This window comes from Mycobacterium pseudoshottsii JCM 15466 (assembly GCF_003584745.1).
GTDB lineage: Bacteria > Actinomycetota > Actinomycetes > Mycobacteriales > Mycobacteriaceae > Mycobacterium > Mycobacterium marinum.
This window is the reverse complement of the sequence record NZ_AP018410.1, coordinates 5,647,316-5,703,642: the sequence shown is the minus strand read 5'-3', so window position 1 is coordinate 5,703,642 and position 56,327 is coordinate 5,647,316. Positions and strand designations below refer to the sequence as shown.

Annotated in this window: 54 protein-coding genes and 4 pseudogenes (2 of these 58 running past the window's edge); 25 read left to right on the top strand and 33 right to left on the bottom strand. The window is 66.3% G+C overall.

The features are described 5' to 3' along the window. Both MPSD_RS26160 and mhuD read right to left on the bottom strand, forming a co-directional pair. Positions 1-581: the beginning of a serine hydrolase gene (locus MPSD_RS26160; protein ID WP_161628238.1), read on the bottom strand. The gene continues 790 nt to the left of window position 1, outside the view; the window shows 581 of its 1,371 coding nt (coding positions 1-581); the start codon lies at positions 579-581; its stop codon lies off the left edge, out of view. Further along, positions 556-873 (bottom strand): mycobilin-forming heme oxygenase MhuD, encoded by a 318-nt coding sequence (gene mhuD / locus MPSD_RS26155; protein WP_012396612.1) that lies wholly within the window; start codon positions 871-873, stop codon positions 556-558. Before mhuD ends, MPSD_RS26160 begins: the two co-directional genes overlap by 26 nt. Positions 874-928: 55 nt before the next feature. Here mhuD and MPSD_RS26150 point away from each other — a divergent pair, with 55 nt between their 5' ends. After that, the gene (locus MPSD_RS26150) at positions 929-1,696 is read left to right on the top strand and encodes an alpha/beta fold hydrolase (RefSeq protein WP_012396611.1); all 768 of its coding nucleotides are present in this window, start codon (positions 929-931) and stop codon (positions 1,694-1,696) included. A 7-nt stretch (positions 1,697-1,703) separates the two neighbouring features. Here MPSD_RS26150 and MPSD_RS26145 read toward each other — a convergent pair whose 3' ends face one another. Next, entirely contained in the window at positions 1,704-2,615 is a 912-nt protein-coding gene (locus MPSD_RS26145; protein WP_036426184.1) for an HhH-GPD family protein, read from the bottom strand. Between MPSD_RS26145 and MPSD_RS26140 the strand changes: the two genes are divergently transcribed. Both MPSD_RS26140 and MPSD_RS26135 read left to right on the top strand, forming a co-directional pair. Beyond that, positions 2,614-3,231: a carbonic anhydrase gene (locus MPSD_RS26140; protein WP_036426185.1), complete on the top strand. Its 618-nt coding sequence runs from the start codon at positions 2,614-2,616 to the stop codon at positions 3,229-3,231. The two genes, MPSD_RS26145 and MPSD_RS26140, sit on opposite strands and share 2 nt — an antisense overlap. A 113-nt stretch (positions 3,232-3,344) precedes the next feature. After that, the gene (locus MPSD_RS26135) at positions 3,345-4,142 is read left to right on the top strand and encodes a hypothetical protein (protein ID WP_085979928.1); all 798 of its coding nucleotides are present in this window, start codon (positions 3,345-3,347) and stop codon (positions 4,140-4,142) included. An 11-nt stretch (positions 4,143-4,153) separates the two neighbouring features. Here the strand turns inward: MPSD_RS26135 and disA are convergent. The 3 genes and pseudogenes from disA to MPSD_RS26120 all read right to left on the bottom strand — a co-directional run bounded on the left by disA (position 4,154) and on the right by MPSD_RS26120 (position 7,323). After that, a pseudogene (disA, locus tag MPSD_RS26130) lies at positions 4,154-5,230 on the bottom strand (DNA integrity scanning diadenylate cyclase DisA). 18 nt (positions 5,231-5,248) lie between these two features. Next, a complete protein-coding gene (radA, locus tag MPSD_RS26125) occupies positions 5,249-6,724 on the bottom strand; it encodes a DNA repair protein RadA (protein ID WP_015357440.1) in 1,476 nt (491 codons plus the stop codon). A gap of 41 nt (positions 6,725-6,765) precedes the next feature. After that, positions 6,766-7,323: a copper chaperone PCu(A)C domain-containing protein gene (locus tag MPSD_RS26120; protein ID WP_086085155.1), complete on the bottom strand. Its 558-nt coding sequence runs from the start codon at positions 7,321-7,323 to the stop codon at positions 6,766-6,768. Between the two features lie 442 nt (positions 7,324-7,765). On the opposite strand from MPSD_RS26120, the gene carD reads away from it, so the two are divergent. From carD to rlmB, 5 genes are read left to right on the top strand one after another with little or no spacing between them, the layout of a single operon-like run. Then, positions 7,766-8,254 carry an RNA polymerase-binding transcription factor CarD gene (gene carD / locus MPSD_RS26115; protein ID WP_003419482.1) on the top strand — a complete coding sequence of 163 codons (489 nt, stop codon included), beginning with the start codon at positions 7,766-7,768 and terminating at the stop codon, positions 8,252-8,254. Between the two features lie 16 nt (positions 8,255-8,270). Beyond that, positions 8,271-8,954, top strand: coding sequence for a 2-C-methyl-D-erythritol 4-phosphate cytidylyltransferase (gene ispD / locus MPSD_RS26110; RefSeq protein ID WP_086085156.1), 684 nt, complete (start codon positions 8,271-8,273; stop codon positions 8,952-8,954). After that, a complete protein-coding gene (gene ispF / locus MPSD_RS26105; RefSeq protein WP_012396603.1) occupies positions 8,951-9,448 on the top strand; it encodes a 2-C-methyl-D-erythritol 2,4-cyclodiphosphate synthase in 498 nt (165 codons plus the stop codon). The genes ispD and ispF overlap by 4 nt, the downstream gene beginning before the upstream one ends. A gap of 57 nt (positions 9,449-9,505) precedes the next feature. Further along, positions 9,506-10,912, top strand: a complete 1,407-nt coding sequence (gene cysS, locus MPSD_RS26100) for a cysteine--tRNA ligase (RefSeq protein ID WP_086085157.1) — start codon at positions 9,506-9,508, stop codon at positions 10,910-10,912. Continuing rightward, the gene (gene rlmB / locus MPSD_RS26095; protein ID WP_020785701.1) at positions 10,913-11,845 is read left to right on the top strand and encodes a 23S rRNA (guanosine(2251)-2'-O)-methyltransferase RlmB; all 933 of its coding nucleotides are present in this window, start codon (positions 10,913-10,915) and stop codon (positions 11,843-11,845) included. It begins immediately after the preceding gene. A gap of 22 nt (positions 11,846-11,867) precedes the next feature. Here the strand turns inward: rlmB and MPSD_RS26090 are convergent, their stop codons facing one another. From MPSD_RS26090 to MPSD_RS26055, 8 genes are all read right to left on the bottom strand, one after another. Continuing rightward, complete coding sequence (locus tag MPSD_RS26090; protein ID WP_086085158.1) at positions 11,868-13,109, bottom strand: SLC13 family permease; 1,242 nt, start codon at positions 13,107-13,109, stop codon at positions 11,868-11,870. A gap of 22 nt (positions 13,110-13,131) precedes the next feature. Further along, positions 13,132-14,037 carry an MBL fold metallo-hydrolase gene (locus MPSD_RS26085; RefSeq protein WP_020785703.1) on the bottom strand — a complete coding sequence of 302 codons (906 nt, stop codon included), beginning with the start codon at positions 14,035-14,037 and terminating at the stop codon, positions 13,132-13,134. After that, a complete protein-coding gene (locus MPSD_RS26080; RefSeq protein ID WP_015357436.1) occupies positions 14,037-14,795 on the bottom strand; it encodes a LamB/YcsF family protein in 759 nt (252 codons plus the stop codon). The genes MPSD_RS26085 and MPSD_RS26080 overlap by 1 nt, the downstream gene beginning before the upstream one ends. A gap of 18 nt (positions 14,796-14,813) precedes the next feature. Then, positions 14,814-15,563: a sensor domain-containing protein gene (locus tag MPSD_RS26075; RefSeq protein ID WP_086085159.1), complete on the bottom strand. Its 750-nt coding sequence runs from the start codon at positions 15,561-15,563 to the stop codon at positions 14,814-14,816. A 14-nt stretch (positions 15,564-15,577) separates the two neighbouring features. After that, on the bottom strand, positions 15,578-16,246 hold the full coding sequence (locus MPSD_RS26070; protein WP_223161803.1) for a sensor domain-containing protein: 669 nt from the start codon (positions 16,244-16,246) through the stop codon (positions 15,578-15,580). A gap of 134 nt (positions 16,247-16,380) precedes the next feature. Further along, the gene (locus MPSD_RS26065) at positions 16,381-17,232 is read right to left on the bottom strand and encodes a metal ABC transporter permease (protein ID WP_020785706.1); all 852 of its coding nucleotides are present in this window, start codon (positions 17,230-17,232) and stop codon (positions 16,381-16,383) included. After that, a complete protein-coding gene (locus MPSD_RS26060; RefSeq protein WP_012396594.1) occupies positions 17,229-18,047 on the bottom strand; it encodes a metal ABC transporter ATP-binding protein in 819 nt (272 codons plus the stop codon). The genes MPSD_RS26065 and MPSD_RS26060 overlap by 4 nt, the downstream gene beginning before the upstream one ends. A gap of 8 nt (positions 18,048-18,055) precedes the next feature. Further along, complete coding sequence (locus MPSD_RS26055) at positions 18,056-18,994, bottom strand: metal ABC transporter solute-binding protein, Zn/Mn family (RefSeq protein ID WP_165601463.1); 939 nt, start codon at positions 18,992-18,994, stop codon at positions 18,056-18,058. A 62-nt stretch (positions 18,995-19,056) separates the two neighbouring features. On the opposite strand from MPSD_RS26055, the gene MPSD_RS26050 reads away from it, so the two are divergent. Continuing rightward, positions 19,057-20,136 (top strand): Rv3575c family transcriptional regulator, encoded by a 1,080-nt coding sequence (locus MPSD_RS26050; protein ID WP_086085161.1) that lies wholly within the window; start codon positions 19,057-19,059, stop codon positions 20,134-20,136. A gap of 6 nt (positions 20,137-20,142) precedes the next feature. On the opposite strand, the gene kstR is transcribed toward MPSD_RS26050, so the two are convergent. Continuing rightward, the gene (gene kstR, locus MPSD_RS26045) at positions 20,143-20,745 is read right to left on the bottom strand and encodes a cholesterol catabolism transcriptional regulator KstR (RefSeq protein ID WP_011741789.1); all 603 of its coding nucleotides are present in this window, start codon (positions 20,743-20,745) and stop codon (positions 20,143-20,145) included. A gap of 281 nt (positions 20,746-21,026) precedes the next feature. Between kstR and MPSD_RS26040 the strand changes: the two genes are divergently transcribed. Further along, entirely contained in the window at positions 21,027-23,162 is a 2,136-nt protein-coding gene (locus tag MPSD_RS26040) for an acyl-CoA dehydrogenase family protein (RefSeq protein ID WP_020785710.1), read from the top strand. A gap of 15 nt (positions 23,163-23,177) precedes the next feature. Here MPSD_RS26040 and MPSD_RS26035 read toward each other — a convergent pair whose 3' ends face one another. Together MPSD_RS26035 and MPSD_RS26030 are read right to left on the bottom strand one after the other, a co-directional pair. Next, positions 23,178-23,708, bottom strand: coding sequence for a hypothetical protein (locus MPSD_RS26035; protein ID WP_012396590.1), 531 nt, complete (start codon positions 23,706-23,708; stop codon positions 23,178-23,180). A gap of 45 nt (positions 23,709-23,753) precedes the next feature. Next, complete coding sequence (locus tag MPSD_RS26030; RefSeq protein ID WP_086085162.1) at positions 23,754-24,830, bottom strand: ferredoxin--NADP reductase; 1,077 nt, start codon at positions 24,828-24,830, stop codon at positions 23,754-23,756. A gap of 193 nt (positions 24,831-25,023) precedes the next feature. Between MPSD_RS26030 and hsaA the strand changes: the two genes are divergently transcribed. From hsaA to hsaB, 4 genes are read left to right on the top strand one after another with little or no spacing between them, the layout of a single operon-like run. Beyond that, positions 25,024-26,208, top strand: a complete 1,185-nt coding sequence (gene hsaA, locus MPSD_RS26025; RefSeq protein WP_012396588.1) for a 3-hydroxy-9,10-secoandrosta-1,3,5(10)-triene-9,17-dione monooxygenase oxygenase subunit — start codon at positions 25,024-25,026, stop codon at positions 26,206-26,208. Then, complete coding sequence (gene hsaD / locus MPSD_RS26020) at positions 26,208-27,095, top strand: 4,5:9,10-diseco-3-hydroxy-5,9,17-trioxoandrosta-1(10),2-diene-4-oate hydrolase (protein ID WP_036426190.1); 888 nt, start codon at positions 26,208-26,210, stop codon at positions 27,093-27,095. The genes hsaA and hsaD overlap by 1 nt, the downstream gene beginning before the upstream one ends. Beyond that, entirely contained in the window at positions 27,092-27,994 is a 903-nt protein-coding gene (hsaC, locus tag MPSD_RS26015; RefSeq protein ID WP_020785714.1) for an iron-dependent extradiol dioxygenase HsaC, read from the top strand. Before hsaD ends, hsaC begins: the two co-directional genes overlap by 4 nt. An 11-nt stretch (positions 27,995-28,005) precedes the next feature. Further along, a complete protein-coding gene (gene hsaB / locus MPSD_RS26010; protein ID WP_011741782.1) occupies positions 28,006-28,572 on the top strand; it encodes a 3-hydroxy-9,10-secoandrosta-1,3,5(10)-triene-9,17-dione monooxygenase reductase subunit in 567 nt (188 codons plus the stop codon). An 85-nt stretch (positions 28,573-28,657) separates the two neighbouring features. Here hsaB and MPSD_RS26005 read toward each other — a convergent pair whose 3' ends face one another. Beyond that, entirely contained in the window at positions 28,658-29,065 is a 408-nt protein-coding gene (locus MPSD_RS26005; RefSeq protein ID WP_011741781.1) for a hypothetical protein, read from the bottom strand. A 149-nt stretch (positions 29,066-29,214) separates the two neighbouring features. On the opposite strand from MPSD_RS26005, the gene MPSD_RS26000 reads away from it, so the two are divergent. Genes MPSD_RS26000 through MPSD_RS29970 form a run of 3 tightly spaced genes read left to right on the top strand, consistent with a single transcriptional unit; the run spans position 29,215 to position 30,524 of the window. Continuing rightward, positions 29,215-29,595: a BlaI/MecI/CopY family transcriptional regulator gene (locus MPSD_RS26000; protein WP_086085166.1), complete on the top strand. Its 381-nt coding sequence runs from the start codon at positions 29,215-29,217 to the stop codon at positions 29,593-29,595. Further along, positions 29,592-30,125: a hypothetical protein gene (locus MPSD_RS29975; RefSeq protein ID WP_232022673.1), complete on the top strand. Its 534-nt coding sequence runs from the start codon at positions 29,592-29,594 to the stop codon at positions 30,123-30,125. Before MPSD_RS26000 ends, MPSD_RS29975 begins: the two co-directional genes overlap by 4 nt. A gap of 9 nt (positions 30,126-30,134) precedes the next feature. Beyond that, the gene (locus tag MPSD_RS29970; protein WP_020785717.1) at positions 30,135-30,524 is read left to right on the top strand and encodes a M48 family metalloprotease; all 390 of its coding nucleotides are present in this window, start codon (positions 30,135-30,137) and stop codon (positions 30,522-30,524) included. Here the strand turns inward: MPSD_RS29970 and MPSD_RS25990 are convergent. The 3 genes and pseudogenes from MPSD_RS25990 to MPSD_RS30620 form a co-directional block, all read right to left on the bottom strand. Further along, the gene (locus MPSD_RS25990) at positions 30,519-31,406 is read right to left on the bottom strand and encodes a cytochrome c biogenesis CcdA family protein (protein ID WP_086085163.1); all 888 of its coding nucleotides are present in this window, start codon (positions 31,404-31,406) and stop codon (positions 30,519-30,521) included. The genes MPSD_RS29970 and MPSD_RS25990 overlap by 6 nt on opposite strands. After that, positions 31,403-31,948 carry a thiol:disulfide interchange protein gene (locus MPSD_RS25985; RefSeq protein ID WP_012396581.1) on the bottom strand — a complete coding sequence of 182 codons (546 nt, stop codon included), beginning with the start codon at positions 31,946-31,948 and terminating at the stop codon, positions 31,403-31,405. The genes MPSD_RS25990 and MPSD_RS25985 overlap by 4 nt, the downstream gene beginning before the upstream one ends. Before the next feature lie 299 nt (positions 31,949-32,247). Next, positions 32,248-32,859, bottom strand: a pseudogene (locus tag MPSD_RS30620) (mycothiol-dependent nitroreductase Rv2466c family protein). 152 nt (positions 32,860-33,011) lie between these two features. Here MPSD_RS30620 and MPSD_RS25975 point away from each other — a divergent pair. Next, a complete protein-coding gene (locus MPSD_RS25975; RefSeq protein ID WP_020785720.1) occupies positions 33,012-33,854 on the top strand; it encodes an arylamine N-acetyltransferase family protein in 843 nt (280 codons plus the stop codon). 13 nt (positions 33,855-33,867) lie between these two features. Here the strand turns inward: MPSD_RS25975 and MPSD_RS25970 are convergent, their stop codons facing one another. The 6 genes and pseudogenes from MPSD_RS25970 to fadD3 form a co-directional block, all read right to left on the bottom strand. Further along, positions 33,868-35,043, bottom strand: a complete 1,176-nt coding sequence (locus tag MPSD_RS25970) for a pyridoxal phosphate-dependent aminotransferase (RefSeq protein WP_015357417.1) — start codon at positions 35,041-35,043, stop codon at positions 33,868-33,870. Continuing rightward, entirely contained in the window at positions 35,040-36,002 is a 963-nt protein-coding gene (ipdE2, locus tag MPSD_RS25965) for an acyl-CoA dehydrogenase IpdE2 (protein ID WP_020785721.1), read from the bottom strand. The genes MPSD_RS25970 and ipdE2 overlap by 4 nt, the downstream gene beginning before the upstream one ends. 13 nt (positions 36,003-36,015) lie before the next feature. Continuing rightward, a pseudogene (locus tag MPSD_RS30950) lies at positions 36,016-36,089 on the bottom strand (hypothetical protein); the annotation flags it as partial. A gap of 15 nt (positions 36,090-36,104) precedes the next feature. Continuing rightward, a complete protein-coding gene (locus MPSD_RS25960) occupies positions 36,105-37,040 on the bottom strand; it encodes an acyl-CoA dehydrogenase family protein (protein WP_020785722.1) in 936 nt (311 codons plus the stop codon). Between the two features lie 3 nt (positions 37,041-37,043). Next, a complete protein-coding gene (locus tag MPSD_RS25955; protein WP_015357414.1) occupies positions 37,044-38,177 on the bottom strand; it encodes an acyl-CoA dehydrogenase family protein in 1,134 nt (377 codons plus the stop codon). Continuing rightward, the gene (fadD3, locus tag MPSD_RS25950) at positions 38,178-39,701 is read right to left on the bottom strand and encodes a 3-((3aS,4S,7aS)-7a-methyl-1,5-dioxo-octahydro-1H-inden-4-yl)propanoate--CoA ligase FadD3 (protein WP_020785723.1); all 1,524 of its coding nucleotides are present in this window, start codon (positions 39,699-39,701) and stop codon (positions 38,178-38,180) included. 70 nt (positions 39,702-39,771) lie between these two features. Between fadD3 and ipdE1 the strand changes: the two genes are divergently transcribed. Both ipdE1 and ipdF read left to right on the top strand, forming a co-directional pair. Continuing rightward, the gene (gene ipdE1, locus MPSD_RS25945) at positions 39,772-40,920 is read left to right on the top strand and encodes an acyl-CoA dehydrogenase IpdE1 (protein WP_020785724.1); all 1,149 of its coding nucleotides are present in this window, start codon (positions 39,772-39,774) and stop codon (positions 40,918-40,920) included. Continuing rightward, on the top strand, positions 40,917-41,705 hold the full coding sequence (gene ipdF, locus MPSD_RS25940) for a (5R,7aS)-5-hydroxy-7a-methyl-1-oxo-2,3,5,6,7,7a-hexahydro-1H-indene-carboxyl-CoA reductase (RefSeq protein WP_015357411.1): 789 nt from the start codon (positions 40,917-40,919) through the stop codon (positions 41,703-41,705). The genes ipdE1 and ipdF overlap by 4 nt, the downstream gene beginning before the upstream one ends. A 75-nt stretch (positions 41,706-41,780) precedes the next feature. Here the strand turns inward: ipdF and MPSD_RS25935 are convergent, their stop codons facing one another. Next, on the bottom strand, positions 41,781-43,394 hold the full coding sequence (locus MPSD_RS25935; protein WP_020785725.1) for a PPE family protein: 1,614 nt from the start codon (positions 43,392-43,394) through the stop codon (positions 41,781-41,783). A gap of 174 nt (positions 43,395-43,568) precedes the next feature. Here MPSD_RS25935 and kstR2 point away from each other — a divergent pair, with 174 nt between their 5' ends. The 3 genes and pseudogenes from kstR2 to MPSD_RS31115 all read left to right on the top strand — a co-directional run bounded on the left by kstR2 (position 43,569) and on the right by MPSD_RS31115 (position 47,837). Then, positions 43,569-44,171: a TetR family transcriptional regulator KstR2 gene (gene kstR2, locus MPSD_RS25930; protein ID WP_012396570.1), complete on the top strand. Its 603-nt coding sequence runs from the start codon at positions 43,569-43,571 to the stop codon at positions 44,169-44,171. Positions 44,172-44,173: 2 nt separating this feature from the next. Continuing rightward, positions 44,174-45,334: a steroid 3-ketoacyl-CoA thiolase FadA6 gene (gene fadA6, locus MPSD_RS25925; protein ID WP_020785726.1), complete on the top strand. Its 1,161-nt coding sequence runs from the start codon at positions 44,174-44,176 to the stop codon at positions 45,332-45,334. Between the two features lie 203 nt (positions 45,335-45,537). Beyond that, a pseudogene (locus tag MPSD_RS31115) lies at positions 45,538-47,837 on the top strand (PE family protein). Between the two features lie 86 nt (positions 47,838-47,923). Here the strand turns inward: MPSD_RS31115 and MPSD_RS25915 are convergent. The 5 genes from MPSD_RS25915 to echA20 are packed head-to-tail and all read right to left on the bottom strand — an operon-like array spanning position 47,924 to position 53,398. Next, positions 47,924-49,945: a fatty acid desaturase gene (locus MPSD_RS25915; protein ID WP_020785728.1), complete on the bottom strand. Its 2,022-nt coding sequence runs from the start codon at positions 49,943-49,945 to the stop codon at positions 47,924-47,926. 30 nt (positions 49,946-49,975) lie between these two features. After that, positions 49,976-51,043, bottom strand: a complete 1,068-nt coding sequence (gene ipdC / locus MPSD_RS25910) for a (3aS,4S,5R,7aS)-5-hydroxy-7a-methyl-1-oxo-octahydro-1H-indene-4-carboxyl-CoA dehydrogenase (RefSeq protein ID WP_086085165.1) — start codon at positions 51,041-51,043, stop codon at positions 49,976-49,978. Beyond that, entirely contained in the window at positions 51,040-51,783 is a 744-nt protein-coding gene (ipdB, locus tag MPSD_RS25905; protein ID WP_015357401.1) for a cholesterol ring-cleaving hydrolase subunit IpdB, read from the bottom strand. The genes ipdC and ipdB overlap by 4 nt, the downstream gene beginning before the upstream one ends. After that, the gene (gene ipdA, locus MPSD_RS25900) at positions 51,780-52,658 is read right to left on the bottom strand and encodes a cholesterol ring-cleaving hydrolase subunit IpdA (protein ID WP_020785730.1); all 879 of its coding nucleotides are present in this window, start codon (positions 52,656-52,658) and stop codon (positions 51,780-51,782) included. Before ipdA ends, ipdB begins: the two co-directional genes overlap by 4 nt. Beyond that, positions 52,655-53,398 (bottom strand): (7aS)-7a-methyl-1,5-dioxo-2,3,5,6,7,7a-hexahydro-1H-indene-carboxyl-CoA hydrolase, encoded by a 744-nt coding sequence (gene echA20 / locus MPSD_RS25895; protein ID WP_012396563.1) that lies wholly within the window; start codon positions 53,396-53,398, stop codon positions 52,655-52,657. The genes ipdA and echA20 overlap by 4 nt, the downstream gene beginning before the upstream one ends. A 324-nt stretch (positions 53,399-53,722) precedes the next feature. On the opposite strand from echA20, the gene MPSD_RS25890 reads away from it, so the two are divergent. Further along, positions 53,723-55,594, top strand: a complete 1,872-nt coding sequence (locus MPSD_RS25890) for a PE family protein (RefSeq protein WP_167470908.1) — start codon at positions 53,723-53,725, stop codon at positions 55,592-55,594. A gap of 89 nt (positions 55,595-55,683) precedes the next feature. Next, on the top strand, positions 55,684-56,327 hold the 5' portion of the coding sequence (locus MPSD_RS25885) for an SDR family oxidoreductase (RefSeq protein ID WP_086085573.1). It continues 136 nt past the right edge of the window; only the first 644 of its 780 coding nucleotides appear in the window; it begins with the start codon at positions 55,684-55,686; the stop codon falls past the right edge of the window.

The window sequence follows — 56,327 nt, the reverse complement described above, 5'->3', positions numbered from 1 at the left end:
GGTTGGTTGGTGTTGGTGCCCGCGACTCGAGTGCACTGTCCCTTTTCGACCTTGGACACCTGGTAGGAGTATCGGGCGCCGGTCTTGCTCAATACGGCATCGACGTCGCGCCAGGCGGTGATTGTCGGTGGGGGAAGCGTCTCGAGTTCGAACTGGTCCACCCAGCCGCCGTCATCGGTGTGCAGGCGGATGTCCTGTCGCGCGCCGTAGGAGGAGGTCAGGTGCAGCGTTGTCACGCTGGCGCTGATGTCCACACTGTCGAGGGCGAACGGCCGGTCCCACCAGAGTCCCTCCATGGTGGCTTCGACCGAGTCGACCTTGCTGGGCGCGGCCAGCGTGGCCACTCCGGCCGGGCCGATCGGCCAGTCTGAATTGAGCATGTCCATGGTCTGCTGGGCGCGCAGACCCGGTGGAGTCACGGTGTCGATCCGGCGCTGCGGGTTGGCCGCGTTAGCCGATGGGGTTGGCGAGGACGAGCACCCAGGTGTCAGCGTCAGCACCAGCGCCGCGGCGGCGGTGAGCACCGTCGCGCGGCGCAGCCGGTTGCGGCGCCGGCTAGTCAGCCGGCGTGTTCCCTGCAACGTCGAGCACAACCTCGAATTCCAATAGCGAGGCGCCGGTTGACACGGGATTGGCCCGTTCGCCGGCATGAGCTTCTTTGGCGGGCCCGTTCGCCCAAGCCTGGAACGCTTCATCAGACTCCCAGTGTGTCACCACGAAGTAGCGGTCTTCACCCTTGACTGGACGCAGTAATTGAAAGCCGAGAAAGCCCGGAGAGTTATCCACCGCGTGCGCGCGGTGGGCGAAGCGCTTTTCCAGTTCGGGGCCAGCGCCGGCCGGCACCGAGATTGCATTGATCTTCACCACTGGCATTCGGCTAGGTTACCGCGCCTGGCTCAAGCGTCGGCACGCCGCGCAAGATAGGTCTATGCCCACCGATCTGTTGACCTATCACGGCGGAGAGGGAGAGCCGTTGGTCCTGGTGCACGGGCTGATGGGCCGGGGCAGCACTTGGTCGCGTCAGCTGCCGTGGCTGACTCGCCTCGGTGCCGTGTATACCTACGACGCGCCCTGGCACCGCGGCCGCGACGTCGACGATCCGTATCCGATCAGCACCGAACGTTTCGTGGCCGACCTGGGTGAGGCGGTGGCCGAGCTGGGCGGGCCGGCCAGGCTGGTCGGACATTCGATGGGTGCCCTGCATTCGTGGTGTTTGGCCGCTGAGCGTCCCGGGCTGGTGTCGGCGTTGGTGGTCGAGGACATGGCGCCGGATTTCGTCGGCCGCACCACCGGCCCGTGGGAGCCGTGGTTGCACGCACTTCCCGTTGAATTCGATTCGGCCGATCAGGTATTCGCGGAATTCGGGCCGCTTGCCGGGCAGTACTTTCTGGAAGCCTTCGACCGCACGGCCACGGGGTGGCGCCTGCATGGGCACACCTCGCGGTGGATCCAGATCGCCGCTGAATGGGGTACGCGCGACTACTGGGCACAATGGCGGGCGGTGCGGCAGCCGGCGCTTCTGATCGAGGCCGGAAACTCCGTGACGCCGCCGGGCCAGATGCTTGCGATGGCCGAAGTCGACCGGTCAACTAAATATCTGCATGTTCCCGAGGCCGGACATCTGGTCCACGACGAGGCGCAGCTGGCGTATCGGCAGGCTGTCGAGGCGTTCCTGGCCGCCGAGCGCGTTCGGTAACGAGCTCCTACTCTTCGCCGGCCAGGGCGAAGAGCCCATCGGCAGTTTGGGTGACCAGGCCATCGGCCAGCAGCGAGTACAGCGCCCGGTCCCGCTGCGCGGTATCGGTCAGCCACGCCACGTCCAGCTGCGCACGAGTGACCGGCCCATTGTTGTCGCGCAACACATCTAGCAGCCGTCCGCGCACTTGACGATCGGTTCCGGCGTAGGTCTGAACGCGCCGGGCCGGGCAGGTTGCGGGCGGATAGCCGGCCCGCCGCCAGGCGCACTCGGCAAGCGGGCACTGTCCGCATCGCGGCGCCCGGGCGGTACACACCGTCGCACCCAGCTCCATCAGGGCCACCGAAAACCGCGGCGCCAGCTCGTCGTCGGGCAGCAGTGCGGACACCTCGGCATGGTCGCGGGTGGCCGACGGTGAACCCGCTTCGGCGCGGCCATGGACGGCTCGGGCCACCACCCGCCGGACATTGGTGTCCACCACCGGAACCCGCTGCCGGTACGCGAAGCAGGCCACCGCTCGTGCGGTGTAGCTCCCGACGCCGGGCAGGGTCAGCAGGGTATCGACGTCGTCGGGAACCACGTCGTCGTGGTCACCGGCGATGACCATGGCGCATTCATGCAAGCGCTTGGCCCGCCGTGGATAACCCAACTTGCCCCAGGCGCGCAGCACATCGGCGGCCGTCGCCGTCGCCGTCGCCGATGCGGTGGGCCAGCGCCGCACCCAGTCCGGCCAGATCGACAGCACCCGCGATACCGGGGTTTGCTGCAGCATGAACTCGCTGACCAGGATCTGCCACGGGCTCACGTCGGGCGCCCGCCAGGGCAGGTCGCGGCAACAACGCTCATACCAGGCGACAAGATTAGTGGCCGGTATGTGTTCGGGGCAGGTCATCGAAGGTTGCGGCACAATGGCTGGCATGCCCAACACCAATCCGATAACCGCCTGGAAAGCACTCAGTGAGGGTAACGAGCGATTCGTCGCCGGCAAGCCCCTGCACCCCAGTCAAAGCGTCGATCACCGTGCCAGCCTGGCTTCCGGGCAGAAGCCGACGGCGGTCATCTTCGGGTGCGCGGACAGCCGCGTGGCCGCCGAGATCATCTTCGACCAGGGCCTGGGCGACATGTTCGTGGTCCGCACCGCCGGTCACGTCATCGACTCGGCCGTGTTGGGCTCCATCGAGTACGCGGTTACGGTGCTCAACGTGCCGCTTGTGGTCGTGCTCGGCCATGACAGCTGCGGGGCCGTCAACGCGGCTTTGACGGCGATCAACGAGGGCAGCGTGCCCGGTGGTTACGTGCGGGACGTGGTGGAGCGGGTGGCTCCGTCGATTCTGATGGGTCGGCGGGACGGCCTGAAGCGGGTCGACGAGTTCGAACAGCGCCACATTCAGGAGACGGTTGCCCAGCTGATGGCGCGGTCGACGGCGATATCGAATCGAGTCGCGGCGGGCACGCTGGCCATCGTGGGGGTCACCTACCAGCTTTCCGACGGACAGGCGGTGCTGCGCGACCATGTCGGTGATATCGGCGCATAGGGGCGGTTAGGGCACGTCTTGGAGAGCCCCTAACACGGCCGTTCCCCAGCTAACCCGGCGACACGCCGAGTCGGGTCAAACGAGTCGGCGTGACCTGGGCCTACGGTGTGAATGTGCTGGATCTGGAACCGCGTGGCCCGCTACCCACCGAGATCTACTGGCGGCGCAGGGGACTGGCCCTGGGCATCGCGGTCGTAGTGATCGGGGTGGCCGTCGCCGCTGTGATCGCCTTCGTCGGGAGTAATGCGGGCGCCAAGCCTGCCAATGCCGATAAACCGGCGGGTGCGCAAGACCATCCGGGGTCAAGTGCGCCGCAAGCGCCGCAACCGGCCGGGCAGACCGAAGGTAATGCTCCGGGCGCGCCGCCGCAGGGGCAGAATCCGGAGACACCCACCCCCACCGCCGCGGTACAACCGCCGCCGGTGCTCAAGGAGGGCGACGACTGCCCGGATTCCACGTTGGCCGTCAAGGGTCTGACGAACGCGCCCCAGTACTACATCGGTGACCAGCCGAAGTTCACCATGGTCGTCACCAATATCGGGCTGGTGGCCTGCAAGCGGGACGTGGGCGCCGCGGTGCTCGCGGCCTACGTGTACTCGCTGGACAACAAGCGGTTGTGGTCCAACCTGGACTGCGCGCCATCCAATGAGACCTTGGTCAAGACATTTGCCCCCGGTGAGCAGGTGACTACCGCGGTGACGTGGACCGGGATGGGATCGGCGCCCAAGTGCCCATTGCCGAGGCCCGCGATTGGGCCCGGAACCTACAACCTGGTCGTGCAGCTGGGTAACCTGCGGTCGCAGCCGGTTCCATTCATCTTGAATCCTGCGCCGCAGCCTCCCGGTCCGTTACCGGCTCCCGGCCCGGCTTTGGCGCCACCGCCCGAGGCGCCGCCCGCCCAGGGCGGGTAGGCGGGCGCACGTCACTGGTCGGCGATCGTCGACTCGGCCAGCTGCGATAGCCCCTCTCGGACGTGAGGGGCCCACGTCGAGCCGATGCCTTCCACCGATTGCAGGTCGCTGGCGCTGGCCGCGAGCAAGCCCTGCAGGCTGCCAAAGGCCCGGACCAGCAGGTCGGTATGGCTGAACTGCAGCCGCGGGATGCCCGACATGGCGCGGTAGCCGCGCGGGCTCAGCGCCGAGTCCTGCGCCTCGGTGGTGGACGGATATCCGAAGATCTTCGCCAGCGCGTTGAAATCGAGTAGCTCGGTGTCGGTGATGGCATCCAGCTCGTCGAGGGTCGCGGTGATCTGTGCGGTGGCCAGCGGTTCGTGGTTGGCGTAGTAATCCCGGACAATCAACTCCCGGGCGGTTTCGTTGTCGCCGAGCAACTCCTCGAGCTGCAGCCGCAGTTGTCGCCCATCGGTGCCGAGTTCGACCACGTCGTTGTCGATCTCGATGCCGATTCGCCGCACCAACTCGAGTCGCTGCACCACCGTCATCACGTCGCGCAGCGTCACGAAATCCTCGATCTCCGCGCGGGATAGCTGCCGGCTGACCTAGTCGAGCCTGGTCTTGTACCGCTCCAGGGTCGCGATGGCCTGGTTGGCGTGCGACAGGATGGTGGCCGAATCGCTCAGCACGTGTCGCTCACCGCCGACGTAGACGGTCACGATGTTCATCGAGTGGCTCACCGAAATCGCCGGATAGCCGGTCTGGATGGCGGCCCGTTCCGCCGAACGGTGGCGGGTGCCCGATTCGTCGGTGGGTATCGACGGGTCCGGAACTAGCTGCACGTTGGCCCGGATGAACCGGCTGCCATCGGTGGACAGCACCACGGCGCCGTCCATTTTGCACAGTTCCCGTAACCGGGTGGGCGCATAGCGCACATCGAGGGGGAACCCGCCGTCGCAGATGGCCTCGACGTTCTCATCGTGGCCCAGCACGATCAGGGCTCCGGTGCGGCCGCGCAAAATGCGCTCTAGGCCGTCCCGTAGCCCCGTGCCGGGCGCCAGCCGGGCAACAGCCTCACGAAGTGTCGGACGATTCACAGCGTGCATTCTGCTATGCGTCCGCCGCTAGTGGGAGGTGTCTAGCCGATGCACCTTCGCCGAAGGGGCGCTGCGGTGGTCGGCGATGTCGATCATGTGCTCGAGTGCGGCCACGATTGTGGGCGCGCAGAGCGTGCGCAGGCCCGCCGGCACCGCCTCGCAGCCGGGCGGGACCAGTGCGATGTTGAATCCCTGCCGGGCGGCCTCGGCCAGGCGCCGGTCCATCCCGTTGACCCGCCGCAGGTCGCCCGCCAGGCCGACCTCGCCGATCATCACCGCGGTGGTGGGTAGCGGCAGGTTCGCATACGCCGAGGCCAGTGCGATCGCGACGGCCAGATCCGATGAGGGATCGGTCAACCGCATCCCGCCGACGGTGGACAGATACATGTCGTTGACGGCCAGTGACAGCCGCGCGTGTTTTTCCAGGACGGCGCTGATCATGGCGGCCCGGGCATGGTCGATCCCGCTGACAGCGCGTCTGGGTGCCCCGCCGTTCGGCGTCGCCAGCAACGCCTGGACTTCCCCGATAAGGGGGCGCTTTCCATCCAGGGTCACCGTGATCGCGGTGCCGGGAACCGGTGTGGGGCGTTGATCCAGGAACAGGTTGGACGGATCGGCTACGCCCTCGATCCCGTTATCGTGCAGCAGGAAGCAACCCACCTCGTCAGCCGCGCCGAACCGATTCTTGACGCCACGGACCATTCGCAACCCGCCGTTGCGGTCGCCTTCGAAGTGCAGCACGACGTCGACCAGGTGTTCTAGCGAGCGGGGGCCGGCGATGGCTCCATCCTTGGTGACGTGCCCGACGAGAATCAGCGCGAAGCCATTGGACTTGGCCGCCGCGGTGAGCGCGGCGGTGACGGCGCGCACCTGTGTCACCCCGCCGGTAACGCCGTCGACCTCGCTGGTGGACATCGTCTGTACCGAGTCGACGATCACCAATGCCGACCCAACCGTGTCGATGTGGTCCAAGACCGCGTGCAGGTCGGATTCGGCGGCCAGATAGATCTCCGCGCTGTTGTCGATCGCTGAGACCTCGGAGATATCGGGGGCCGCCGGGCCGCCGCAGCCGATCCGGTCGGCGCGCAGCCGGATCTGCCCCGCGGACTCTTCGCCGGAGATGTACAAAACGCGTTGCCCCGACTGCGCCCAGCGGTGGGCCACTTCGAGCAGCAGCGTCGACTTGCCGACACCGGGCTCGCCGGCCAGCAGCGTCACCGAACCCGGCACCACACCGCCGCCGAGCACCCGGTCGAGTTCGTCGATGCCGGTAGGGCGGTGCCGGCTGAGATTGGGCTGGACGGAACTTATCGGAACGGCCTGCGACGTCGGTACCGCCGGACCGTGCGCCCGGCGACCCAAGCGACTGCCTCCGCCGACTGCGCTGAGAACGGACACTTCTTCGACGGTGCCCCAGCTGCTGCACTCCGGGCATCGCCCCACCCACTTGGCGGTGAGATACCGGCAGTCCGCGCAGCGGTATTGCAAACGTGCGTTGGCCACGCGGTGACCGTATCGGCTGGGTCTGACAGCCGGCCGGACGCTTAGTGCTTGTCTGGCTCGGCGGCTTCCACGTGCGGCTCGGCCAACGGCGCGGAAATGGGCACCATCACCGAGCCCTGCCCGGCCTTCTCGAAGTTGAAGGTGAAGTTGTACATCAGACCGTTGGTGATCGGCTTGGCCAACGCGACGGTGGCCTTGGCCGATTCATTCGAGTCCAGCGGACCCGGTGCGACGAGCTGGCCGTCCGGTGTGCCGATGAACAACATGCCGCCCGCCGGTAGTTGAGCGTCGCCGGTCATCGTGACCTTGCCGATGTCGCTGGTGATGCTGACGAGCCGATCCGACAAATCCGGTGACTGGTTCACTGCCACCAGCACCAAGTCCACATTGTGGCCGGGACGCAGGAAATCACTGGTCCGTTGGAGGGCCTGGATGCGGATGTTGCGCAGCGCGACGTTGTTGATGGTGAGCCTGTTGCCGTTGACCGCCGACTCCTGCGACGCGGTTTGCGAGATCTGACCCGCTCCACAACCGCTGAGCAGGGTGGCAGTCAGAGCGACCAGGCCGACCGATACGAGGCGGATTTTGAACAGGTTCACTCGAAGCCTCCCGCTGGGTTCGGAGCATCGTCGATCACATGACGGCGTGCTGACACCGATTCGACTATGCACAGTAGTAGGTAGCCGCCGCGGACGGTAGCGCAGGCGGCCTCGGCGCCGTCGTGGCGTCGCGATGGTTGGCGCCAGACCCGCGTGATCGGCGTCCCGACCAGGGCCGCCGGGGTGGTGAGCCTCGGCTTGGTCCAGCCGTAGTGAGACGGGATGTCTTCCCGGTTGTCGGGTTTGGGTGGGCGGTCACATGTTCGCTGGCTGTGGGCGTGTCGGGGGTCGTCGAAGCGGCCGCGAACAGGGCTGGACGATGCACGTCTTGCACCTCCTGTCAACCCCCAATGTTGAGCCGCGATGCCCCCGACCTGCACCGTTGGACCGCAGTCGTTAGGGGGGCGTGTTAGCATGGAGTGACGAAAGGGGCCTAAATCAGATGATCTTCAAGGTCGGTGACACCGTTGTCTACCCACACCACGGTGCTGCGTTAGTCGAGGCGATCGAAACCCGGACCATTAAAGGGGAACAAAAAGAGTATCTCGTCTTGAAGGTGGCGCAGGGCGACCTGACGGTTCGAGTGCCCGCTGAGAACGCTGAGTACGTCGGAGTTCGCGATGTCGTCGGTCAGGAAGGTCTCGACAAAGTCTTCCAGGTGCTGCGCGCCCCGCACACCGAAGAGCCGACCAACTGGTCCCGTCGTTACAAGGCCAACCTGGAGAAACTCGCTTCGGGCGATGTAAACAAGGTGGCCGAGGTGGTTCGCGATCTGTGGCGTCGCGACCAGGAGCGCGGCCTGTCGGCCGGCGAGAAGCGCATGCTGGCAAAAGCCCGCCAGATTCTGGTCGGCGAACTGGCTCTGGCCGAAAGCACCGATGACGCTAAAGCGGAAACAATCCTCGACGAGGTTTTGGCCGCCGCTTCCTGATATCCCGAGTCGTTAGGTGGCCGGGGGAACCCAGGGCGTCGCCGCGATTGTTCCGGCCGCAGGGTCGGGTCAGCGGCTCGCGGCTGGCGTGCCTAAGGCGTTCTATCAACTCGAAGGTCAAACTCTGGTTGAGCGAGCCGTCAGGGGCTTGCTCGAATCCGGGGTGGTGGCCACCGTCGTGGTGGCGGTACCCCCAGATCGCACCGACGAGGCAAAGCTGATCCTGGGCCGCGAGGCCACCATTGTGGCCGGCGGCGCCGATCGCACCGAAAGTGTGAGCCGGGCCTTGTCCGCCTTGTCGGCCGGCGTCTCGCCGGAATTCGTACTTGTCCATGACGCTGCGCGGGCGCTGACGCCGCCGGCACTGGTCGCGCGGTTGGTCGACATGTTGCGGGCTGGCCATGCCGCGGTCGTACCGGTGCTGCCGCTCACTGACACAATCAAGGCTGTGGATGCCAATGGGGTGGTTCTGGGTACGCCGGAACGCGCGGGGCTGAGGGCGGTGCAGACCCCGCAGGGGTTCTCCACCGAACTGCTGCTGCGCGCCTACCGACACGCGGGCGTCTCCGCCTTCACCGATGACGCATCGCTGGTTGAGCATGTCGGTGGGCAGGTGCACGTGGTTGCCGGCGACCCGCTGGCGTTCAAGATCACCAACCGTCTCGATCTGTTGCTGGCCCACGCGGTTGTGCGCGGGTGAACGGCCTACCCCGAGTGGGCCTGGGTGTTGACGTTCACCCGATCGAGCCCGGAAGACCATGCTGGCTGGTGGGGCTGCTGTTCCCGAGCGCCGACGGCTGCGCCGGGCATTCCGACGGGGACGTCGCCGCGCATGCGCTGTGTGATGCCGTGTTGTCGGCGGCCGGGCTGGGCGACATCGGTGACGTGTTCGGCGTCGGTGATCCACGCTGGGAAGGGGTCAGCGGCGCCACCATGCTGCGTCATGTGGTCGAGCTGATCACGCAGCACGGCTATCGGGTCGGCAACGCCTCCGTGCAGGTGGTCGGCAACCGGCCGAAGATCGGCTGGCGACGTTACGAGGCCCAGGCGGTGTTGTCCCGATTGCTCAACGCCCCGGTGTCGGTATCGGCCACCACCACTGACGGACTTGGCCTGACCGGACGCGGCGAAGGTTTGGCCGCGATCGCGACGGCATTGGTGGTTTCCCTGCGTGATCCGCTGGGATCCCAGTAGGGCTCAGCGCGACGCTTGCCGCCATCGCATATCGCGCAGGCAGTAAGCTGGCACGCCGTGACCGAACGTGCCGGCTTGCGGCTACATGACACGGCGGCAGGTGCCGTGCGTGATTTCGTTCCGCTGCGCGAGGGCCACGTCTCCATCTACCTCTGCGGAGCGACGGTGCAGGGTCTTCCCCACATCGGTCACGTCCGCAGCGGGGTTGCCTTCGACATCCTGCGGCGCTGGCTGATGGCGCGGGGTTTTGACGTCGCCTTCATCCGCAATGTGACCGACATCGACGACAAGATCCTCAACAAGGCCGCCGCTGCCGAGCGCCCGTGGTGGGAATGGGCCGCCACCTACGAGCGTGCGTTTACCGCGGCCTACGACGCGCTGGATGTCCTTCCGCCGTCAGCGGAGCCCAGGGCCACCGGCCACGTGACTCAGATGGTTGAGCTGATCGAGCGGCTGATCGAACGGGGCCACGCCTATGCCGGTGGTGGCGACGTCTATTTCGATGTCCTGAGCTATCCCGATTACGGCCAGCTGTCCGGGCACAAGGTCGACGACGTCCATCAGGGCGAGGGGGTGGCGACCGGTAAGCGTGACCAGCGCGATTTCACCTTGTGGAAGGGTGCGAAACCGGGCGAGCCGTCCTGGCCGACGCCATGGGGCCGCGGGCGCCCGGGCTGGCACCTGGAATGCTCCGCCATGGCTCGCACTTACCTCGGCGCACAGTTCGACATCCATTGCGGTGGGATGGATTTGATCTTTCCCCATCACGAGAATGAGATTGCGCAGAGCCGGGCCGCCGGCGACGGGTTCGCCCGCTATTGGTTGCACAACGGGTGGGTGACCATGGGCGGGGAAAAGATGAGCAAGTCGCTGGGCAACGTGTTGGCGATTCCGACCATGCTGCAGCGGGTCCGCCCGGCCGAATTGCGCTACTACCTGGGTAGCGCTCACTATCGGTCGATGCTTGAGTTCTCCGATATCGCCCTGCAGGACGCGGTGAACGCCTACGTCGGGGTTGAGGAGTTCCTGCACCGGGTGCGCAGCCGGGTCGGTGCCGTCGTTGTGGGTGATTGGACGCCGCGATTCGCCGCAGCGCTCGACGACGATCTTTCGGTCCCGATCGCGCTGGCCGAAATTCACCACACCCGCGCCGAAGGCAACCGCGCGCTCGACGCCGGGGACCACGATGCAGCGCTGCAAAGCGCAAGCTCAATTCGCGCGATGATGGGCATCCTGGGCTGCGACCCGCTCGACGAACGCTGGGAATCTCGGGACGAGACGTCGGCCGCGTTGGCGGCCGTCGACGTGCTGGTCCAGGCCGAGTTGGAGAACCGCCAGAAGGCGCGCGAAGAGCGCAACTGGGTGCTGGCCGATGAGATTCGCAACCGCCTCAAGAACGCCGGTATCGAGGTCACCGATACCGCCGACGGACCGCAGTGGCTGTTGGGTGGTGACGGTAAGTAGATGGCTGGTAATTCTCAGCGCCGGGGAGCGATACGCAAGTCGGGCACCAAGAAGGGCACCAGCGTCGGGTCCGGCGGCCAGCGCCGTCGTGGTCTGGAAGGGCGCGGTCCCACGCCGTCGGCACACATGCGGCCCAACCATCCCGCCGCGAAGCGGGCCAAAGCGCAGCAGCGCCGGCCGGCCCGAGGCCGCACTGACGAAACCGAAACCGTGCTGGGCCGCAACCCGGTGCTGGAATGCCTGCGGGCCGGCGTGCCGTCGACGGCGCTCTACGTCGCGCTTGGTGTCGAAGCGGACGAGCGACTGACCGAGTCCGTCTCTCGAGCCGCCGACTCCGGAATTCCGATTCTCGAAGTGCCCCGGACCGATTTGGACCGGATGACCGCCAACCATCTTCATCAGGGCATCGCGCTGCAGGTGCCGCCGTACAACTACGCCCATCCCGATGATCTGCTGGCTGCCGCATTGGATACGCCGCCAGCGCTTCTGGTCGCGTTGGACAACATCTCCGACCCGCGCAACCTCGGCGCCATCGTGCGTTCGGTAGCGGCCTTCGGCGGCCACGGCGTGCTAATCCCACAACGTCGTTCGGCTTCGGTGACGGCGGTAGCGTGGCGCACCAGCGCCGGGGCGGCTGCCCGGATGCCGGTCGCGCGGGCCACCAATCTCACCCGAGCCCTGAAGGATTGGGCCGATCGCGGCGTGCGGGTGGTGGGCCTGGATGCCGGCGGCGCCGCCGCCATCGACGACCTGGACGGCAGCGACCCGATCGTGGTGGTCGTCGGTTCGGAAGGCAAGGGGCTGTCCCGGCTGGTGCGGCAGACCTGCGATGAGGTGGTATCGGTGCCGATGGCCGGCCCGACCGAATCGCTGAACGCCTCCGTGGCCGCCGGTGTGGTGCTCGCCGAAATCGCCCGTCAGCGCAGAACCTGACGCCGGCCGCGCACCAGCTCGATCACAGGCCCAGCAGTCGCACGCTGACCCACAACCCGATTACCGCGGCTACCAGCGCAACCGGGACTGTGCACAACCCGAGTCGGGTGTACTCGCTGACCCCGGCCTCGACGTTGTGCTGGCGCAGTACCCGCCGCCACAGCAGATTCGAGAGCGAACCTACATAGGTCAGGTTAGGTCCGATGTTGACCCCGATCAGCACCGCCAGTACGGCAGCCGGACCGTTGCCCGCCACCAACGGCATCAATACCAGCGTCGCGGGCAGGTTGTTGACCACGTTGGCCAGCAGCGCGGCCACCGTGGCGATCACCAGGAGCGCCGTCAGCCCCGATCCCGATGGCACCACCGCGGACATCTTGTCAGCGATTCCGCTGAGCATGACGGCCTGAACGACCACCCCCAGCGCCAGCACGAACACCAGGAACGACACATTGGCCGAGCGGGCAATCTCGATTACCGAGGTGTGGCGATGGCGCAGACTGCGCACCGCCAGTACGGAGGCACCGGCCAGGGCCGCCCATGCGGGCGCCACGCCCAGCGACTCGGCGGTGGCGAACCCGACCAGCGTCAGCGCCACGACCACCAAAACAAACACCGGCGGCCGCGGTGGTGGCCCCACATGCTCACGATTGGGCTCTGCGACCAGATCCCGTGCGAAGAACCAGCGGAAGATCACGTACACCGCAGCTATCGCCAACAGCCACGGCAACGTCATCACCAGGGTGAATTTGGTGAACGAGATGTCGGCCCCACGGTAGGCGAGCAGGTTGGTCAGGTTTGACACCGGCAGCAACAGCGAGGCGGCATTGGCCAAGTGGGCCGTGGCGTAGGCATATGGTCGAACGGGTGTTCGCAATCTGCGCACGGCGGCCAGGACCACCGGCGTCAACAGCACCACGGTGGCATCCAGACTCAGCGCCGCGGTGATCAGCGCGGCTACCACGAAAACCTGGCCTAGCGGCCCGTGTGAACTGCGGCTGGACCGCGCCATCGCGGCACCCGCGGCCTCGAACAGGCCTTCGTCGTCGCAGAGTTTGGCCAGGACCAGCACCGCGCCGAGGAAGGCGACCACTCCGGCCAACCCGGAAACCTGTGCCGCCGCCTGCTGCGGCGAGATGGCGCCCATCGCGATCAAGATGCCGGCCGCCGGAACCGCGGCCACCGCCTCGGGCCACCCGCGCGGACGTGCTACCGCAAACGCGAGGACTACCGCTAGCAGTAGCAGCGCAACCGTTAGTGTCAAGTTTCAGCAGCTCTTTACGTCTTTACACCCAGGGATCCTCGCGTTGCCACACGGTCGGCATCTGCAACGGGATGCCGTCTTGTGCAGCCAACTCATCGAGAATACGGATGGACATATCCAGATCGTCGGCCGCATAAGGAAAGGCCCGCATCGGCTTTGACAGCGGGCGGAAGAAGTCGTCCCAGTGGACAAGGACCACGCGGCGTGCCGCGACCGCGCGCACCACCTCGTTCCAATAGTCGATCAGGTATGACCGCCGTTGCAGCCCCAGCTGGCCGACGCCGAGGTAGACGACCTCGGCGCGGTAGGCGACGAATCCGGCGCTGCCCTGGATCAGCAGCCGCCGCCCCGACGGTCGGTGGTGGATGTGCGTCGACCAGGCTTCACCGCAGCGGTAGGCCGACGCCTTTACCGGTGGGACCACCGGCTCGCTGATCACCCCGGGAAATCGGTCCGGGGGGCAGTGGTGCGACTCGATCAGGGTGACGTCGTAGGCGCCCAACTCCATCGACTGGCCGGGGACAGCCACCACCAGGCGATCCTCGGCCAGCCCGTAGCCGCGCCCGATATTGGCCGCGGATTCGCCACCGACCAACAGCGCGCCGGTACGGTCGGCCACCAGTGCGGAGTCCATCGCGTGGTCGATATGGGTGTGCACCGGTATGACGGCCGCCAGTTCCGACGCCTTGGCTTGGGCCAGGCAGCCGTCGACGCGCGCCGCCGATGGCGCCAGCTTGCCGGCAGCGACCTGCGCCAGGCTCGGCCGGGAGAAGTATCCGTCGGTCATCAGCGCCGATGAGCCGTCGTCGAGTAGCACCGTCGACACACCGATCCACATCGCCGAGAGCGGAGCATCGGGCTTGGCAGCGGGAACGCCAAACCGATGTGAATAGCGCTTGAGGTCGGGCCGCCCGAATCGAAGACGCATCAGCAAAACGCCCTTATCTCGTTGCCGGCCGCCGTCAGCCGGTCCCGCACCGCCGTCGCGATCTGCACCGCGCCGGGCGAATCCCCGTGCACACAAATCGATTCCATGGTGATCGGGACTTGCGTGCCGTCGACCGCGGTGACCTTGCCCGAGGCCACCATGGACACCGCCCGCTGCGCGATCGCCGCGGCATCGGCCAGCACCGCACCGTGCTCGCGACGCGAGACCAGTTGTCCGTCGGACCGGTAGGCGCGATCGGCGAACGCCTCGGCGACCGTGCGTAGCCCAAGGTCGGTCGCTTGTTGGAAAAACACCGAGCCCGTCATCCCCAGCACCGGCAGCGTGGCGTCCACCATCCGTACCGCCTCGGCGACGGCGGCCGCCTGGTCCCGGTGGGTCACGATGGTGTTGTACAGGGCGCCATGGGGTTTGACGTAGGACACCGTGGATCCACAAGACTGGGCTATGGCCTGCAATGCGCCGATCTGGTACACGACTTCGGCGACCAGATCTTCCGGGTCCACATCGATGAAACGCCTGCCGAAGCCAGCAAGATCGCGATAGCCCACCTGGGCTCCGATCCGCACCCCCCGCTCGGCGGCCGCCCGGCACACGCGAAGCAGGCCGGCAGGTTCTCCGGCGTGAAAGCCGCACGCCACGTTGGCGCTGGTGACTATTCCAAGCATGGCGTCGTCGTCGCCCAACTGCCAAATGCCAAAGCCTTCGCCCAAGTCGGCGTTGAGGTCGATATAGGGCACGTGCCTAGCTTATGGGGACTATTGGGGTATCCGGGAGATCACCTGGTCGATGAGGTTTTCCAGCGCCGAGGTCGTGTTTTTGCTCATCAGGCAGACCTGCGCCTCGGCGAGCACGCTGTCCTGCAACGCCATCGCGTGTGAACACGTCCATCGGGGGTCTTCCTGTTGGCGCAGCAACACCTCGATGCGCGAGCCGCTGGCGATCACAGGTCCGGTGTTGAAGTAGCTGTGGTTGCCGTTGGAAGAGTGAAAGCCGTATCGCCGATTCGCGCAGCCCTGCCAGTCCTGGCGCGCGCGTTGCAGCAATGCGGCGGCATCGGCGGCGACGGGAAACGATGTGAGTAGCTGTGTGACGTCGGCCTGTACGACATTGGGGCTGGTCATCTGGTTGCCGCGCATCGCGACCCAGCCGCTGTTGGCGTAGACGGACGTGTCGCCGATCGACGCCAGCCCCAGGCAGGTGGGATCGTCGACGACCTTGGACCCGTCGGCTGTGCCGGTAATCGCGCCGACCAGCGACATGTTGGTTCCACCGACTAGCGCCACCACTTGTTGCTGAGTCAGCAGTGCTCCCTCCAGTGCGGCCGCCGCCACAATGCGTGGCGCTGCTCTGGTGGTTGTGGTGGGGGCATGGCCCAGGTTGGCGGCCGGCAAGGCGGTGCCCGCCACGGTGGTGCTACAGCCGGCCAGCGCCAGAGCGGCCGTCGCTGCCAGCGCCATCGCGCCCCGCGCCAGCCTCAGGTGGGGAACCCAGCCGGTTACCTGCATGGCCCGCTGCGGGCCTACTGTTTGGCGGCTTTGGCCGCGATCTGTTGCGCAACATCGGCCGCCACCGCACCCGATTGGCTGTAGGCGCACGTCACCACATCGATGGCGACGTTGTTGCGCACGGTCAGAGCCCGTTGGCAGGTCCATCCGTCGCCGGCTTCCTGGACCTGGGAGGTGCTCAGCATGCCGTTGTCATTGACGACGTCGGAGACCGTCCAGATGGTGTCGGGTTGGTCCGTGCTGACGTCGGTGAAACGGCGATTCGAGCAGTTGCCCCAACTGCGTACCGAGGAGTTGTAGAAAGCGCTGGCATCGTGGGCGCTGGGAAAGGCCACAACGGCCTGAATGGCGTAGTGCTTGCGTCGCTTGGAATCATCGACGCTGTCGTCCATCCGCTGGCCTCGCATCGCGGTCCAACCGGTGCCGGCGTACACCTCGTCCTGGGCGGGGCCATCGACTGCCAAGCAGTTCTTGTCCGAGATGTTCTTGCTCCAGTCCCACATCGCCTTGGCGTTGAACCAGACTTTCATCGAGGTCGCGCCCAGTGCGCTGTCGATCTGGCTGACGTCGAGCAGGAGATCGTCCAGCGCTGAAACGGCGATCGGAGTCTGGTTCAACGGCCCCGACATATCCGCGGCCACTGCATTGCCATCGACGATGTTGGTGCAACCGGTGACGAGCATCCCCGCACCTCCCACCAGCGCGGCTAGCGCGGCGACTCGCTGGCGCACTATTCCCTCCCCTCACGACCCCCAACGACGGCCGCAAGTCGGTGCACCCGGCTTGACGACCGTGTGCGACCAGGATAAACGCTGCCTCAGCGGTGGCGCCCCAGCAGTCGACAAATCAGATAGATCAGGAAGGAGATGGTGGCCACAAACACCGACACCGGTACCCCGGGGGCCAGGGACAACACGATGCCACCCACGGCCGCCACCTCCGCGAAAACCACCGAGGTCAGGATCGCCGCGGCCGGTGCGGTGACCACTCGCGCGGCCGCGGCGGCCGGGGTGATCAGCAAGGACATCACCAGCAGGGCTCCGACAATCTGGACCGCCTGAGCCGCCACCACACCGACCAGGGCGGCAAAAACGATGCTCAGGGTGCGCACCGGGACGCCGCGGGCCGCGGCGACCTCGGGGTCGACGGTGGCGAACAGCAGCGGCCGGTAACAGATCGCCAGCGCCGCGACGACAAGAACGCAGATCAGCGCCAGCATGGTCAGGCCGGAATAGCCGACGCCGACGATCTGGGCGGTCAGTAGCGCGAAACTGGTTCCGGTCCGTCCCGGGTAGAGGTGGATGAACAGGACTGCCAAGCCCATCCCGAACGCCAGCACGACGCCGATCACCGAGTCACGCTCGCGGGCACGCTGGCCCAGAATGCCGAACAGTGCCGCCGCCAACGCGCTGCCCACCAGCGCGCCGACGCCCACCGGCAACCCGGACAGCAGTGCGAACGCCGCTCCGGTCAGCGATAACTCGCTCGAGCCGTGAACGGCGAACGACATCTGGCGCATCACGACGAACGGCCCGATCAATCCGGCCACCAGCCCGAGCAACGCGGCGGCTATCAGCGCCTGCTGGACGAAGTCGTGTCTGAGTAGGTGGGCGGTGATGTCGAACGCGAACAGATGGTCCAGCATGTCGACGAGCCGGTCGTTGGTCATCGGAGCCCGTCCTGGGCGTCGACTACCAGATAGCGGGTGTGGGGGCCCTTGACGACTTTGATCACCTCGATATCGGCGCGGTACAGCGTCGAGAGGGTCTGGCTGGTCATCACCTGCTCGACGGTGCCGATCAGGAATCGCCCGTCGACCAGGTAGAGCACCCGGTCCACGTACGGCAAGATCGGGTTGACCTCGTGGGTGACCACCATGACCGCGGTTGCGGCCTCCCGGCGACGGCGATCGAGCAGGGCGGCGACCAGGTTGGCGTTGGCCGGGTCGAGGGCCAGTAGCGGTTCATCGCACAGCAGCAACGACGGGTCGCTTGCCAGTGCCTGGGCGACGCGTATCCGCTGCAGCTCGCCCCCCGACATCAGCCCCACCCGGACGTCGGCAAGCCGCTCACCGTCGACCTGCTGCAGCGCCCGCTGCACGGCTTCGCGGCGACGGGCCCGCTCGCCCGAGCGCAACGCAACCGCACCCCACCGGCATCCGTCGACACCCAGCCCGACCAGGTCGCGCCCGCGCAGCATCACCTCCCGGTCGATCGGATGGTGCTGTGGGACATAGCCGATATGGCCGCGGCGCGTTCGACCGGTGTCGAGCCTGGCGCCGTCCACCAGCGCCACACCTGCGCTCAACGCGAGTTCGCCGAGCAACACCTTGAGCAACGAGGTCTTGCCGGTGCCGTTGGGCCCGAGCACGGCGATGAATTCGCCGCGTGACACCGACAGATCGAGGTCCTCCCACAGGACCCGATCGCCGAATGCCAGCCGCGCACCGCGCAGCGCAATTGCCGGGTGGTTCGACTGGTTCAAGGACGTGCCTAGCGGCCGGACCGCAACGCCGCCGCCAGCTGGTCGACGGTGTTGCGCTGCCAGGTCAGGTAGTCGGTGTCGATCGGCATGGTCTCGGACACTTCGGCCACGGGCACCCCGGCCCGGTGCGCGGCGGCCTGCAGACCGGCGGTCGTGGCGGTGGCGGTCTGCGGGTTGACCAATAACGCCGCGACCTCCCGGCGGTCGATCAGGGTCAGCACCGAGGCGAGGTCGGCGGGTGCCGGATCGCTGTCGTTCTCATTGGCCTGAGCGAATGCGGCCGGGGTGCGATTGACCAGTCCGGAGGCCGCTAGCAGGTAGTGCACCACGGGTTCGGTCGCGATGACCCCTACGGCCGGGTGCTCGGCACCGATGGCGCGTTCGGAATCGACGATGGCGTCCGCGTTGCGGCCGAACTCGACCGCGTTGGTCCGGTATTCGGCGGCATGGGCCGGGTCGATGATCGCCAGCCGTTCGGCGATCGTGGCGGCGACGGACTTGGCGACGTGCAGGTTGTAGAAGACGTGCTCGTCGGGTGGGCGTGCCGCATCGGTTCCCAGCAGGGAGTAGGCGTCGATTGCGTTGATGGCCGGATGGTTGGCCAGCACGTTGTCCACCCACGGGTCGTAGCCGCCGCCGTTGTAGATCAGCAGGCTGGAGTCGGCGATCATGGCGGCGTCGACCGGACTGGCCTGATACGAGTGCGGGTCCGAAGCCGCGCCCGTGAGGATTGACTTCACCGCGAGATGTCCTCCGGCGACGGCGCGCGCCACGCTGCCCCAGACATCGGTTGATGCCACCACCGTGGCCGCGCCGGGGTGCGCGTCGTGGTCGGTTCCGCACGCCGCAACACCGGTTGCGCCGAGCACGGATAGCAGGATGGCCGAGAACCCGTGTGCCACCCTGACCCGCAACTTACCTCTAATAGTAATGACAACCGTTTCCATTAGAAACTCGACTGGTCGCGTCGCGTGGCCGTGCGGCCGGGGGCGTTGTAGCCTCACCGAACGTGAGTCCCACTCCGCGGCGGCGTGCGACTCTGGCGTCGTTGGCAGCCGAACTCAAGGTGTCGCGCAGCACCATCTCGAATGCCTTCAACCGGCCGGACCAGCTCTCCGCCGAACTGTGTGAACGGGTGCTGGCCACGGCCAAGCGGATGGGCTATCCGGGGCCTGATCCGGTGGCCCGCTCGTTGCGGACTCGAAAAGCGGGCGCCGTCGGTTTGGTGATGGCCGAGCCGCTGACCTACTTCTTCAGCGACCCCGCGGCACGCGACTTCGTAACCGGTGTGGCGCAATCCTGCGAGGAGCTGGGGCAGGGGCTGTTGTTGGTGGCCGTCGGTGCCAGCCGGAGCCTCGAAGATGGCACCGCGGCAGTGCTCAATGCCGGGGTGGACGGTTTCGTCGTGTACTCGGTCCGCGACGACGATCCCTACCTGCAGGTGGTTCTGCAGCGCCGGCTACCGGTGGTGGTGGTCGACCAGCCCAAGGAGCTGGCCGGGGTGTCCAGGGTGGGCATCGACGACCGGGCGGCGATGCGCAAGATCGCCGATTACGTGCTGAGCTTGGGGCATCGTCAGATCGGGCTGTTGACCATGCGCCTGGGCCGGGACCGGCGCCAAGATCTGGTCGATGCCGAGCGGCTCAAGTCGCCGACTTTCGATGTGCAGCGTGAGCGCATCACGGGCGTGTGGGAGGCGATGACCGCCGCCGGTGTCGATCCGGAATCGCTGACCGTGGTGGAAAGCTACGAGCACCTGCCGACCTCGGGTGGCGACGCGGCCAAGGTGGCGCTGGAAGCCAACCCGCGGATCACGGCCTTGATGTGCACGGCGGACATCTTGGCCTTATCGGCCATGGATTACCTGCGCGGGCACGGCATTTATGTTCCGGGGCAGATGACCGTGACCGGGTTCGACGGCGTGCCCGAAGCGATCAGCCGGGGATTGACGACGGTGTCGCAGCCGAGCCTGCAAAAGGGCCGCCGCGCCGGGGAGCTGCTGCAGAACCCGCCGCGATCCGGTCTGCCGGTCGTCGAGCTGCTCGATACCGAGCTGATCCGGGGCCGCACCGCGGGCCCGCCGGCTTGACCGGTGTTAGGCGGTCGCCTCCTGATCGCCGATCAGCAGCCGTACCGCCAAATCCAGCCGCTTGCTGACGTCGGTGGCCGAGGCGCGCCGGGTCAGCCACGCGAGCAGGTTCGAGAGCCACACGTCGGAAATCACCCGGGCGATGTGGTACTGGTCCTCGGTGGGCTCGCCGTCGGCCATCGCCCGGGCAAACATGCTGTCGATGAGCTTTTCCACCTGGTCGACCTCGGTGGCCGCAGATGCGTCGGCGAACACGTAGGCGCGTGTCATCGCCTCGGTGAGCAGCGGATTGCGCTGCATCGCCCGGTTGAGTTTTCCGACCATGAAGTTGAGCCGCTGAAACGGCGTGCCGCCGGTCATCGCCGACCGGTCCGTCTTGGCGTCGATGCGGCTGAACTCGCGGCCCAGCGCCGACACCAGCAGATGAACCTTCGACGGGAAGTACCGGTACAGCGTGCCGACCGCGACGTCGGCCCGGTCGGCCACGGCACGCATCTGCACGGCCTCGTAGCCGCCCTTCGAGGCGATGGCCATGGTGGCGTCCAGGATGCGCTTGCGGCGCTCCCGCTGTGCCTCCGAGCCCAGCTCTGATTCAGCCAGTACTGCCACCTTCACGACCTCACGAGGTTGTGCGTCGGCAGCACGGCCAGGGTTGGTGTTCGCTGGCGACATCTGGCGGGCAACTCCTCTCCCGGGCGGATCGCTGCAAAACGATACGCATGTTGTGCGTAAATTTCTCACCTCCGCGTAGCCGGGACAACGACGTGTACTGGCCTAATGGCCACCAACTTGACGTTGGTCGTCTGCACTATTAGAACACGTTCTAGTAAGTATGAACGGTTCTCGGACATGTTCGAGCAATGTGAATTTGATGACGCGGAGGACTGCAGGTGGTAGCGATTGTCTCCGACCAACAGTTGGCGGCGCGCGAGTTGGTGCGCGACTGGGCCCGAACTGCGGCCGCGGGGGAGATTCCGACCGCCGCGAGCCGTGAAATTGAGCGGGGAAACGCCGACGCTTGGCGCCCGGTGTTCACCGGCCTGGCCGAACTGGGTCTGTTCGGCGTTGCGGTTCCGGAGGACCACGGCGGTGCCGGCGGCACCATCGAGGACCTGTGCGCCATGATCGAGGAAGCGGCCAAGGCGCTGGTGCCGGGGCCGGTGGCCAGCACCGCCGTGGCCACCGCGGTGCTGGCCGAGGCCGGCGCCGAACCCCAGTTGCTGGCCGCACTGGCGTCGGGCGAGCGGTTCGCCGGGCTGGCGCTCGAGGGTGAGCTGCAGTTCGACCAGAACACCTCCCTCGCCTCGGGTAGCGCCCCGCTGGTACTGGGCGCTATCGCCGGCGGCGTGGTGCTGCTGCCGGCCGGGGCGAGTTGGCTGCTCGTCGACACCACCGCCGAGGGGGTGGCGGTGGAGCCATTGGCGGCCACGGACTTTTCCCGGCCGCTGGCCCGGGTGGTACTGGCCGCGGCGCCGGCGCTGTCGCTGGGCGAGTTGGGGCAGCGGGTCGAGGATCTGACCGCGACCGTGCTGGCGGCCGAGGCGGCCGGGGTCACCCGGTGGGCGTTGGAAACCGCGGTGGCCTACGCCAAGGTGCGCGAGCAGTTCGGCAAGCCGATCGGTAGCTTCCAGGCCATCAAGCACCTCTGCGCCGAGATGCTCTGCCGGGCCGAGCAGGCCGACGTGGCCGCCGCCGACGCGGCCCGGGCGGCCGCGGAGTCCGACGACCAACAATTCGCACTCGCGGCGGCGCTGGCCGCCGGCATCGGCATTTCGGCCGCGAAGGCCAATGTCAAAGACTGCATTCAGGTGCTCGGCGGTATCGGCTGCACCTGGGAGCACGACGCTCATCTGTATCTGCGCCGGGCCCACAGCATCGGCCGATTCCTCGGCGGCGCCGAGCGCTGGCTGCGCCGCGTCGCCGCGTTGACCCAGGCCGGTGTGCGTCGTCGCCTCGACATCGACCTTTCTGAGGTGGCCGACCTGCGTCCCGAGATCGCCGCGGCCGTCGCAGACGTTGCCGCGCTGCCCGAGCAGAAGCGTCAGGTCGCCCTGGCCGAAGCCGGCCTGCTGGCACCGCATTGGCCGGCGCCCTACGGGCGCGGCGCATCCCCGGCCGAGCAATTGCTGATCGACCAGGAGCTGGCGGCGGCCGGCGTGGTGCGGCCGGATCTGGTGATCGGGTGGTGGGCGGCGCCCACCATCCTCGAACACGGCACGCCCGAACAGATCGCGCGCTTTGTACCGAGCACCCTGCGTGGTGACTTCCTTTGGTGTCAGCTGTTTTCCGAGCCGGGTGCCGGTTCGGACCTGGCGTCACTGCGCACCAAGGCGGTCCGCGGTGACGGCGGCTGGCTGCTGACCGGACAGAAGGTATGGACCTCCGCGGCGCACAAAGCCCGGTGGGGCGTGTGCCTGGCCCGGACCGACCCGGACGCCCCGAAACACAAGGGCATCACCTACTTCCTGCTGGACATGACCGCGCCGGGGATCGAGATCCGGCCGCTGCGTGAGATCACCGGCGACTCGTTGTTCAACGAGGTCTTTCTGGAGAACGTGTTCATTCCCGACCAGATGGTGGTCGGAGCGGTCAACGACGGCTGGCGGCTGGCCCGCACCACACTGGCCAACGAGCGGGTCGCGATGGCCACCGGGACGGCGCTGGGCAACCCGATGGAAGAGCTGCTCGAGGTGCTGGCCGAGCTGGAACTCGACACCGGCCAGCAGGATCGGCTGGCCAGGTTGATCGTTGCCACCCAAACCGGTGCACTGCTCGATCAGCGCATCGCCCAACTGGTCATGGGCGGGCGGGATCCGGGAGCGCAATCCAGCGTGCGCAAGCTGATCGGAGTGCGTTATCGCCAGGCGCTGGCCGAATACATGATGGATGTGTCCGCCTGCGGCGGTCTGGTGGAGAACCGTGCCGTGTTCGATTTCCTCAACACCCGGTGTCTCACGATTGCCGGTGGCACCGAACAGATCCTGCTGACCGTGGCGGCCGAACGGCTGCTGGGTCTGCCGCGCTAGCTGCCGCCGGGAGCGCTAGGAGAAGTTGGTCTGCGCGCAGGTGCTGGGGGAGGTGAGGTTGACCCCGGGGTAGACCACCTGCATGTGCGTGCACACGTAGACATTCACGTTGGTCATCGGCTGGCCGGTTTCCCAGCTGGCGGAGTCGATCACGCCGGTCGTCTGGTACTTGTCGGGTGGGCCCTCGCCGAAGTAGACGGTGGTGATCACGTCGGAGCCGGCCTGCTTCATCACCCGTTCGAACTGGCTGGTGGCGTGCGCGTCCAGGTAAGCCAATCGATTCGACGACCTGATCTCGGTGGTTTGACGTGCCCACAACCCGGGCGGAAAGCCGGTCGGGCCTTCTGGGGTGCGCAGGTTTGCTCCGGCGACGAAGTCGCAGCTGCCGTTGGGGTGGCAGTCGACGAACGAGTGCGTCTCGAGTTGGGTGGTCTCATCGACCGGGAACAGGGTGGTGGCGGTATTGCTGGCCGCGGCCGAGGTGGGACTGGGCAAGAAGGTGAGCATCAGCGCGGGAATCGCCAGGCCTGTCATCAGCCGCCTCATCGTGCGTCCTCTCGTCGACCCGTCTGGGTGAACTTAACGCCGCGACTATTCGCCGTAGGTCACTTCCACCGAATCAGATTCCGGGTGAGATTGACAGGCCAAAATCAGTCCATCGTCGAGATCCTGCTGCTCGAGCACGTCGTTGACTTCCATGTTCACCTTGCCGCTGCGCAGGGTGGCCGCGCAGGCGCCGCAGTGCCCTTCCCGGCACGAGAACGGTGCGTCCAAACCGGCGGCCAGCAGCACGTCGAGCAGCTTGGCGCTGCGCGGCCAGGACACGGTGTGGGTTTGTCCGTCCAGTTCCACCACCGCCGTGGCCGGTGGTTCGGCCGCGGAGTCCTCGACCGTCACCGCCGCGAACGGATCCGACTCCAGCGACTTGAACACCTCGATATGCACTTGCCCGGCAGGCACATCCAGGGTCTGCAGGGCGACGCGCGCGGCCTCCATGAACGGGCCGGGGCCGCAGATGAAGGCGGTTCGGCCGGTGAAGGGCGCGGTCAGCTGTGCCAGTGCGGTCGCGCTGGGCAGTCCCTGCAGCGACTCGAGCCAATGCACCACCGTGAGCCGGTCCGGATACTTGGCGGACAGCTCGCGCAGTGCGTCGGCGAATATCACCGAGCGTTCGTCGCGGTTGGCGTAGAGCAGCGTCACCTGCCCGCTGCCCTCGGCCAGCGCCGACTTGCAGATCGACATGATCGGGGTGATCCCGCTTCCCGCCGCCAGCAGCAGAAAGTCGTCATCGAGCGTCTTGGGTACGAAGTTGCCCGACGGCGCCAGCACATGGATGCGCATCCCCTGATGGGCGTTGTCGCACAGCCAGTTGGACGCATAACCGTCGGCGGTGCGCTTGACCGTCACGGTCAGCGCGTCATCGGTAAACGGCGAGCTGCACAGCGAGTAGCAACGCGCCACCGAACCGGTGCGCTCGCTGGGAACCCGAAGCGTCAGAAACTGGCCGGGCGCGTAGCGTAGGTGCTCCGGTGGGATCCGAGGGTCATCGGAACCGTCCGGAACGGCGAACACCAGCGACCGGGCGTCGTCGGTTTCGGCGACGACCTCGGCGATCTGCAGTTCCAGGACATGGCTGCCAAGTGGCTCGTCAGGAATTGCGTCGGTCAATAGCCGCCCTCTCCTTGGTCTCGACTAGAACATGTTATAGAAAACTCGATTCACATCGCTACCAGGTGCAGGAATACCCTGCTCGACACAAATCGGAACGTGTTCTAGTCTTGCTCTAGGTTCCATGCCCGGCTGTTCCGTGGGTCCGCATCGGCCGCGGTGCCCAGTCCGCACTCGCAGGAGGCAAAGGTAAGTGACGACGATTCAACAGCGCGATGCGCAGTCGGTGCTGGCTGCCATCGATGATCTGCTCCCGCAGCTTCGGGAGCGGGCTCAAGCGACTGAGGATCTGCGCAGGCTGCCGGACGAGACCGTCCAGGCACTCGAAGATGTCGGCTTCTTCACCCTGCTGCAACCCGAGCAGTGGGGCGGCCTGCAGTGCGATCCCACGCTGTTCTACGAGGCGACGCGGCGGCTGGCGAGCGCGTGCGGTTCCACCGGCTGGGTGAGCTCGATCATCGGCGTGCACAACTGGCATCTGGCACTGTTTGATCAGCTTGCCCAGGAAGAGGTCTGGGGCAGTGACCCCAAGACGCGGATCTCCTCGTCCTATGCGCCGATGGGCGCGGGCGTCGTGGTCGACGGCGGCTACCTGGTCAACGGCTCATGGAACTGGTCATCCGGCTGTGATCACGCGACCTGGTGTTTCGCGGGTGGTCCGGTGATTAAGGACGGCCGCCCGGTCGACTTCGGTAGCTTCCTGATTCCCCGTACCGAGTACCGCATCGACGATGTCTGGCATGTGGTCGGTCTGCGAGGCACCGGCAGCAACACCGTGGTGGTCAAAGATGTTTTCGTGCCACGGCACCGGTTCCTGTCTTACAAGGCGATGAACGACCACACCGCGGGCGGGCTGCAGACCAACACCGCACCCGTCTACAAAATGCCATGGGGCACAATGCACCCCACCACGATCACGGCCCCCATCGTCGGGATGGCCTACGGCGCGTACGACGCGCACGTCGAGCACCAGGGCAAGCGCGTGCGTGCCGCATTCGCCGGCGAGAAGGCCAAGGATGACCCGTTCGCAAAGGTCCGCATCGCCGAAGCGGCCAGCGACATCGACGCCGCCTGGCGACAGCTGATGGGCAACGTCGGTGACGAGTACGCGTTGTTGTCCGCCGGCAAAGAGATTCCCTTCGACCTGCGGACGCGGGCGCGCCGTGATCAGGTGCGCGCCACCGGCCGGTCGATCGCCTCGATTGACCGGTTGTTTGAGGCCTCCGGTGCTACCGCCCTGGCCAATGACGCTCCTATTCAGCGGTTCTGGCGCGACGCGCACGCCGGTCGGGTGCATGCGGCCAACGACCCCGAGCGTGCTTACGTGATATTCGGGAACAACGAATTCGGGTTGCCGGCCGGCGACACCATGGTCTGATGACAGTGACCCAGTCCAAGACTGCAGAGCACACATTCGAATCCACCTCGCGCTATGCCGAGGTCGACGTCGACGGACCGCTGAAGCTGCACTATCACGAAGCGGGCGTCGGCAACGATCAGACCGTGGTGCTGTTGCACGGCGGCGGACCCGGGTCGTCGAGCTGGTCGAACTTCGCCCGCAATATCGAGGTGCTGGCCCAGCAGTTCCACGTGCTGGCCGTCGACCAGCCCGGATACGGTCACTCCGACAAGCGGGCCGAGCACGGCCAGTTCAATCATTATGCGGCTAGGGCGCTCAAGCAATTGTTCGACCAATTGGGGCTGGGACGCGTTCCGTTGGTGGGCAATTCGCTGGGCGGCGGCACCGCGGTGCGCTTTGCGCTCGACTACCCGGACCGGGCCGGACGTTTGGTGTTGATGGGACCGGGCGGGTTGAGCATCAACCTGTTTGCGCCTGACCCGACCGAAGGGGTGAAACGGCTGGGGAAGTTCTCGGTCGCACCCACCCGGGAGAACCTCGAGGCGTTCCTGCGGGTCATGGTCTACGACCAGAAGCTGATCACCCCCGAGCTGGTGGACCAGCGTTTTGAACTGGCCCGCACACCTGAGTCGCTGGCCGCCACGCGGGCAATGGGAAAGTCTTTTGCCGCAGCGGATTTCGAGCTCGGCATGATGTGGCGCGAAGTTTACAAGCTGCGTCAGCCGGTACTGCTGATCTGGGGTCGTGAGGATCGGGTGAATCCGCTCGACGGAGCGCTGGTGGCGCTGAAAACGATCCCGCGCGCCCAGCTGCACGTCTTCGGGCAGTGCGGACATTGGGCGCAGGTGGAGAAGTTTGACGAGTTCAACCGGTTGACCATTGATTTCTTAGGAGGTGCGAGATGAGCATCCGTTCGCTGGGCTATCTGCGCATCGAAGCCACCGATATGGCTGCCTGGCGCGAGTACGGGCTCAAGGTGCTCGGCATGGTCGAGGGAAAAGGCAGTACCGAGGGTGCGCTGTATCTGCGCATGGATGACTTTCCGGCCCGGCTGGTGATCGTGCCCGGCACCCAGGACCGGTTAGCCGAGGCCGGCTGGGAATGTGCGGATGCCCAAGGGCTGCAAGAAATCCGGAATCGGCTCGACGTGGAAGGCACGCCCTACAAGGAAGCTACCGCCGCCGAACTGGCGGACCGCCGCGTCGACGAGATGATCTTGTTCTCCGACCCATCGGGAAACCCGCTGGCGGTGTTCCACGGCGCCGCGCTGGAGCACCGGCGGGTGGTGAGCCCGTATGGGCACAAGTTTGTCACCGGTGAGCAGGGGCTGGGGCACGTCGTGCTGACCACCCGCGACGACGCCGAGGCGCTGCACTTCTATCGGGATGTGCTGGGCTTCAAGCTGCGTGACTCGATGCGGATGCCGCCGCAGGTGGTTGGCCGTCCCGCTGACGGAGCGCCGGCCTGGTTGCGCTTCTTCGGCTGCAATCCCCGCCACCATTCGCTGGCTTTCCTGCCGCTACCGACGCCCAGCGGCATCGTGCATTTGATGGTCGAGGTGCAGAATTCCGACGACGTGGGTCTGTGCCTGGACCGCGCGTTGCATCGCAAAGTACCCATGTCGGCCACCCTGGGCCGGCATGTCAACGACCTGATGCTGTCGTTCTACATGAAGACGCCCGGCGGGTTCGATGTTGAATTCGGTTGTGAGGGAAGACAGGTCGATGACCACGATTGGATCGCCCGGGAAAGTACAGCGGTCAGTCTGTGGGGCCATGACTTCACGGTCGGCGCTCGCGGCTAGCTCGGACGACAATGGCGGCTGACCCGATCGACCCGCGCACATTTCGCCACGTGCTCGGACAGTTCTGCACCGGGATCACCATCATCACCACGGTGCATGACGACGTGCCGAGTGGGTTTGCGTGTCAGTCTTTTGCGGCGCTGTCGCTGGACCCGCCGCTGGTGTTGTTCTGTCCGACCAAGGTGTCGCGTTCCTGGAAAGCCATCGAGGCCAGCGGCCGGTTCTGCGTGAACGTGCTCACCGAGAAACAAAAGTCCGTGTCGGCGCGGTTCGGGTCCAAGGAGTCCGACAAGTTCGCCGGTATCGATTGGCGCCCTTCTGAACTCGGTTCGCCGATCATTGATGGGTCGCTGGCCTACATCGATTGCACGGTGGCCTCGGTGCATGACGGCGGAGATCACTTCGTGGTCTTCGGCGCGGTTCATTCGCTATCGGAAGTGCCCAAGATCAAGCCTCGGCCGCTGCTGTTCTACCGGGGCGACTACACGGGCATCGAACCGGACAAGACCACGCCCGCTCAGTGGCGTGACGACCTGGAAGCGTTTTTGACCGCAACGACCCAGGACACCTGGCTCTAGCGGGCTGCCTCCCTCTTCCCGCGAACGCAACGCCACGGCGAAAATCAAGGGGAAAATTTCGCCGTGGCGCTACGCCCGCCTTCGGTTACCGGCTGCTACCGGTGTCCACGGCGTCGCTTTGCGAAGCGGTCTGCGATGATTGCGCCCCGGCTTCTGGGGCCAGGTCCTCGGCGCGTTGCCACTGCTCGTCTAGTTGCGTCCGGGTCGCTTCGGCCTCGCTTTGGTGTTGGGCCGCGCGTTCCTGCAACCGCGCGGCTTCGGCGGCCTTCACCTCGGCCTCGGCTTGGGCGGCGCGCGCCTTGGCGGCGGTTTCGTCGGCGAGTGCCCGACGTCGTTCCAGTTGGGCGGCCTGAAGTCGGGCCTGCTCGCGAATCTCTTCGGCCTGCTGTTGCCGGCGGTGGCGCCGCGTCCTGCTGGCCACGACGATCAGGCCGCCGAGCACGACTATCGCTGCAACTACCCCGACAACGATCCAAATCATGCTGCTGTTCATGAGGGCTCCGGTGCTAGTCGGTGGTGCTGTGGTCGTCTGTACCGGGTTCCCCGTATTTGACAGAAATCAAACAAGCGCGAATCGGCTGCATATCGCGGTTGTTCGGCACCGGAATAGCGATCGGCGCGAACGTGCGAGAGAGTAGAGCCGTGCAGGTTCGGCGCTTCGGCGAACTCGAGACGGTCGTCATGGACCGCGTATGGGACCACGGCGGGGCCGTGACGGTACGCCGCGGCGTCTTCGATGACCTGGCTCACGACCGCCAGATTGCCTACACCACGGTGATGTCCACCATGGACAATCTGCACCGCAAGGGCTGGTTGCAGCGCGAACGGGTGGGCAAGGCGTTCAGTTACTGGCCGACCATGACTCGCGAAGAGCATTCCGCCCGCCTGATGCACGATGCCTTCGACGCCGGCGGCGATTCGGACCTGGTCTTGGCGTTTTTTCTGAAACAGATGGATGAACACGATGCTGTGCGGGTCCGCGACGCGCTGCGCCGGATCATCGACGACCAGGAAGAGTCATGAACGCGGCTTTGCTCTTATTTGCGTACGCATCCGCCCTGATCTGGGTAGGGCCGGTGCTGCTGCGACGGGTTACCGGCACCGGGGTGCACCCGCGGCTGGCGGTGGCGTCATGGCTGAGCGCGGTGTTCGCCGCTATTGCCGCATGGGTGGGCGCTCTGGTGTTCCTCGGCGCGGCGGTATTGGACAGCATATGGCGCCACCGGGCCCTGGCCCTGTGCCTCAAAGAGCTGGGCCTTGCCGGCGAACTGGGCCTGCCGCGCGGGATCGCCTCGGCGCTTGCGGTGGGTGTGCTGTCGACCGGAGCGGTGGCCACCGTCATCGCGTGTTGGCGCATGGGCCGGCAGTTGCGGCGCCAGCGATCCGCCAGTCGGCTGCACGCGGCGACCGCCCGAACGATCGGAGGAGCCAGCGACTGGCCCGGCGTGGTTGTGGTCCCGGCGCCACAGCCCGCGGCCTACTGCGTGACCGGCCGTCCGAACTCGGTCATCGTGGTCACCAGCGGCGCGCTCGGCCGCCTCGATGAGCCGTAGCTGGCGGCCGTGCTGGCACACGAATACGCGCACCTGGCCAGCCGCCACCACGACTTGCTCATGGCGCTGCGGGCGCTGGCGTCGAGCCTGCCGCGGCTACCACTGTTCGCCGCGGCAGCAAAGGTGGTGGCCGACCTTCTCGAGATGTGCGCCGACGACGTCGCGGTGCGCAGCCACGGCAAGATGGCGTTACTGCGGGGCCTGTTGGCGCTGACCGAGGGGCCAGCCATGGCGCCGGCCGCATTGGGCGCGGCCAATACCGCCACGGTGGCTCGTGCCGAACGGCTGGCCATCTCGGTGTCGCGCCGCAGTTGGTGGCAGGAGCGGTTGATGCTCTGGGCGACCATCGGTCTCGCGGTGGTTTCGCCGATGTTCCTTGGACTGGCTTGTCGGCTATGACGTTGGGTCGGGCAGCGATTGCGCGGCGGGATTGCTGGCGCGCCGTCGCGCCAGGGTGTGCCAGCCCACGGCGACGGCGACAAGTGCTGCCGCGACACCCAGTAGCAGCCACGGGCTGAGCCCGTCTACCAGCCGAATCAAGCTGTCCTGCAGCGTGCTTGCGGCCTGGATCGCCGGGTCGTCGGTTTCGGCGCTGGTGAAATACAGCCGGATTTCGTAGTAGCCGTAGTAGGCGACGTAAAGGCCGGTGATGAGGACGATCACGCCCGCGATCCGGCCCACGAAAGGCAAGATGCGCCGAAACGCTGCGGTGGCAGATGAACCGGCCAGCGCAACGGTGAGCGCCGCTACGCCCACCGTGAGGGTCATTCCGACGGCATAGGCGACGAAGGCCAGCACCCCCGACAGTACGGAGCCCTGTTTGAAGGTGGTGCTGATCACCGCGAGAAACGGCGCAACGGTGCAAGATAGCGAGGCGACGGCGTAGCCCACGCCGTAGCCGTACATGGAACCGAGCCGAGTTGTCGGCGTACCCCCCATGCTCTTGGGCAAGATGATGCTGAGTTCCTTGCCGGCCAGTAGCCAGATGGCAAGACCGACAAGCAGCACCCCGATGACCACCGTCGCGAACGGCAGGTATCTCTGGGCCGAAGCTATGACCGGTGAAATCAGCAGTCCGAAAACACCGAACACCGTGAGGAAGCCGAGCGACATTCCCGCGGTGGCCGCTCCGGCGCGCAGCACCGCTCGTGGTCGGGAGGTGCCTTGGCTGCCGGCGATCACCAAGCCCAGATAACCGGGGAGAAAGGCAAAGCCGCACGGATTGAGGGCGGCCACCAGCCCGGCGCCCAAGGCAAAGCTCAGGGCCGCGGTATTGATCATTTCCCGGTGAGCCCGTTGACCCGCTCGGTCAACTGGGCTTCGCTCAGTCCACCCTTGACCACCTCGACCTCGCCGTTGGCGGAGATGAACGCCCATGCCGGTTGCTGTGTGACACCGAAGTTGGACCACACCTGGCCGTCGCTGTCGGCAAGTTGGGTCACGTCGCCCAACTGGTATTTGTCGACGAAGGCCTGCATCGCGGAGGCTTCCTCGCGGGCGGCCACCCCGACGAATGTCGCCTCCGGGTTGGCGGCCGCGGCTTTAGCCACGATCGGTGCTTCCTGTTGGCACTTGGGGCACCACGGTGTCCAGAACCACAACACCGTGGCCTTTCCCGCCAGGCTCTCTCCCGAGAAGGGCTTCCCATCAATGGTTTTGGTGGTGAACTGCAGTTGGGCCGGGACATGCGCGGCCCGGTTGGCCACCGCGTTCGATGACGACGCGGGGGCGCCCGCTGGTGAGGCCGTTCCGGACGAACCGCATGCTGCGATGGTCAATGCGGCGGCGATGCCGGCGAGCGAGGCGATCAGGCGGCGGGGCATGGTGATTCCCTTCCCGTCGAGTTCGAGGGTTCGGTGACGATGGCCAACGAACTACTATCTACATACGTAGATAGTAGTTGGTTCACCGGGCGGCGCGAGACGCCGCCTGCCCGCTACCTCAAATACCGGGAAATCCCGTCGTCAGGGGCGCCGCGGCGGCCAAAATCGTTTCGAGGTGTCCTTGGGGTGGCCGGGGCACCACTGGGATTCCGGCACCATCGCGCGAACCTGATCCACGTGCGCCCCGCAGCCCGACCAGGTCACCTTTCCGCAGGTTCGGCATTTGACTGGGCTACACATCAGCGGGCCGTCCCATCGAGAACCGGCGGCCCCTGGTAGGGCCGCTGCAAGACCGCGAATTCGGGGGTTTTTGCGGCGGTGAGCACCGCTTCGAGTAACCGCACGCCATCCGCACCGCTGGGCATCCGGGTGAGTACCGGTCCAAAAAAGCCTTGTCCGTCGACCGCGATGATCGGGCTGCCCGCGGTGCCGCCGAGGGCATCCTGGCTGGCCTGGTGTGCATGCCTGGCCTAGTCGTCGAGCCCGCTGTCGTCGAGGGTCTCGGACAGCGACTCGTCCAGGCCGGTCTCGGCGAGGGCTTCGCGGATGCCGCCTTGGGTGATCTCTTCGCGGCGAAGATGGATGCGGGTGCCGATCGAGTCATAGAGCCGGGCGAACGCGTCCGCTCCATACTTGGTCGTCACCGCGGCGAACAGCCGTCCCAGTTGCCGTGATCGCTGCATCATCTGCTGCTGCTTGGCGTCGAGGTCCTTGCCTTCGTTGAGAACGGCCAGGCTCATCTGGCGCAAGGTGACGGGGGTGTGCGTGCTTTGCGCGGCTTCGAGTAGCCAGCGCGAGGTGACCCACGCAAACGGACAAATCGGGTCGAGGTATAGCTCGACGTCGGCCACGGTTCCTCCTTCTCGCGACTGCTGCGGCGATGTCGCGGACGCTTCACCCTGGTTGGGTAGGGCGCTCCCGATAATACCCCCTTGGGTATTTCCTGTCGAAGTTCGCCGCTGGGCAGTCGCGCGGCGATTGGCGCGCCTAGCACTATGGCGCTATGGCGCTGGATCTGACCGGATACCTCGACCGCATCAACTATCGCGGTGCAACCGACCCGACGCTGGACGTATTGCGGGATTTAGTGAGCGCACACACTGGCGCGATCGCGTTCGAGAACCTGGACCCGTTGATGGGAGTGCCGGTCGATGACGTAAGTCCCGAAGCTCTGGCCGACAAGCTGGTGGACCGCCGTCGCGGTGGCTACTGCTACGAACACAATGGGCTGATCGGTTATGTGTTAGCCGAAATCGGATATCGGGTAAGGCGGCTAGCCGGACGTGTGGTGTGGCTGGCCCCGCCGGATGCGCCGACTCCAGCGCAAACACACACCGTATTGGCGGTGACCTTCCCGGGCTGCCAAGGGCCGTACCTGGTCGATGTCGGCTTCGGTGGGATGACGCCGACCGCTCCGTTGCGGCTCGAAACCGGCACCGTTCAGCAAACAGCTCTGGAACCCTATCGCCTCGACGATCGTGGCGACGGGCTGGTCCTGCAGGCGATGGTCCGCGACGAGTGGCAGGCGCTCTATGAGTTCAGCACGCTGACGCGGCCGCAAGTCGACCTCAGGGTTGGCAGCTGGTTCGTCTCAACGCACCCAACGTCGCACTTTGTCACCGGGTTGATGGCCGCGACCGTCGTCGACGATGCCCGGTGGAACTTGATGGGCCGCAACTTGGCCATCCACCGACGCGGCGGGACCGAGAAGATCCTGTTGGAAGACGCTGCCGCGGTAGTCGACACGCTGGGCGACCGGTTCGGCATCAACGTTGCCGACGTCGGAGAACGCGGCCGGCTCGAGGCCCGCATCGACAAAGTTTGTTTTGGAGCCGAAGACCGGTGACGCCTCTGGCCGGTTAGCGCTCCGGCAGCCAGGACTCGATCCTGCGCAGGGCCTCTCGGATGTCTTCGCTCGGTCCCGCGAATGACAGCCGGACGAAGGAATTTCCGCCTGCGGTGTCGAAGTCAATACCAGGGGCGATGGCAACGCCGTTGTCGGCCAGCAACTTTGAGCAGAACTTGAGCGAGTCGTCGGTGAAGTCGGAGACATCGGCATAGACGTAGAAGGCGCCGTCGGTGGGGGCCAGCCGGTCGATGCCGATGCGGCGCAGCCCGTCGAGCAGCGTCGAGCGGTTGCTGGCGTAGTGGCGCAGATTGCCGTCGGCTTCCTTGGTTGCCTCGGGGGTGAACGCCGACACCGCGGCAACCTGGGACAGCACCGGTGGGCAGATGGTGAAATTGCCGGTCAGGCAATCCACGGCGCGACGCAGCTCGGTTGGTACCAGCAGCCAGCCCAGCCGCCAGCCCGTCATCGCGTAGTACTTGGAAAAGCTGTTTACTACCACCGCGTTTCGCGACGTCTGCCAGGCGCAGCTGGTCGGCGGCGCGCCCTCATAGACCAGGCCATGGTAGACCTCATCGCTGATCAGTCGGGCGCCCGAGGCATCACACCACGACGCGATCGCGGCGAGTTCCTCCGGCGGAATGACCGTTCCGGTCGGATTGGCCGGACTGGCGACGATGACGCCCTGCACCGGCGGATCGATCTGGGCGAGCATGTCCGCGGTGGGTTGAAACCGGGTCTCGGGCCCGCACGGGATTTCCACGACTTCGCAGCCCAGCGCCGACAGGATGTTCCGGTAGCACGGATAGCCAGGACTGGCCAGCGCCACCCGGTCGCCCACATCGAAACACGCCAGGAAGGTGAGCAAGAAGCCACCGGAGGAGCCGGTGGTTATCACTACCGCCTCCGGTTCGACCGAGATTCCATGTTGGCGGTGGTAGTCCGCGGCGATTGCCGCACGCAACTCCGGAATACCCAGCGCTACCGTGTAACCGAGCTCGTTGAGGTGCAGGGCGGCGGCCGCGGCGGCACGTATCGGCTCTGGTGCGCCGACGCTGGGCTGGCCCGCCGAAAGGTTCACCAGATCGCCGTGGGTGCGTTGGCGTTCGGCGGCCGCCAGCCAGACGTCCATCACATAAAACGGTGGGATGCCCGCTCTACGGGCGATGTGGGTGTTCACGGCATTCATGGTATTGATGGCCCGGCTCCTAGTGCTTCCGATTCCAATCGGCGCAGCAGCTCTGGCGGTGAAGCAAGTAGGTGGGTGCTGCCGTGTGCTCGCTTGAAATACAGATGCATGTCGTGTTCCCAGGTGATCGCGATGCCGCCGTGCAACTGTATGCCCTCGGCGGCCACCGCGCACAGCGCTTCACAGGCCGCTAGCCGCGCGGTGGCGGCGCTGGTGGGCGTCGGCGCAGTGCAGGCCTCGGTGACCACGGCCCGAGCCGCGGCCACCTCGACGTACAGGTCGGCCATCCGGTGCTTGAGCGCCTGGAAGCTGCCGATCGGGCGGCCGAACTGCACCCGGCTCTTCGCGTACTCGACGGTTAGCTCCAAGCAGCGTTCGGCGGCGCCGATTTGTTCGGCCGCCAGCAGAATTCCCGCGGCATCTGCCAGGCCGGGGTCTTCACCCAGAAAAGCCGTCTCCTCGGCGCGCAGTTGGGCCAGTCTGCGGGTCGGATCCATGGTGGCCACCCGATGGGCGCTGAAACGGGTCCACCTGCTCAGTTGTCCCTCGGTGCTGGCGACGACGACATCCGCAGTATCCCCGTTGAGCACGTAGTCGGGGTCGAGCACCAGTGCCCCGATCGAGCTGCCCTCGGCCAGCCCGGCCAGCGTCTTGGCATCGGGTTCGGCAGCGGCCAGCAGGGCCAACTCCGCGAGCGTCGTGCCGAGCAGGGGAGAAGGTACCAGTGCCCGACCCAGCTCCTGCAAAACTATTGCGGCATCGGCCAGTTCGCCGCCCGCGCCGCCAAGCTCCTCGGGTATCACCAGGGCCGCGGCGCCAACCTGCTCACACAGCAGCCGCCATAACGTCTCGTCGTAGCCTCGTTCGGACTCCATTGCGCTGCGAACCGCCGCGGGGCTTGCGTGTTTGTTCACCAAGGCGGCGACGGTTTCCCGCAGCATCTCGCGCTCTTCGGTCATCGCCGCCGCTCCTTCTCATCGCTGCGCTCTGCATCGTCGCCGGCGGGGGTCATCGCCGCCGCTCCTTCTCATCGCTGCGCTGCCCATCGTCGCTGGCGGGGGTCATAGCGCCTCGAGCACCCGCCGCCGGTGTACTTCTGGTGTACCCCACGCCGAACGCAACGCCTGCACTCGCAGCAGCCACAGCGACAGGTCGTGTTCCTGGGTAAACCCGATAGCACCGTGGGTCTGCAACGCGCTGCGAGCCGCCAGCAGGGCCGCGTCGCCGGCGGCGACCTTGGCGGCGCTGACATCGCGGGGTTGCAGCGACAATGCCGCGCCGTGTACCAGCGGACGGGCCAGCTCGATCGCGATATGGACATCGGCAAGCTTGTGCTTGATCGCTTGGTAGGAGCCGATCACCCGGCCGAACTGGGTGCGCTGCTTGGCATAGTCGACGGTGGCGTCCAACAAGGCTTCGGCGGCACCGATCAGCTGGGCCGCGGTGGCAAGCGCCCCGAACTCATAGGCGCGCTTGACATCTGCCTGCCACGCAGCACCAGTGGCCGTCACGTCGTAACTGCGGCGGCTGGGGTCGATGGACTCGTGGCAGTCCGCCACCGCCGCTTCGCAGACACCGCTTTCGCCAGCCACCAGCACCAGGCCCGCGGTATCGGCATCGACGGCTCGGGGTGCGTGCGGCGGCAGTGCGACGGTGGCGATCAACTCACCGCAGGCCAAACCGGCGCTGCGGTCATCGTCGGCGAGCAATACGGGTGCCACCGCAATCGACTCCGCCACCGGTCCTGGCACACACCAGCGGCCCAGGCGCTCGAGCGCGACCACCAGGTCGATCGGGTGGGCGCCCAGGCCGTCGAACTTCTCCGACACGGTCAGCGCGGTGACGCCAAGGTTGGCCAACTGCTCCCACACCTTGTGGCCGGGCGCGACGTCACCGGCGGACCACGCCCGAACTGCCGCGGGCAGATCGGCGGCCGCGAGGGCCGCGTCGATGCTGGCCGCGAAGTCGCGCTGCTGTTCGTCTAGTGCAAATTCCACGGATCACTTCTTCTCTCGTGGCAGGCCCAGCAGCCGCTCCGAAATGATATTGCGCTGGATTTCATTGGTACCGGCATAAATTGGACCACCAAGGGCAAAGAGCAGACCTTCGGTCCACGGGCTGACCAACTCGGCGTCGGCGCCGCGGATGTCGAGCGCGGTCTGATGGATATCCACGTCCAGGTCGGACCAGAACACCTTGGTGACCGACGATTCGGCGCCCAACTCACCGCCGGCCGCCAGCCTGGTCACGGTGCCGAAGGTCTGCAGCCGATAGGCCTGCGCCTTGATCCAGGCATCGGCCACTCGGTTGGCGAACTCGGGGGGCGAGCCGGCGTCCTTCCACAGCTGAACCAGCTTCTGGGCAGCCGCCATGAAGCGAGCCGGACTGCGCAGCGACATGCCTCGCTCGTTGCTCGACGTGCTCATCGCCGCGCGCCAACCGTCATTGGGTGCACCGATGACGTCCTGGTCGGGCACGAACACGTCATCGAGGAAGATTTCACCAAAGCCGGTGTCGCCGCCGAGTTGGACGATCGGGCGAATGGTAATCCCTTTGGCCTTCAGGTCGAACATGAAGTACGTCAGCCCACGATGGCGCTGTGCTGACGGGTCGGAGCGGAACAGTCCGAATCCCATGTCGGCGAATGGTGCGCGCGAGCTCCAGATCTTCTGGCCGTTGAGTAGCCAGCCTCCGTCGGTCTTGGTGGCAGTGGATCGCAGTGACGCCAGATCGCTGCCTGATTCGGGCTCCGACCAGGCTTGTGCCCAGATCTGTTCGCCACTGGCCATTTTGAGCAGGATGCGGTCTAGCTGCTCGGCGGTACCGTGCGCGAACAGGGTGGGGGCCAGCATCGAGGTACCGTTGGCGCTGGCCCGGCCCGGTGCTCCGGCGCGGAAGTACTCCTCTTCGAAGATCACCCAGTGCAGCAGGGGCGCGTCGCGGCCGCCGTACTGTTTCGGCCAGGTGATCACCGACAGGCCCGCGTCGAAGAGCACTCGGTCCCAAACTCGATGCTGGGCGAAGCCTTGCGCATTGTCGTATGACTTGGTCGGCATGACCTCGGCGTTGGCCGCCAGGAACTCGCGCACTTCGCCCTGGAAAGCCAGGGTCTCTTCGTCAAGATCCAAATCCATTTAGGCCAGCTCTCGCAGTTGCGGTTTGACTACTTTGCCGCCCGCGTTGCGGGGCAACGTATCGACGAAGCGAACCGAGCGCGGTGCCTTGAAGTTCGCCAAATGTTCACGGGTGTAATCGATCACCGATTTCTCATCGAGATTGAAGCCGGGTCGGGCGACGATGAACGCCCGGCCCACTTCGCCCAGTCGGTGGTCCGGAATCCCGATCACCGCGACGTCGGCGACACCGTCGAGCCGGGCCAGTACCTGCTCGACCTCGGCGGGATAGACGTTGAACCCGCCGCAGATGTACATGTCCTTGAGCCGGTCGGTGATCCGCAGGTTGCCCGCCTCATCGAGGACTCCGATGTCTCCGGTGTGTAACCAGCCGTCGGCGTCGATCGCGGCGGCGGTGGCCCGCGGGTCGTCGAGATAGCCGAGCATGACGTTGGGGCCCCGCAGCAGCACTTCCCCGGTGTCGGGGCCAATCCGCAATTCGAAGTCCGCGAAGGGCCGCCCGCAGGTGGTGGCGACCGTCAGCGCATCGTCGTCGGCTCGGCACATGGTTCCCATGCCGTTTGCCTCGGTCAGGCCGTAAGCGGTCAGCACGATGTCGATATCGAGTTCTGACTGCATGCGTTCCACCAGCACGACGGGTACGGTGGCCGCTCCGGTCACCGCGAATCGCAGCGAACTCAGGTCGTAGTCGTCGCGCGCGGGGTGGTCGAGCAGGGTCTGATAGATGGTCGGCGGGCCGGGCAGCACGGTGATGCGGTGTCGTTCGATCGCCTGCAGGGTGCGCAGTGGATCAAACGTCAAATGCGGGAACAATGTTGCGCCGGTTTGTAGGCAGGCCAGGATGCCGGCCTTGTAGCCGAAGTTGTGGAAGAACGGGTTGATGCACAGGTAACGGTCGTCGGCGGTGATCTTTCCGTTGGCTGCCCAAGACGCCGAGGCCGATAGCGACTGCCGGTGCGCGCACAGGACGCCCTTGCTCCGCCCGGTGGTGCCGGAGGTGAAGAGAATGTCGCTCACGTCGTCGGGGCTGACCGCGGCGGCGCGGGCGGTCACCGCGCCGGTGTCGGTGCCGGTCTCGATGAACTCGTCCCAAGTGCCGTCGGGTTCTTCGATCGGTATCCGCACGATGTGCCGCAGTGCGGGCAACGCTTTGCGGTCAAGGCCTGCCACCCGGTCGCTGCCGAGGAAGTGTCCCATCGCGAACAGCACGGGCGCCTCGGTCCGGGCCAGGATGTCGGCGGCCTCGTCGGCGGTGTAGCGGGTGTTGAGCGGGACCATTGCCGCGCCGACGTGGTGGATCGCCAGGCAAGCCACCACCCAGTGCCAGGTGTTGGGCGACCAGATGCCCACCCGAGCCGCAGGCTTGACGCCCAGCTCGATCAGCGCGGCCGCCGCTCGATAAACCTCGTCATTCAGCTCGGAAACCGTGAAGCTGCGCTCCTCGGTAACCAGTGCATCGTGGTTGGGTAACCGGTGCACGAGCCGATCCAGCGCCGTGGGCACGGTGCGGGGATCGCTGGTCATCGACGCTCCTCCTCACGCGGCGACCGCCGGGGCTAACAAAGCAAGTGCTTGGTAGGTTAGCCTACAGGGCATGCAGGACGTCGAGGAGTTTCGGGCGGAGGTCCGCGGCTGGCTCGCGGCCAATCTGGTCGGGGAATTCGCAACGCTCAAGGGGCTCGGCGGGCCGGGACGTGAACACGAGGCTTTCGAGGAACGCCGGGCCTGGAACCAGCATCTGGCCGCGGCCGGGCTGACCTGCCTGGGGTGGCCGGTCGAGCATGGCGGCCGGGGGCTCTTGACCGCCCACCGCGTGGCTTTCTACGAGGAATACGCGCGCGCGGATGCGCCGGACAAGGTCAACCACTTCGGTGAAGAGCTGCTCGGGCCAACGCTGATCGCCTTCGGGACACCCGAACAACAGCAGCGCTTCCTGCCGCGCATCCTCGACGTCACCGAGCTGTGGTGCCAGGGGTATTCCGAGCCCGGCGCCGGTAGTGACCTGGCCAATGTGGCGACCACCGCCGAACTCGACGGTGATCAATGGGTAATCAACGGCCAGAAGGTATGGACGTCGCTGGCTCATCTTTCGCAGTGGTGCTTCGTGGTCGCGCGAACCGAGAAGGGCTCCAAACGCCATGCCGGGCTGTCGTATCTGCTGGTCCCGCTGGATCAGCCCGGCGTGCAGATCCGGCCGATCGTCCAGATCACCGGTACCGTGGAGTTCAATGAGGTGTTCTTCGACGACGCCCGCACCGATGCTGACTTGGTGGTCGGCGCACCGGGTGACGGCTGGCGCGTCGCGCTGGGCACGCTGACCTTCGAGCGGGGCGTCTCGACGCTGGGGCAGCAGATCGTCTATGCCCGTGAGCTTTCCGATCTGGCCGCTCTCGTGCGGCGCACCGGCGCCGCCGACGATCCGTTCATCCGGGAACGCCTGACCCGGGCGTGGACCGGACTACGGGCAATGCGTTCGTATGCCCTGGCCGCCATGGATGTTGAGCAGCCCGGCCAGGACAACGTTTCGAAGTTGCTGTGGGCCAACTGGCATCGCAGTCTCGGCGAACTGGCGATGGATGTGATCGGCAAGCCGGGCTTGACGCTGGCCGACGGCGAGTTCGATGAATGGCAGCGGCTGTTCTTGTTCACCCGCGCTGACACGATCTACGGCGGATCCAACGAGATTCAGCGCAACATCATTGCCGAGCGGGTGCTCGGCCTGCCCCGGGAGGCCAAGGGATGAGCTTGTCTGAAGCACCGAAAGAAATTGCCGGACATGGCCTTTTGGCTGACAAGGTCGTGGTGGTGACCGCGGCGGCCGGCACCGGCATCGGTTCGGCGACGGCGCGCCGTGCCCTGGCCGAAGGCGCCGACGTGGTGATTTCCGACCACCACGAGCGACGGCTCGGCGAAACCGCCGCCGAACTGTCCGCGCTGGGACTGGGCCGGGTCGAAAGCGTGCTGTGCGACGTGAGTTCCACCGCACAGGTCGACGCGCTGATCGACTCGACCACCGCCCGCATGGGCCGCCTTGACGTGTTGGTCAACAACGCCGGGTTGGGCGGGCAGACCCCGGTGGCCGATATGACCGACGACGAGTGGGATCGCGTCCTGGACGTGACGCTCACATCGGTGTTCCGGGCCACTCGAGCCGCACTTCGCTACTTCCGTGAGGCGCCGCATGGTGGAGTGATCGTCAACAATGCCAGCGTGTTGGGCTGGCGGGCACAGCACTCGCAGTCGCACTACGCCGCGGCCAAGGCCGGCGTCATGGCGTTAACTCGCTGTAGCGCAATAGAAGCCGCGGAGTATGGGGTGCGGATCAATGCGGTGTCACCTAGCATCGCCCGGCACAAGTTCCTGGACAAGACCACCTCTGCCGAGCTACTCGACCGGCTGTCCGCCGGTGAGGCGTTCGGACGCGCCGCCGAACCGTGGGAAGTGGCGGCTACCATCGCGTTTCTGGCCAGCGAGTACTCGAGCTATCTGACCGGAGAGGTGATTTCGGTCTCCAGTCAGCACCCCTGATCGGGTTGTCGCGGCCGCATCACTGGCAAATGTGTTGCCGCAGCCCGATCTTGGGCGCCGGGACGGCCGGATCGGTTACCCCGCTAGCTGTTTCAGCAGTTCTTCTAGGCTGAACACGCCCGACATATTGCTGCCCGTGTTGAACAACCCCGTGAGGTTGCCGGCAATCCCGGGGAGGCTGTCCGCGACGCCGGTATTCCCGATGCCGGAGATGATGCCGTTTACGGTGCCGCCGCTGGCCTGGTTGAACATGCCCGAGATGTCGCCGGCAAACGTTCCGGTGGCAGTGTTGAAGAAGCCCGAGACATTGCTCCCGGTATTGTTGAAGCCCGAGTTCGTGTCGCCGGTGTCGGCGGTGGAACCGATGTCGGTGTTCACGTCGCCCGAATTCCACAAACCCGTATTCGTGTGACCGGAATTGCCGGATCCAGTATTGACGTCGCCCGAATTCAGGAAGCCCGTGTTGGTGCTGCCCGCGTTGCCGAAGCCGGTGTTGCCACTGGCCGAGTTGAAGAAGCCGGTGTTGAGGACACTCGAGTTCCCGACGCCGAAGTTGCCGATGTCGGAGTTGCCGAAACCGACGTTGCCGGTGCCCGAGTTCCCGACGCCGAAGTTGCCGAAGGCGCTAGTGGACGAGAGGCCCGCATTGAAGACGCCGAAGTTTCCATTATCGGAGTTGAAGAAGCCGATATTGTTCGTACCCGAGTTGCCGATTCCGAAATTCCCGGTGCCCGAGTTCAGTCCATTGAACGTGAACTGACCGGTTGTCGAGTCGTAGTAGGCATTCCCGAAGCCGACCAGATTGTCGCCGGTAAGTCCAAAGCCCAGGTTCCCGTCACCGCTGTTGCCGGCGCCAACGTTGAGGTCGCCGCGGTTACCGATGCCGAAGTTCCCGTTGCCCCAGTTGCCCAACCCGAAGTTGATGCCCGGATTAGAGCTGGTGAGCGGGTTGCCGGTGTTTCCGAAACCGATGTTTTCGTTGCCGAGGTTGCCGCTGCCCCAGTTGCCGCTGCCCAGGTTCCCATCGCCGATGTTGTTGCTGCCGACGTTGCCGCCGCCGAAGTTGGAGCTGCCGGTGTTTCCGTTGCCGATGTTGGTGCTGCCGGTGTTTCCGCTGCCGATGTTCCCGGTGCCGCCCTTATTGCCGAGCCCTATGTTCGGCAGCGCCTGCAACAACTGCTGGAAGGGATTCAAACTTGCCGCCGCCGCCGACACGCCGGAGTGGTAGCCGGTCATCGCGGCCACGTCTGCGGCCCACATCTCTTCGTACTGTGACTCGGCTGCCATGATCGCCGGCGCATTGAACCCGAAGAAGTTCGACCGCACCAACTGCACAAACACATTCCGGTTGGCCGCCACGGCCAGCGGAGGGATCATCGCCATCCGCGCCGCCTCGAATGCGCTGGCTACCGCCTGGGCTTGGCCGGCCGCGCCGGCGGCCCGCGCCGCCGCCGCACTCAACCACCCCGCATAGGGGCTGGCCGCGGCCGTCATAGCCGCCGATGCCGCGCCTTGCCAAGCCTGTCCGGCCAGGCCGGAGGTCACAGCGGAAAACGAATCCGCCGCGGCGCCCAACTCCTCGGCGAGGCCATTCCAGTCCGCCGACGCCTGCAGCATCGGCGTAGAACCCGCACCGTTGAACATTCGCAGCGAATTGATCTCCGGGGGCAACATCGGAAAACTGACCATGGCTGACCTCCTGCCAGTGGCCTCGCCGCCCCCGATGCGGCCAGTGCCGAAATCGAATTGGAGTGTTCCGGCGCAGATGCTACGACGGTGGTCAGGCGGGGATAGTGCGTTTCGCTGATATTGAGGTCTTTAGTCACATTGGCCGAGCAAGCGCTTGGTTGATACGCTGATCGGGTGGAACGAATGACCGGTCAGGCTAACAGCCGCCGAGGAGAGTTATTGGGGCTCGCCGCGGTGATGTTCGCCGAGCGCGGTCTGCGCGCCACCACCGTCCGTGACATCGCCGACGGAGCCGGCATCCTGTCCGGCAGCCTCTATCACCATTTCGCCTCCAAAGAGGAAATGGTCGACGAGCTGTTGCGCGAGTTTCTGGACTGGCTCTTCGCTCGCTACCTCGAGATCGTCGATGGCGAACCCAACCCGCTTGAGCGGCTCAAGGGCCTGTTCCTGGCGTCGTTCGAGGCCATCGAACATCGGCACGCTCAAGTGGTCATCTACCAGGACGAGGCCCAACGGCTGTCTTCACAGCCCCGGTTTTCCTACCTGGAGGATCGCAACAAAGAGCAGCGCAAGATGTGGGTAGACGTGCTCAATCAGGGCATTGAGGAGGGCTACTTCCGGCCCGACCTCGACGTGGACCTGGTCTACCGGTTCATCCGCGACACCACCTGGGTGTCGGTGCGCTGGTACAAACCTGGCGGAGCGCTGACCGCGCAGCAGGTCGGGCAGAAGTATCTCGCCATTGTGCTGGGCGGGATCCAGAAAGAAGGAGTCTGAAAATGCCGGAGGCGTACGTCATCGACGCTGTACGTACCGCGGTGGGCAAGCGTGGCGGAGCGTTGGCGGGGGTACATCCCGTCGACCTGGGTGCCTTGGGGTGGCGGGGACTGCTGGATCGAGTTGACGTCGACCCGGCCGCGGTCGACGACGTGATCGCGGGCTGTGTCGATGCCATCGGCGGTCAGGCCGGCAATATCGCACGGTTGTCCTGGCTTGCGGCGGGATATCCCGAAGAAGTGCCAGGTGTCACCGTGGACCGCCAATGCGGCTCCAGCCAGCAGGCGATCTCCTTTGGTGCGCAAGCGATCATGTCCGGAACGGCCGACCTCATCGTTGCCGGTGGCATGCAGAACATGAGCCAGATCCCGATCTCGTCGGCAATGATCGTCGGTGAACAATTCGGCTTTAGCTCGCCGACCAACGAATCCAAGCAGTGGCTGCACCGGTACGGGGATCAGGAGATCTCTCAGTTCCGCGGTTCGGAGATGATCGCCGAGAAGTGGAATTTGTCGCGTGAAGAGATGGAGCAGTATGCGATGACCAGCCACGCGCGTGCGTTCGCGGCGATCAGGGGTGGCCGCTTCGATAACGAAATCCTTAGTGTGGAAACGGAATCCGGGCCCTTCCGGGTCGACGAAGGGCCGCGCGAGTCATCGCTGGAGAAGATGGCTGGCTTGAAGACCCTGGTCGAGGGGGGGCGGCTTACCGCCGCGATGGCCAGCCAGATCTCCGACGGTGCCAGCGCGGTGCTGCTGGCTTCCGAACAGGCGGTCAAGGATCACGGCCTGACTCCGCGCGCTCGCATCCACCACATCAGTGCGCGCGCCGCCGACCCGGTGTTCATGCTCACCGGCCCCATCCCGGCGACCCGCCATGCGCTGGAAAAGACCGGCCTGTCCATCGATGACATCGCCACGGTAGAGATCAATGAGGCATTCGCGCCGGTGGTTTTGGCGTGGCTCAAGGAAATCAAGGCCGATCCCGAGAAGGTCAACCCCAACGGCGGTGCCATCGCTCTCGGTCATCCGCTGGGTGCCACCGGGGCCAAGCTGTTCACCACCATGCTCAATGAACTCGACCGGGTCGGTGGGCGTTACGGGCTACAGACGATGTGTGAAGGCGGGGGCACCGCCAACGTCACGATCATCGAGCGGCTATAGCGGCCGGCGTTTCGGGCTGCGAAGGGTGGACCTCTGCGGCTCGCGCGGTGAGTCCTCTGGCATCGGGATTTTCGGTGTGGCGCGTCCTGCGCAATACCAGACGATTATTCATGCCTGTTGCTACTGTTTCTCTGTCCAATTGACGTGACTGCGCGATCGTCGGATGGAAGAGCGCGTGTGTCGACACGTATTGGGAGGCTCAGATGTCCTATGTCATCGCAGCGCCCGAGCTCATGCAGTCGGCGGCCGCGGACTTGGCGGGCATCGAGTCCGCGCTCAGCGCCGCTAACGTATCGGCGGCGGTTCCCACGACCCAGATACTGGCGGCAGGTGCCGATGAGGTGTCGGCGGCCATCGCAGCGTTGTTCGGTGCGCACGCCCAGGCGTATCAGGCGCTCGGCTCCCATGTGACGGCGTTTCATCAAGAGTTCGTGCAGGCGCTGAATTCGGGTGCGGCGTCATACGCGAACGCCGAGGCGGCGAGCATCGCTCCGCTCCAAGCCCTATACGACCTGGTAAATGCGCCCACCCAGGCGCTGCTGGGGCGCCCGTTGATCGGCAATGGCGCCAACGGGGCCCCGGGGACCGGCCAGAACGGCGGCGACGGTGGGCTGTTGTTCGGTAATGGTGGTGCCGGGGGGTCGGGCGCGGATGGTCAAAACGGTGGGGCCGGTGGCAATGCGGGACTGATCGGTAATGGTGGTGCCGGGGGTGCTGGTGGTAACACCGATCTGTTTGGGAATAACGGTGCCGTGGGTGGGGCTGGTGGGGCTGGGGGATGGCTGATCGGTAGCGGTGGTGCTGGTGGTACCGGGGGCATCGGGGCCTTTAACGGGGGTGCTGGCGGGGCTGGTGGGAGCGCGTGGCTGTTTGGCACCGGTGGTGTTGGTGGCACGGGTGGTATCGGCACTTTGGGTGTTGGCGGTGCCGGTGGTGCGGGCGGTGGCTCGGGCGTCTTGTCCTTCGCCGATGGTGGGGCCGGTGGTTTTGGTGGTTCGGGCGCCAATGCCGGTGGGGTCGGCGGTAGTGGTGGTGCTGCCGGGATATTCGGCACCGGTGGTGCTGGTGGCACCGGTGGTGCGGGCGGCACGAATGGCTTGGAGATTGGCCAGGTCAGCGTGGGCGGGGCCGGCGGAGACGGCGGGCGCGGCGGGTGGTTGTTGGGGATCGGCGGCAGCGGCGGGTTCGGCGGGTTTGGTCAGGGCCCCTCGGGTGGGATCGGCGGCGACGGCGGTGATGCCGGATTGTTCGGTGTTGGTGGCATAGGCGGGACTGGTGGCACCGGCTTCTCCGGTGTTGGCGGCAATGCTGGTGCCGGCGGTGATGGTGGTTTGTTGTGGGGGTCCGGTGGGGCCGGTGCGCGGGGCGGGCAAGGTGGGGCCGGTGCCGGTGGGATCGGCGGTGCTGGTGGTGGTGGCGGCCTGTTCGGCGGGGATGGCGGCGCCGGCGGGGTCGGTGGTACCGGGGCGGGTGGGCCTGGTGGTGCCGGCGGTGTTGGTGGCGATGCGGGGCTGTTCGGTGTCGGTGGGGCTGGTGACGTGGGTGGTACCGGCGTCGGGTTCCCGACCGACCCTGGTCTGTCGTTTGGTGGTCAGGGTGGCGCCGGGGGCGTGGCGGTCTGCTGATCGGTCTTGGCGGCAATGGTGGTACGGGAGGGTTTAGTGGCCCGTTGTCTGCGGGTGCTGGCGGCGGCGACGGTGGTGCTGGTGGTGGGGTTGGGTTGATCGGTTTCGGCGGGGCCGGTGGGTTCGGTGGCGCTAGTGGGTTCGGCACGGGTGGGGCCGGTGGTGTTGGTGGGGCCGGTGGCGCGTTGTTCGGTGTTGGTGGTGTTGGCGGTAATGGTGCGTGGGGTGCCGGCGGTATTGGCGGCGATGGTGGTGTTGGCGGTGCTGGTAGTGCCCTCGGGTTTGGTCTTGGTGGTGCCGGTGGTGCCGGTGGTGCCGGCGGTGCCAGTGGTCTCGGTGATGGTGGTGCCGGTGGGACTGGTGGTGCCGGTGGGCTGCTGGGCGGTAATGGTGGGGGCGGTGGGGCCGGCGGGGCTGGCGCTGTCGGCTTTTTGGACAACACCGCCGACGGCGCTGGTGGTGCCGGTGGGGCTGGCGGTAGTGGGGGCTTGCTGTTCGGTGATGGTGGTGGCGGTGGCGCCGGTGGTGCTGGCGGGATTTCGACGTCCAGCAGCGTTAACAACGGTGGTGCCGGTGGTGCCGGTGGTAACGCGGGTGGCCTGTTCGGCAGCGGTGGTGCCGGCGGTATCGGTGGTGCCGTCGGTACCGGGGGCACGGTCGCGGGTGCCGGCGGCGACGGCGGCGGGGCCGGATGGGTGGGCAACGCCGGCAACGGTGGTGCCGGCGGGGACGGTTGGACCAACGGCGACGGCGGCGACGGCGGCGACGTGGGGTTGTTCGGCGCTGGCGGTAACGGCGGCAACGGCGGAACCGGCGTGACAGCCGGCACCGGTGGCACCGGCGGTCTACTCGGCCCGGACGGGATTAACGGGACGTAGCCCGCTGGCGTCCGGGTGTGGACCACCCGACCGACGGCCCGCCGCGGTGTCCTATCGCGCCGGTTGCGTCCGGCGCGATGGGCGCCTTAGCTGTCGTAGTCGACTGCCACGAACGGTGTGGTCGGGTGCGACTGACACGTCAAGATGTAACCCGCGTCGAGTTCGGCCTGACCAAGCGCGAAGTTGTGGTCCATCTCCACGTTGCCTTCGATGAGTTTGGCTCGGCAGGTGCCGCACGCTCCGCCCATGCAGGCGTAGGGTGCATCGCTGCGCCGCTGTAGCGCGCCCTCCAGGATCGAGTCTCCGGGGGTCAGATCGAAGGTGTCCTGCCGCCCGGACAGGGTGAAGGTCACGGTTGCGCCCTCGTACCCGTGATCGGTCGCCGGTGCTGTGTTGTAACCGAAGAACAGCTCCAGGTGAATGTGCTCCGTGTCGACCCCGTGCTCGATCAACGAGTCACGCACCGTGGTGGTCATTTCCATTGGTCCGCAGATGAACCACTCATCCACCGTTTCTGGGGACAGGTTGCTCGTCAGCCACCTGTTGAGCTTCTCCGTGTCGATGCGTCCGCGTAGCTCTGGGGTGTGCAGCGGCTCGTTGGACATCACGTGCAGGATCTCCAGCCGGTCGGCATAGCGTGACTCGAGACGGTCCAGCTCGGCCCGGAACATCGTGGATTCCTTGGTGCGATTCCCGTAGATCAGGGTGAACCGGCTTTCGGCTTCGATCTCGAGCGTGGTCGCAAGGATCGACAACACCGGTGTGATCCCGCTGCCGGCCACCAGTCCGACGTAGTGCTTGCGCTCCAACGGATTCAATGGCGTGCCGAACTGGCCGGTCGGCGTCATCAGCTCCAGCACATCGCCGGCCTTGAGGTCGTTGGCCACAAAAGTCGAAAACGCGCCGCCCGGAATGTGTTTGACGGCGATCCTCAGCTGGGCCCGAGTGGCCGGAGCACAGATCGAGTAGTTGCGACGGACGCCCTGCCCGCCAAGATCGGTGCGGACCGTCACGTGTTGGCCCGGCTCGAAGCGGAAGGCGTCCTGCAGGTCTTCGGGCACCGCAAACGTCACCAGCGTGCTGTCGGTGGTGATGGGGTCCACCGATGCGACCGGGATGCGGTGCAGCACCGCGTGCGGCGAACTCGACCTGGCCGGCATCCGCACCGGCAACAGCTTGGCGAGCCTGCCGTTGAGTTCCTTCCACTCCCGGTACTCGTCCGGATTCAATTGCTGGCCAAAGACCGTGGAGATCGCGGCGTTGCGTTCCAGGTAAGCCTCTTCGTTGCGCTTCCAGGTGCGCACGTACCGGTAGAACGGCACCGACGGGTGCAGATGGTGTACCAGGTGGTAGTTCTGCGACAGCAGCACCGGCGTGAACAGCCATTCCGCACCGACGCGGTTGCGGGTCGCGCGATAGCGGTTGGTGCGCTGGGTGTCCTCCAGCCCGTGATGAGGCAGCCAGTCGAACCACCATGCCAGCACCGTGAGTCCGATGCGCTGCGGGATCAAGAAGACCACCGCCAACGTCCAGAAATTGCCGGTGACGATCGCAATGGTCAAGCCGGTGATGCTCAACGCAAACATGAACAGCGTCTCGGCAAACTCGACGACCGGTCGGCTACGAGCACGCGGGATGTAGTACTTGAGGTAGTAGTACTCCACCAGCGACCAGCGCAACGGCAGCAGCCACGGCGAACCATGAGAGGCGAAGGTGTCGGGGTCTTCGACGTCGTCATTGGAGTGGCGGTGATGCTGGATGTGGATGTATCCGAAGGCCGGGAAGGCGACCACCGGACCGACGAAGAGAAAAGCCAGCCGCCCGAACAACCCGTTCACCCAGCGCACCGAGCTGACCGAGTAATGCGAGGCGTCGTGCACGACGGTGAACATCACAAAGGTCACCGCGGCGTTGACCGGAATCGTCACCCAGGATGGGACCCAACCGTCGATGTAGCCGACCGTCGTCAGGACAAAGGACCCGAGTGCGGCCAGGAAGATCCCAAGGGTGGGAAGGGCCAGCTTGGGCACCGTCTCGCCAGGATCGGGCAGAGCGTGATGCGCAGACGAATCCGGTGCCGCTCGGTTCACGGCGTCGATGGTCGACATAGCTGAAGAAGCGTAGTCGACACGCGTCAACTACTCCACCAGCGCTGCGGCGGCCCGTAGATGTTCGATGGCGTCGTGCACGATCGACTCGACCAATTGCGCACACGACGGCAGGTCATCGAGTATTCCGGCGACCTGACCCGATGCCAGTACCCCCGCCTCGGGGTTGCCGTCGACCAGACCGGTCTTCAACAACATCGGGGTATTGGCCGCCATCAGCACCTGTGACCAGGTCAGTTCTTTGCCGTGTCGCATGGCGAGGCCGTCTTTGATCATCGACGCCCAGCTCATCTGCGACATCTGTTTGAACTTCGCGGCGTTGCGGATCGCGGCGGTAAAGCCCCGCGCTCGCGATCCGCCTTCCAATTTCTCGACCAGTCCGGTGCGCAGCACCCGGTGTGGCATCCCGTCGACCCGGGTGGTGACGACGGTGCCATCCAGCGCGGCCTGAAGATAGCGTCGCTTCACCGCGTCGGGCACGGTGGAGTCCGAGGTGAGCAGGAAACGGGTGCCCATTGCCACGCCTGCCGCGCCATAGGAAAGCGCGGCGGCCAGCCCGCGTCCATCGAAGAAACCGCCTGCCGCGATCACCGGGATGCCGGTGCCCTTGACGGCGTCCAGCACTGAGGGCAACAGCAGTGTCGTCGCGACCGGTCCGGTGTGTCCGCCGCCCTCACCGCCTTGGACGATCATGGCGTCCGCGCCCCAGCCCGCAACCTTGCGGGCGTGCTTGGCCGCGCCGATCGATGGGATGACGACGGCTCCGGCTTCCTTGAGCCGCGCGATCAGCTCGGGCTTGGGGGCCAGGGCAAAGGATGCGACTTTGACACCCTCGCGGATCACCAACTCGACCCGGTCCGACGCATCGGCGGCGTCGGCGCGGATGTTCACGCCGAAAGGCTTGTCGGTGGTGGCTTTGACTTTGCCTATGGCAGTGGCCAATTCGTCCAAGGTCATGGTGGCCGAAGCCAGGATTCCCAGGCCCCCCGCGTTCGCTGTGGCCGAGACCAGCCGCGCACCGGCCACCCAACCCATCCCGGTCTGCACCACCGGGTGCTCGACGCCGACCAGATCGGTCAGCGGCGTGCGCAATCTCATGAACGAATCTCTCTATCGCGCAGCGCTTTCGGATCGATGACTTCGCGGATCAGCTGCAGTTCCCCGTCGGTGGGAGTCCTGGTTTGTTCGGCGTCCTCGAGGCCGTGTACCTCGAATGAGGTGGCTTCCCGAACGTCGTCGGGGGACACTCCGGGATGCAAACTCAGGGCCCGCATCGTTTGCTCGGGTCCGCCGAAGTCGAACACTCCCAGGTTGGACACCACCCGGTAGACGTTGACGAACCGAAACGCGGGGTTGTCGGGATCGACCTTGTCGTAGCCGATTCCGGAGACGATGTCGACGGCCTCGCAGAACACTCGTTTGGAATGGCTGCCGACCCAGTAGCTGGTTGCGTGGTTGATGGTATTGCCGGGCGATCCCCGGACGCCGAACATCTGCCGGGTCGGATGCTGCAGCGGGCCGAACGCCGAGATGTTCTGATTGCCGTAACGGTCAACCTGATTGGCGCCCATGACAACATGCCGGCGTCCCCAGGCCAGTGTCTCGAAGACCCGGCCAAAGGGCATCCAGCCCTCGACCGGTCCGGTCTTGCCCAAAGGTGGCGTGTCGGCCAGCAACTGGGCTTCCCCGTCGGTCAGCAGGATGTCGGGTGAGAAGGTGAGTCGGGCCAACCTCGCTCCGACCGACGCCATGTTCGTCATCGGGCTGACCATGATTTCACCGGCGTTGCGGAACAATTCGGCGCAGGCGACGGCGCATACCTCGGCCCGGGTACTCACGATGACGCTCCAAACTCGCGCACCGCTGCCTGATAGTCGGCCTCGGTGCCGGACAAATATGTGGCCACGAACTGTTGCCACCCCTGGTCGGTCGACGCCGCTTCGGCGTAGTGGCGCTGGAATTTCTCGTCCCGGCCATAGTCGGGCGCGGCGGTGGTGAAGTGGGCGCCGCCGGGGGCCTCCACCACCGCGTCGACCATCATCCGGTTCACCAGCATCGCTTGGGGCGGTACGGATTTGACTAGTTCCTCGGTGGTGACAATGCGCTCCACCGAGAGGAAGCGCTGCTCGGCGGCCATCAGGAAAAGGTCGTCGAAGTACGGGTCGATCCCGGTGTAGGCGGCATTGCCACGGCAGTCGCCGAGATTGAGGTGCGCAAAGGCCGCGTCCAAGCGCAGCGCCGGCATGGCGATCAGGGTCTCGTGGCCGCCTTCCGGGGCCGGGTAGGGACTGGTGACCGTGGCCAGCTCGCCGTCCCAGAAGTCCGGAACCGAACTGCCCAGCCCGGCGCGGATCGGCAGGAACGGCAGGCGTTGTGCGGCCGCTTGTAGCCCGCAGCGCAGCATGCCCTCGTCCATTTCGCGGGCCTCGATGGCACCACTGGTGCGGGCCTTGGCGAACCACGGGTCGTAGAAGGGGGGTGAGTCCAATGAGACGAACCCGTAATAGACCCGCTTGACCTTGCCGGCCGAACACAGCAGTCCGACGTCGGGGCCGCCGTAGCTGACCACCGTCAGGTCGGTGACGTCAGAGCGCAGGATGGCCCGCACGAAGGCCATGGGCTTGCGCCGTGAACCCCAGCCGGCGATGCCGATGGTCATTCCACTGCGCAAATGCCCGACTGCGTCATCGAGGGTGGTTGTCTTGTTGCTCATGACTTTTTCACGAACGCGTCGCGGTGCTCGTCGGCGACTCCGGCGAGGTTGAGCTCGAACGTAAATCCTTGCTCCATGCGGTAGCTGGAGTTAACCCGTTGCACATCAATCAAGTTCAGCGCCTCCTTGGCGGCACGGATAACGCGGGTGTCCTTGGCGGCGATGTCACGGGCCACGCGTAAAGCGGATTCGTCGAGTTCGGCGCGGGGCACCACCTCGTGCACCGAGCCAAAGTGGTGCAAGGTGGCGGCATCCACGGTGGCGGCGGTGAAGAACAGCCGCCGCATCAAATGTTGTGGAACCAACCTGGAGAGGTGGGTTGCGGCGCCGAGCGCGCCCCGCTCCACCTCCGGCAAACCGAAGGTGGCGTCCTCGGAGGCGACGATGACATCGGAGTTGCCGACCAATCCGATGCCCCCGCCAACGCAGAACCCATTGACCGCGGCGATCACCGGCACCGCGCATTCGTATACCGCGCGGAAGGCCGCAAAGCAGCCACGGTTCGCGTCGATCAGCGCCGTGAAGCCTTCGGTGCGCTGCATTTCCTTGATGTCTACGCCGGCGTTGAAGCCGCGGCCCTCGGCCCGCAGGATCACCGCTCGGGTTTCCAGGTCGGCTCCGGCGGCCGTCAGGGCGTCGGCGAGTTCGAACCAACCGCGCGATGGGATGGCGTTGACCGGCGGATAGTCGACGGTGATCGCAACGATCCCCGGTTCAGCGGTGGTGGACGTGATTGTCACTGGGGACTTCCTTATGGGGTGGGCTACCTAAGCAAGCACTTGCTTGGGACGCTAGCACAGCGACACGCTTCGCAGCGGCCAAGGCCATCGACAGGGGGCCAAGCGGGTGCTCGTGTTTCTCATGGGTGAGACGTTGTGGGGTGTGGTTGGGGGGTGGTGGTGCAGTCGGTGGTGGGTGGGCTGCGACGGGGGGTGCGGTGGTGCGCCGGTGGGTGTTTTTCGTGTTGTGGTGATCTTGGTGATTCGTGGATAGGTCGTTGACCTGCGTCGATATCGTCGGCCGATCGGTGTTGGGTGTGGTGGGCTGAAGGGGCGGTGGGTGTGGTGTCGTTGGTCAGGGTGGCCCCGCAGGTGGTGGCCGACGGGGTGGGGAATTTAGCGCGTATCGGGTCCTCGATCGGGGTGGCCAACGCGGCCGCGGCGGCGGCGACCACCACGATGGTGCCCGCCGGTGGTGATGAGGTGTCGGTGGCGGTGGTGGGGTTGTTCCGCGGTCTGGGGCAGGACTACCAGCTCTTCGGCGCCCAGTTGGAGCAGTTCCATCAGCGTTTCGTGCAGATCCTGGATGCGGCCAGGACCGCCTATCTGGAGACCGAGACCGCCGCGGCGGCGGCGGTGGCCGATGGGCAGTTTCAGGTGTTGGCGGAGCCGGTGCAAACGCTGGGGCAGGCCTGGCTGGCCAGTCCGGCGGGTGAGCTGCTCGATCCGTTGGTCAATGCGCCGTTTGAGTCGTTGACCGGCCGGGAGTTGATCGGCAACGGGGCGGCGGGGGTCGCGGGTGTCGATGGTGGTGCCGGGCAGGCCGGGGGGTGGTTGTTCGGTGATGGCGGCCCGGGGGCGGCGGCCACGGCCACCAGTGCGGCCGGCCGTGGTGGGGATGCGGGGTTGATCGGTGCTGGTGGTGCCGGTGGGGCCGGGTGGGCTAACTCGGGTGTGGCCATGATGGCCGGCGGGGCCGGTGGTGATGGGGGTTTGGTGTTCGGTGATGGCGGGCCGGGTAGTCCCGGGGCGGCTTCGTTTGACCCCACCGTGGCCGGTGGCGCGGGTGGTCCGGGTGGGGATGCCCGCGGGATCGGTGACGGTGGCCGTGGCGGCGATGGTGGCCCCGGGGCCACCGGAGCGCCCGGCGGGCGGGGCAGCGATGGCGGGCCCGGCGGCAAGGGCGGCAATGCCGGGGACTACGGCAACGGCGGTACCGGCGGCCCCGGCTCGCCCGGCCAATCTTGGGGTGACCCTGGGTCGCAGGGTGGCCTTGGCGGCCGGGGCGGTGCGGGCGGAATCGGCGGCGACGGTGGACAACTCCGCGGCAGCGGCGGCGACGGCGGACTCGGCGGCGAGGGTGGCCACGGCGGCGCCGGTGGCGACGGCAAAGACGCGGTGGAGTCGCCGCAGTTCGGAAAGGCGGGCGGTCCCGGTGGGGACGGGGGGCGCGGCGGCCTCGGCGGATTCGGCGGCGACGGCGGCGCTGGCGGTCATGCCCTCGCGCCGAGATATCACGACGGCGCCCCCGGTGCTGGCGGCGTGGGTGGCGACGGCGGCGCCGGGGGCAATGGCGGGCGCGGTGGCGACGGAGCTAACGGCGTTAACGCCGCCACTTTGGCGAGCGTGATTGGCGGAAACGGTGGCGACGGGGGCAACGGCGGCTATGGCAACCTGGGCGGTTACGGCGGCCTAGGCGGTGACGGGTCCACCAGAGCCGGTCAGGGCGTCGCTGGAATCGACGGCGACGGCGGCGACGGCGGAAACGGTGGCAACGGCTCCACCACCGACCATGGAGTTATCCCACAAGGTTGGGGCGGTAACGGTGGCAATGGTGGTCGCGGTTTCAACGGTGGTGACGGCGGTGACGGTGGCAACGGCGGGAGCGGCCCAACAACACTTCGGCTTTTCGGCAGAGTGGGCGGTGACGGCGGTGACGGTGGTCGCGGCGGCGACGCCTACGGCGGCAACGCCGGGTGGGGTGGCGACGGCGGCAACGGGGGCCGAGGCGCATACGGATCCGGTCTCATCCCACCGGCGCGGGGTGGCGATGGCGGTAACGGCGGCGACGGCGGTGACCTCTACATCAATGGCGTGATGTACCAACACGGCGGGGCCGGATTCGACGGTCTGCCCGGCGAGCCACCCGACATCCCGCCGATCGGTGGTTTGGGCGGCAAAGGCGGCAGCGGCGGGCTTGGCCCCCACGCGCCGTAGGGCTCGGCGGTGGTGGACCTGACCGCCACTCGAGCCTTCCCGCACGGGGTTGGGTACCTAAGCAAGCACTTGCTTGGTACGCTTGCGCAGTGACCCGCGCCGAAGCAGCCCAAGCCATCAACCTCGGACTGGTCGGCCGGGTAGTTCTGGTAACCGGCGGCGTGCGCGGCGTAGGCGCCGGTATCAGCTCGGTCTTTGCGGAGCAGGGCGCGACGGTGATCACCTGTGCGCGCCGGGCTGTCGAGAACTCGCCTCATGAGTTTCACTGTTGCGATATCCGCGACGAAGACTCGGTCAAGCGGCTGATGGGGTCCATCGCCGAACGGCACGGACGGCTCGATGTGCTGGTCAACAACGCGGGAGGGTCGCCCTACGCGTTGGCGGCCGAGGCCACCCCCAGGTTCCACAGCAAAATAGTTGAACTCAATCTACTTGCGCCGCTACTGGTTTCGCAGCATGCCTATGGGCTGATGCAAGAACAGCCAACTGGCGGGTCGATCGTCAACGTCTGCAGCGTCAGCGGGCGTCGTCCGACGCCGGGCACGGCCGCCTACGGCGCGGCCAAGGCCGGCTTTGAGAGCCTCACCAGCACGCTGGCGGTCGAATGGGCGCCCAAGATCCGGGTGAACGCGCTGGTGGTCGGCATGGTGGCGACCGAGCAGTCGGAATTGTTCTACGGCGACGCCGAATCGATCGCCCGGGTGGCCGCCACCGTCCCGTTGGGGCGGCTGGC

Bases quoted from the DNA above. Each gene is read 5' to 3' on its own strand.
- MPSD_RS26150 (WP_012396611.1), top strand. From the start codon at position 929: ATGCCCACCGATCTGTTGACCTATCACGGCGGAGAGGGAGAGCCGTTG.
- MPSD_RS26075 (WP_086085159.1), bottom strand. From the start codon at position 15,563: ATGCAGGTAACCGGCTGGGTTCCCCACCTGAGGCTGGCGCGGGGCGCG.
- MPSD_RS25970 (WP_015357417.1), bottom strand. From the start codon at position 35,043: ATGAATGCCGTGAACACCCACATCGCCCGTAGAGCGGGCATCCCACCG.
- MPSD_RS25915 (WP_020785728.1), bottom strand. From the start codon at position 49,945: ATGTCGACCATCGACGCCGTGAACCGAGCGGCACCGGATTCGTCTGCG.
- ipdE1 (WP_020785724.1), top strand. From the start codon at position 39,772: ATGCAGGACGTCGAGGAGTTTCGGGCGGAGGTCCGCGGCTGGCTCGCG.
- MPSD_RS26085 (WP_020785703.1), bottom strand. From the start codon at position 14,037: ATGCGTCTTCGATTCGGGCGGCCCGACCTCAAGCGCTATTCACATCGG.
- rlmB (WP_020785701.1), top strand. From the start codon at position 10,913: ATGGCTGGTAATTCTCAGCGCCGGGGAGCGATACGCAAGTCGGGCACC.
- hsaD (WP_036426190.1), top strand. From the start codon at position 26,208: ATGACAGTGACCCAGTCCAAGACTGCAGAGCACACATTCGAATCCACC.
- MPSD_RS25985 (WP_012396581.1), bottom strand. From the start codon at position 31,948: ATGCCCCGCCGCCTGATCGCCTCGCTCGCCGGCATCGCCGCCGCATTG.
- fadD3 (WP_020785723.1), bottom strand. From the start codon at position 39,701: ATGACCAGCGATCCCCGCACCGTGCCCACGGCGCTGGATCGGCTCGTG.
- carD (WP_003419482.1), top strand. From the start codon at position 7,766: ATGATCTTCAAGGTCGGTGACACCGTTGTCTACCCACACCACGGTGCT.
- MPSD_RS26070 (WP_223161803.1), bottom strand. From the start codon at position 16,246: ATGCTCGTCACCGGTTGCACCAACATCGTCGATGGCAATGCAGTGGCC.
- MPSD_RS29975 (WP_232022673.1), top strand. From the start codon at position 29,592: ATGAACGCGGCTTTGCTCTTATTTGCGTACGCATCCGCCCTGATCTGG.
- fadA6 (WP_020785726.1), top strand. From the start codon at position 44,174: ATGCCGGAGGCGTACGTCATCGACGCTGTACGTACCGCGGTGGGCAAG.
- MPSD_RS26055 (WP_165601463.1), bottom strand. From the start codon at position 18,994: ATGGAAACGGTTGTCATTACTATTAGAGGTAAGTTGCGGGTCAGGGTG.
- MPSD_RS26145 (WP_036426184.1), bottom strand. From the start codon at position 2,615: ATGCCAGCCATTGTGCCGCAACCTTCGATGACCTGCCCCGAACACATA.
- ipdF (WP_015357411.1), top strand. From the start codon at position 40,917: ATGAGCTTGTCTGAAGCACCGAAAGAAATTGCCGGACATGGCCTTTTG.
- MPSD_RS26140 (WP_036426185.1), top strand. From the start codon at position 2,614: ATGCCCAACACCAATCCGATAACCGCCTGGAAAGCACTCAGTGAGGGT.
- ipdE2 (WP_020785721.1), bottom strand. From the start codon at position 36,002: ATGACCGAAGAGCGCGAGATGCTGCGGGAAACCGTCGCCGCCTTGGTG.
- MPSD_RS25975 (WP_020785720.1), top strand. From the start codon at position 33,012: ATGGCGCTGGATCTGACCGGATACCTCGACCGCATCAACTATCGCGGT.
- ipdC (WP_086085165.1), bottom strand. From the start codon at position 51,043: ATGAGATTGCGCACGCCGCTGACCGATCTGGTCGGCGTCGAGCACCCG.
- MPSD_RS26035 (WP_012396590.1), bottom strand. From the start codon at position 23,708: ATGAGGCGGCTGATGACAGGCCTGGCGATTCCCGCGCTGATGCTCACC.
- MPSD_RS25955 (WP_015357414.1), bottom strand. From the start codon at position 38,177: ATGGATTTGGATCTTGACGAAGAGACCCTGGCTTTCCAGGGCGAAGTG.
- MPSD_RS25990 (WP_086085163.1), bottom strand. From the start codon at position 31,406: ATGATCAATACCGCGGCCCTGAGCTTTGCCTTGGGCGCCGGGCTGGTG.
- MPSD_RS26065 (WP_020785706.1), bottom strand. From the start codon at position 17,232: ATGACCAACGACCGGCTCGTCGACATGCTGGACCATCTGTTCGCGTTC.
- MPSD_RS25935 (WP_020785725.1), bottom strand. From the start codon at position 43,394: ATGGTCAGTTTTCCGATGTTGCCCCCGGAGATCAATTCGCTGCGAATG.
- ipdA (WP_020785730.1), bottom strand. From the start codon at position 52,658: ATGAGCAACAAGACAACCACCCTCGATGACGCAGTCGGGCATTTGCGC.
- mhuD (WP_012396612.1), bottom strand. From the start codon at position 873: ATGCCAGTGGTGAAGATCAATGCAATCTCGGTGCCGGCCGGCGCTGGC.
- MPSD_RS26005 (WP_011741781.1), bottom strand. From the start codon at position 29,065: ATGAACAGCAGCATGATTTGGATCGTTGTCGGGGTAGTTGCAGCGATA.
- hsaC (WP_020785714.1), top strand. From the start codon at position 27,092: ATGAGCATCCGTTCGCTGGGCTATCTGCGCATCGAAGCCACCGATATG.
- hsaB (WP_011741782.1), top strand. From the start codon at position 28,006: ATGGCGGCTGACCCGATCGACCCGCGCACATTTCGCCACGTGCTCGGA.